The 55,708-nt window shown below is 66.8% G+C and carries 58 protein-coding genes (1 of these 58 running past the window's edge); 30 read left to right on the top strand and 28 right to left on the bottom strand.

The genetic code is table 11. The features are described from left to right. The 3 genes in view from CUR96_RS13680 to CUR96_RS13670 are tightly spaced (each overlapping or abutting the next) and all read left to right on the top strand, a layout consistent with a single transcriptional unit that may run on beyond the window. On the top strand, positions 1-812 hold the 3' end of the coding sequence (locus CUR96_RS13680; RefSeq protein WP_102193827.1) for an acetyl-CoA carboxylase biotin carboxylase subunit. The gene continues 1,279 nt to the left of window position 1, outside the view; 812 of the gene's 2,091 nt are visible here — the last part of the coding sequence; its start codon lies beyond the left edge, outside the window; it ends in the stop codon at positions 810-812. Beyond that, a complete protein-coding gene (locus tag CUR96_RS13675) occupies positions 809-1,303 on the top strand; it encodes a MaoC family dehydratase (RefSeq protein ID WP_102193826.1) in 495 nt (164 codons plus the stop codon). The genes CUR96_RS13680 and CUR96_RS13675 overlap by 4 nt, the downstream gene beginning before the upstream one ends. Then, entirely contained in the window at positions 1,300-2,094 is a 795-nt protein-coding gene (locus CUR96_RS13670) for an HpcH/HpaI aldolase/citrate lyase family protein (protein ID WP_102193825.1), read from the top strand. Before CUR96_RS13675 ends, CUR96_RS13670 begins: the two co-directional genes overlap by 4 nt. Before the next feature lie 339 nt (positions 2,095-2,433). Here CUR96_RS13670 and CUR96_RS13665 read toward each other — a convergent pair whose 3' ends face one another. Then, a complete protein-coding gene (locus CUR96_RS13665; RefSeq protein ID WP_245861318.1) occupies positions 2,434-3,015 on the bottom strand; it encodes a TetR/AcrR family transcriptional regulator in 582 nt (193 codons plus the stop codon). Positions 3,016-3,112: 97 nt separating this feature from the next. Here CUR96_RS13665 and CUR96_RS13660 point away from each other — a divergent pair, with 97 nt between their 5' ends. The 4 genes from CUR96_RS13660 to CUR96_RS13645 all read left to right on the top strand — a co-directional run bounded on the left by CUR96_RS13660 (position 3,113) and on the right by CUR96_RS13645 (position 6,622). After that, the gene (locus tag CUR96_RS13660; protein ID WP_102193823.1) at positions 3,113-4,270 is read left to right on the top strand and encodes an acyl-CoA dehydrogenase family protein; all 1,158 of its coding nucleotides are present in this window, start codon (positions 3,113-3,115) and stop codon (positions 4,268-4,270) included. 22 nt (positions 4,271-4,292) lie between these two features. Beyond that, the gene (locus tag CUR96_RS13655; protein WP_102193822.1) at positions 4,293-5,435 is read left to right on the top strand and encodes a thiolase family protein; all 1,143 of its coding nucleotides are present in this window, start codon (positions 4,293-4,295) and stop codon (positions 5,433-5,435) included. Positions 5,436-5,470: 35 nt separating this feature from the next. Further along, positions 5,471-5,698 (top strand): hypothetical protein, encoded by a 228-nt coding sequence (locus CUR96_RS13650; RefSeq protein ID WP_102193821.1) that lies wholly within the window; start codon positions 5,471-5,473, stop codon positions 5,696-5,698. Positions 5,699-5,848: 150 nt separating this feature from the next. Beyond that, the gene (locus CUR96_RS13645) at positions 5,849-6,622 is read left to right on the top strand and encodes a ribonuclease H family protein (RefSeq protein WP_102193820.1); all 774 of its coding nucleotides are present in this window, start codon (positions 5,849-5,851) and stop codon (positions 6,620-6,622) included. Positions 6,623-6,787: 165 nt separating this feature from the next. Here the strand turns inward: CUR96_RS13645 and CUR96_RS13640 are convergent, their stop codons facing one another. Continuing rightward, positions 6,788-7,984, bottom strand: coding sequence for a sensor histidine kinase (locus CUR96_RS13640; RefSeq protein ID WP_180969037.1), 1,197 nt, complete (start codon positions 7,982-7,984; stop codon positions 6,788-6,790). Between the two features lie 244 nt (positions 7,985-8,228). Here CUR96_RS13640 and CUR96_RS13635 point away from each other — a divergent pair, with 244 nt between their 5' ends. Next, complete coding sequence (locus tag CUR96_RS13635) at positions 8,229-8,891, top strand: response regulator (protein WP_102194024.1); 663 nt, start codon at positions 8,229-8,231, stop codon at positions 8,889-8,891. A gap of 9 nt (positions 8,892-8,900) precedes the next feature. Here CUR96_RS13635 and CUR96_RS13630 read toward each other — a convergent pair whose 3' ends face one another. From CUR96_RS13630 to CUR96_RS13600, 7 genes are all read right to left on the bottom strand, one after another. Then, positions 8,901-10,523, bottom strand: coding sequence for a PH domain-containing protein (locus tag CUR96_RS13630; RefSeq protein WP_180969036.1), 1,623 nt, complete (start codon positions 10,521-10,523; stop codon positions 8,901-8,903). After that, positions 10,516-11,049 (bottom strand): PH domain-containing protein, encoded by a 534-nt coding sequence (locus CUR96_RS13625; protein WP_180969035.1) that lies wholly within the window; start codon positions 11,047-11,049, stop codon positions 10,516-10,518. Before CUR96_RS13625 ends, CUR96_RS13630 begins: the two co-directional genes overlap by 8 nt. Positions 11,050-11,146: 97 nt before the next feature. Then, a complete protein-coding gene (locus tag CUR96_RS13620; protein ID WP_102193816.1) occupies positions 11,147-11,347 on the bottom strand; it encodes an aureocin A53 family class IId bacteriocin in 201 nt (66 codons plus the stop codon). Positions 11,348-11,652: 305 nt separating this feature from the next. After that, positions 11,653-12,633, bottom strand: coding sequence for an SRPBCC family protein (locus CUR96_RS13615; protein ID WP_102193815.1), 981 nt, complete (start codon positions 12,631-12,633; stop codon positions 11,653-11,655). 1 nt (position 12,634) lies between these two features. After that, the gene (locus CUR96_RS13610) at positions 12,635-13,006 is read right to left on the bottom strand and encodes an ArsR/SmtB family transcription factor (protein WP_102193814.1); all 372 of its coding nucleotides are present in this window, start codon (positions 13,004-13,006) and stop codon (positions 12,635-12,637) included. A gap of 98 nt (positions 13,007-13,104) precedes the next feature. Then, a complete protein-coding gene (locus CUR96_RS13605) occupies positions 13,105-13,869 on the bottom strand; it encodes an MBL fold metallo-hydrolase (RefSeq protein WP_102193813.1) in 765 nt (254 codons plus the stop codon). Then, complete coding sequence (locus CUR96_RS13600) at positions 13,866-15,296, bottom strand: purine-cytosine permease family protein (RefSeq protein WP_102193812.1); 1,431 nt, start codon at positions 15,294-15,296, stop codon at positions 13,866-13,868. Before CUR96_RS13600 ends, CUR96_RS13605 begins: the two co-directional genes overlap by 4 nt. A 65-nt stretch (positions 15,297-15,361) precedes the next feature. Here CUR96_RS13600 and CUR96_RS13595 point away from each other — a divergent pair, with 65 nt between their 5' ends. Continuing rightward, complete coding sequence (locus CUR96_RS13595) at positions 15,362-16,003, top strand: TetR/AcrR family transcriptional regulator (RefSeq protein WP_102193811.1); 642 nt, start codon at positions 15,362-15,364, stop codon at positions 16,001-16,003. Between the two features lie 20 nt (positions 16,004-16,023). Here the strand turns inward: CUR96_RS13595 and melA are convergent, their stop codons facing one another. Next, positions 16,024-17,424, bottom strand: coding sequence for an alpha-galactosidase (gene melA / locus CUR96_RS13590; RefSeq protein ID WP_102193810.1), 1,401 nt, complete (start codon positions 17,422-17,424; stop codon positions 16,024-16,026). A gap of 90 nt (positions 17,425-17,514) precedes the next feature. On the opposite strand from melA, the gene CUR96_RS13585 reads away from it, so the two are divergent. The 4 genes from CUR96_RS13585 (at position 17,515) to CUR96_RS13570 (ending at position 21,109) form a co-directional block, all read left to right on the top strand. Then, positions 17,515-18,438, top strand: coding sequence for a helix-turn-helix domain-containing protein (locus CUR96_RS13585; protein ID WP_102193809.1), 924 nt, complete (start codon positions 17,515-17,517; stop codon positions 18,436-18,438). A gap of 46 nt (positions 18,439-18,484) precedes the next feature. After that, positions 18,485-19,009, top strand: a complete 525-nt coding sequence (locus CUR96_RS13580) for a PadR family transcriptional regulator (protein WP_102193808.1) — start codon at positions 18,485-18,487, stop codon at positions 19,007-19,009. Positions 19,010-19,013: 4 nt separating this feature from the next. Next, complete coding sequence (locus tag CUR96_RS13575; RefSeq protein ID WP_219721993.1) at positions 19,014-20,060, top strand: BtrH N-terminal domain-containing protein; 1,047 nt, start codon at positions 19,014-19,016, stop codon at positions 20,058-20,060. 230 nt (positions 20,061-20,290) lie between these two features. After that, entirely contained in the window at positions 20,291-21,109 is an 819-nt protein-coding gene (locus CUR96_RS13570) for a M57 family metalloprotease (protein WP_102193806.1), read from the top strand. A gap of 63 nt (positions 21,110-21,172) precedes the next feature. On the opposite strand, the gene CUR96_RS13565 is transcribed toward CUR96_RS13570, so the two are convergent. Continuing rightward, positions 21,173-22,975 (bottom strand): histidine phosphatase family protein, encoded by a 1,803-nt coding sequence (locus tag CUR96_RS13565; RefSeq protein WP_245861268.1) that lies wholly within the window; start codon positions 22,973-22,975, stop codon positions 21,173-21,175. 141 nt (positions 22,976-23,116) lie between these two features. On the opposite strand from CUR96_RS13565, the gene CUR96_RS13560 reads away from it, so the two are divergent. Next, a complete protein-coding gene (locus CUR96_RS13560) occupies positions 23,117-23,413 on the top strand; it encodes a DUF503 domain-containing protein (protein ID WP_102193805.1) in 297 nt (98 codons plus the stop codon). 21 nt (positions 23,414-23,434) lie between these two features. Here the strand turns inward: CUR96_RS13560 and CUR96_RS13555 are convergent, their stop codons facing one another. From CUR96_RS13555 to CUR96_RS13515, 9 genes are all read right to left on the bottom strand, one after another. After that, a complete protein-coding gene (locus CUR96_RS13555) occupies positions 23,435-25,141 on the bottom strand; it encodes an ABC1 kinase family protein (protein ID WP_102194022.1) in 1,707 nt (568 codons plus the stop codon). Positions 25,142-25,267: 126 nt separating this feature from the next. Beyond that, positions 25,268-25,852: a PadR family transcriptional regulator gene (locus CUR96_RS13550; protein WP_102193804.1), complete on the bottom strand. Its 585-nt coding sequence runs from the start codon at positions 25,850-25,852 to the stop codon at positions 25,268-25,270. Between the two features lie 200 nt (positions 25,853-26,052). Then, positions 26,053-26,922: a 3-methyl-2-oxobutanoate hydroxymethyltransferase gene (gene panB / locus CUR96_RS13545; protein WP_102193803.1), complete on the bottom strand. Its 870-nt coding sequence runs from the start codon at positions 26,920-26,922 to the stop codon at positions 26,053-26,055. Further along, a complete protein-coding gene (gene panD, locus CUR96_RS13540; protein WP_102193802.1) occupies positions 26,919-27,305 on the bottom strand; it encodes an aspartate 1-decarboxylase in 387 nt (128 codons plus the stop codon). The genes panB and panD overlap by 4 nt, the downstream gene beginning before the upstream one ends. Continuing rightward, the gene (gene panC / locus CUR96_RS13535; RefSeq protein ID WP_102193801.1) at positions 27,305-28,156 is read right to left on the bottom strand and encodes a pantoate--beta-alanine ligase; all 852 of its coding nucleotides are present in this window, start codon (positions 28,154-28,156) and stop codon (positions 27,305-27,307) included. Before panC ends, panD begins: the two co-directional genes overlap by 1 nt. Continuing rightward, a complete protein-coding gene (locus CUR96_RS13530) occupies positions 28,153-28,893 on the bottom strand; it encodes a DUF2520 domain-containing protein (RefSeq protein WP_102193800.1) in 741 nt (246 codons plus the stop codon). Before CUR96_RS13530 ends, panC begins: the two co-directional genes overlap by 4 nt. A gap of 211 nt (positions 28,894-29,104) precedes the next feature. Beyond that, a complete protein-coding gene (locus tag CUR96_RS13525; protein WP_245861266.1) occupies positions 29,105-29,422 on the bottom strand; it encodes an ArsR/SmtB family transcription factor in 318 nt (105 codons plus the stop codon). After that, complete coding sequence (locus CUR96_RS13520) at positions 29,419-29,889, bottom strand: SRPBCC domain-containing protein (RefSeq protein WP_245861264.1); 471 nt, start codon at positions 29,887-29,889, stop codon at positions 29,419-29,421. Before CUR96_RS13520 ends, CUR96_RS13525 begins: the two co-directional genes overlap by 4 nt. 149 nt (positions 29,890-30,038) lie before the next feature. Next, positions 30,039-30,350 (bottom strand): ArsR/SmtB family transcription factor, encoded by a 312-nt coding sequence (locus CUR96_RS13515; protein ID WP_102193798.1) that lies wholly within the window; start codon positions 30,348-30,350, stop codon positions 30,039-30,041. Between the two features lie 81 nt (positions 30,351-30,431). Here CUR96_RS13515 and CUR96_RS13510 point away from each other — a divergent pair, with 81 nt between their 5' ends. The 3 genes from CUR96_RS13510 (at position 30,432) to CUR96_RS13500 (ending at position 33,796) form a co-directional block, all read left to right on the top strand. Then, positions 30,432-31,661, top strand: coding sequence for an MFS transporter (locus CUR96_RS13510; RefSeq protein WP_102193797.1), 1,230 nt, complete (start codon positions 30,432-30,434; stop codon positions 31,659-31,661). A gap of 117 nt (positions 31,662-31,778) precedes the next feature. Then, the gene (locus tag CUR96_RS13505; RefSeq protein WP_102193796.1) at positions 31,779-33,362 is read left to right on the top strand and encodes an SDR family oxidoreductase; all 1,584 of its coding nucleotides are present in this window, start codon (positions 31,779-31,781) and stop codon (positions 33,360-33,362) included. After that, complete coding sequence (locus CUR96_RS13500) at positions 33,359-33,796, top strand: protein-tyrosine phosphatase family protein (RefSeq protein WP_102193795.1); 438 nt, start codon at positions 33,359-33,361, stop codon at positions 33,794-33,796. The genes CUR96_RS13505 and CUR96_RS13500 overlap by 4 nt, the downstream gene beginning before the upstream one ends. Before the next feature lie 18 nt (positions 33,797-33,814). Here the strand turns inward: CUR96_RS13500 and CUR96_RS13495 are convergent, their stop codons facing one another. Genes CUR96_RS13495 through map form a run of 3 tightly spaced genes read right to left on the bottom strand, consistent with a single transcriptional unit; the run spans position 33,815 to position 35,648 of the window. Next, positions 33,815-34,300, bottom strand: a complete 486-nt coding sequence (locus tag CUR96_RS13495; protein WP_102193794.1) for a hypothetical protein — start codon at positions 34,298-34,300, stop codon at positions 33,815-33,817. Between the two features lie 39 nt (positions 34,301-34,339). Next, positions 34,340-34,834 carry a hypothetical protein gene (locus CUR96_RS13490; protein WP_102193793.1) on the bottom strand — a complete coding sequence of 165 codons (495 nt, stop codon included), beginning with the start codon at positions 34,832-34,834 and terminating at the stop codon, positions 34,340-34,342. 43 nt (positions 34,835-34,877) lie between these two features. Then, positions 34,878-35,648, bottom strand: coding sequence for a type I methionyl aminopeptidase (gene map, locus CUR96_RS13485; RefSeq protein WP_102193792.1), 771 nt, complete (start codon positions 35,646-35,648; stop codon positions 34,878-34,880). 67 nt (positions 35,649-35,715) lie between these two features. Between map and CUR96_RS13480 the strand changes: the two genes are divergently transcribed. Continuing rightward, a complete protein-coding gene (locus tag CUR96_RS13480) occupies positions 35,716-35,997 on the top strand; it encodes a helix-turn-helix domain-containing protein (RefSeq protein ID WP_102194020.1) in 282 nt (93 codons plus the stop codon). 35 nt (positions 35,998-36,032) lie between these two features. On the opposite strand, the gene CUR96_RS13475 is transcribed toward CUR96_RS13480, so the two are convergent. From CUR96_RS13475 to CUR96_RS13465, 3 genes are all read right to left on the bottom strand, one after another. Then, entirely contained in the window at positions 36,033-36,506 is a 474-nt protein-coding gene (locus CUR96_RS13475; protein WP_245861263.1) for a hypothetical protein, read from the bottom strand. A gap of 88 nt (positions 36,507-36,594) precedes the next feature. Continuing rightward, a complete protein-coding gene (locus CUR96_RS13470; RefSeq protein WP_102193791.1) occupies positions 36,595-36,960 on the bottom strand; it encodes a cupin domain-containing protein in 366 nt (121 codons plus the stop codon). Positions 36,961-37,067: 107 nt separating this feature from the next. Then, positions 37,068-37,442, bottom strand: a complete 375-nt coding sequence (locus CUR96_RS13465; protein ID WP_102193790.1) for a VOC family protein — start codon at positions 37,440-37,442, stop codon at positions 37,068-37,070. 57 nt (positions 37,443-37,499) lie between these two features. Between CUR96_RS13465 and CUR96_RS13460 the strand changes: the two genes are divergently transcribed. Then, positions 37,500-38,231, top strand: coding sequence for a TetR/AcrR family transcriptional regulator (locus CUR96_RS13460; protein WP_102193789.1), 732 nt, complete (start codon positions 37,500-37,502; stop codon positions 38,229-38,231). 37 nt (positions 38,232-38,268) lie between these two features. Here the strand turns inward: CUR96_RS13460 and CUR96_RS13455 are convergent, their stop codons facing one another. Then, positions 38,269-39,123 (bottom strand): S1 family peptidase, encoded by an 855-nt coding sequence (locus CUR96_RS13455; RefSeq protein ID WP_219721992.1) that lies wholly within the window; start codon positions 39,121-39,123, stop codon positions 38,269-38,271. A 306-nt stretch (positions 39,124-39,429) separates the two neighbouring features. Here CUR96_RS13455 and CUR96_RS13450 point away from each other — a divergent pair, with 306 nt between their 5' ends. From CUR96_RS13450 to CUR96_RS13425, 6 genes are all read left to right on the top strand, one after another. Further along, positions 39,430-40,509 carry an extracellular solute-binding protein gene (locus CUR96_RS13450; protein WP_102193787.1) on the top strand — a complete coding sequence of 360 codons (1,080 nt, stop codon included), beginning with the start codon at positions 39,430-39,432 and terminating at the stop codon, positions 40,507-40,509. An 11-nt stretch (positions 40,510-40,520) separates the two neighbouring features. Beyond that, entirely contained in the window at positions 40,521-41,546 is a 1,026-nt protein-coding gene (locus CUR96_RS13445; RefSeq protein WP_102193786.1) for an ABC transporter ATP-binding protein, read from the top strand. Position 41,547: 1 nt separating this feature from the next. After that, on the top strand, positions 41,548-43,395 hold the full coding sequence (locus tag CUR96_RS13440; protein WP_348639580.1) for an ABC transporter permease: 1,848 nt from the start codon (positions 41,548-41,550) through the stop codon (positions 43,393-43,395). After that, complete coding sequence (locus CUR96_RS13435; RefSeq protein WP_102193785.1) at positions 43,392-44,411, top strand: LacI family DNA-binding transcriptional regulator; 1,020 nt, start codon at positions 43,392-43,394, stop codon at positions 44,409-44,411. Before CUR96_RS13440 ends, CUR96_RS13435 begins: the two co-directional genes overlap by 4 nt. A 29-nt stretch (positions 44,412-44,440) precedes the next feature. After that, positions 44,441-45,337: a metallophosphoesterase gene (locus tag CUR96_RS13430; protein WP_180969034.1), complete on the top strand. Its 897-nt coding sequence runs from the start codon at positions 44,441-44,443 to the stop codon at positions 45,335-45,337. Positions 45,338-45,693: 356 nt separating this feature from the next. Beyond that, a complete protein-coding gene (locus tag CUR96_RS13425; RefSeq protein ID WP_102193784.1) occupies positions 45,694-46,110 on the top strand; it encodes a helix-turn-helix domain-containing protein in 417 nt (138 codons plus the stop codon). Here the strand turns inward: CUR96_RS13425 and CUR96_RS13420 are convergent. Next, the gene (locus CUR96_RS13420) at positions 46,097-47,194 is read right to left on the bottom strand and encodes a DUF3039 domain-containing protein (protein ID WP_219721991.1); all 1,098 of its coding nucleotides are present in this window, start codon (positions 47,192-47,194) and stop codon (positions 46,097-46,099) included. The two genes, CUR96_RS13425 and CUR96_RS13420, sit on opposite strands and share 14 nt — an antisense overlap. 227 nt (positions 47,195-47,421) lie before the next feature. Between CUR96_RS13420 and CUR96_RS18860 the strand changes: the two genes are divergently transcribed. The 5 genes from CUR96_RS18860 to CUR96_RS13400 are packed head-to-tail and all read left to right on the top strand — an operon-like array spanning position 47,422 to position 54,487. Next, positions 47,422-48,339, top strand: coding sequence for a type I restriction-modification system subunit M (locus CUR96_RS18860; protein WP_281255058.1), 918 nt, complete (start codon positions 47,422-47,424; stop codon positions 48,337-48,339). Next, positions 48,252-48,875 (top strand): N-6 DNA methylase, encoded by a 624-nt coding sequence (locus CUR96_RS18855; protein WP_348639582.1) that lies wholly within the window; start codon positions 48,252-48,254, stop codon positions 48,873-48,875. Before CUR96_RS18860 ends, CUR96_RS18855 begins: the two co-directional genes overlap by 88 nt. Then, positions 48,872-50,035: a restriction endonuclease subunit S gene (locus CUR96_RS13410; protein WP_102193782.1), complete on the top strand. Its 1,164-nt coding sequence runs from the start codon at positions 48,872-48,874 to the stop codon at positions 50,033-50,035. The genes CUR96_RS18855 and CUR96_RS13410 overlap by 4 nt, the downstream gene beginning before the upstream one ends. 3 nt (positions 50,036-50,038) lie before the next feature. Continuing rightward, on the top strand, positions 50,039-51,109 hold the full coding sequence (locus CUR96_RS13405) for a hypothetical protein (RefSeq protein WP_102193781.1): 1,071 nt from the start codon (positions 50,039-50,041) through the stop codon (positions 51,107-51,109). Positions 51,110-51,118: 9 nt separating this feature from the next. Beyond that, complete coding sequence (locus CUR96_RS13400; RefSeq protein ID WP_102193780.1) at positions 51,119-54,487, top strand: DEAD/DEAH box helicase family protein; 3,369 nt, start codon at positions 51,119-51,121, stop codon at positions 54,485-54,487. Positions 54,488-55,708 lie beyond the last annotated feature (1,221 nt).

Here is a 55,708-nt window from a genome sequence, read left to right as displayed (position 1 = left end):
TGCTCGAACTCCCCGAGGTGGTGGACGGTGACCTCGACACCGGTCTGATCGCCCGCCGGCTCGACGACATCGCGTTCGCCGAGGCCGACGAGCGGGTGTTCGCCGAGGCGGCGCTGCTGCTCGACTTCTCGACGCGCCCCGGCACCGATCCGTGGCGGCGGCGCGACGGCTGGCGACTGGGGGATGCCGCCGCTCGGCGCTACGCATTGCACTCCGGCGCGCAGCGGCGCGTGGTCCTCGTCTCCGGGTCGGATGGCGTGCTCTCTGTGCGCGTCTCGGGCGGAACCGCGCACGACTCGAAGGAGATCGCGGGCAATGAAGGATCTGCCTCCGGCATCCGATCCTTCGAATCGCGTGATCTCCTTCGCAACGCGCGTCCCGCATACGTACGCCCCCGCGGCGACCACCGTTACACCCTCGACATCGGCGGCGAAGCACGGACGATCTCCGCGCTGACCTCGGCCGGCAGGGTGTCCGTCGCGCACGGCGGGGCCGTGTTCGACGTCATGGTCGAGCGCCTTGCCGCCGGTGCCGGTGACGATGCGGCGAGCGTTCCCCAGCTCGATTCGCCGATGCCGGGCACCGTGGTGCTGGTCTCCGTGGAAGACGGCGCGCACGTCGAGGAGGGCGATCCGGTGGTCGTTGTCGAGGCGATGAAGATGGAGCACGTGCTGCGCGCCGGCGTGTCCGGAACGGTGTCGCTGCGCGCGGCACAGGGCGATACGGTGGCGCGAGGGCAGACGCTCGCGGTGATCACGCCGTCGGCATCCGCCGACAGCGGCGAGAACCTCGACGAGAAGGAGCAGCGATGAGCGGCCGGCGCATCGAGCAGCGCGGACTCTACTTCGAAGAGTTCGAGGAGGGGACGGTGTATCTGCATCGCCCCGGCCGCACCGTCACCGAGGCCGACAACGTGCTCTTCACGACCCTCACCATGAACACGCAGGCGCTGCATCTGGATGCCGCGTGGAGCGCGGGCACCGAGTTCGGCGAGCGCCTGGTGAACAGCATGTTCACCCTGTCGACGCTCGTCGGGCTGTCGGTGTCGCAGCTGACCATGGGCACGATCGTCGCGAACCTCGGCTTCGGCGAGGTGTCCTTCCCGGCGCCGGTGCGGGTCGGCGACACCCTGTACGCCGAGACGCTCATCGTGTCGAAGCGACGCTCGTCGTCGCGTCCGACACAGGGCGTCGTGCAGCTCGAGCACACCATGCGCAACCAGGACGGCACGGTCGTCGCCGTCGCGACGAGGTCGACGCTGATGCAGTGCCTGCCGGAGGCCGCGTCCGAGGAGTCCGCGTGAACGGCCCCGCTCTCCTGTTCTGCCCCGGCGACCGCGGCGACCGCTATGAGAAGGCGCTCGCGGCAGCGGACTCCGTCATCCTCGACCTCGAAGACGCCGTGGCGCCCGATGCCAAGCCGGCGGCGAGAGAGCAGGTCGTGGCATCCGCTCTCGACCCCACCCGCGTGATCGTGCGGGTGAACCCGGCATCCTCCCCTGAGCATTCGCTCGACCTCGAGGCTCTCGACCGCACCGCGTACCGCACCGTGATGCTCGCCAAGGCCGAGAGCGCAGCCGATCTCGACGCCCTGCACGCCGGCGGATACCGGGTGCTCGCGCTCTGCGAGACCGCGGCCGGAGTCGAGCACGCGGGCGAGATCGCCGCGCATCCGGCGGTGATCGGGCTGATGTGGGGCGCGGAAGACCTGATCGCGAGCATGGGCGGGCGATCGAGCCGCTTCGACGACGGACGCTACCGCGACGTCGCCCGCTACGCGCGCTCGCGGGTGCTCATCGCCGCGAAGGCCGCGGGAAAGCTCGCCATCGACTCCGTGCACCTCGACATCGCGGATGTCTCCGGCCTCCAGGAGGAGGTGTCGGATGCCGCCGCCAGCGGGTTCGACGCCACGGCGTGCATCCATCCGTCGCAGGCGGCCGTCATCCGCGCCGGGTTCGCCGCCACCCCCGAGGAAGCGGCATGGGCCGAGCGCGTACTCGCCGAGGCCGCCGGGCAACCCGGCGTCTTCCGGTTCGAGGGGAAGATGGTCGACGAGCCCGTGCTGCGTCAGGCCCGCGCCATCCTGGGGGAGTAGTTCCTCGCATCCGCCCTGCCCTCAGGTGGCACTTACGGTCGGTATCACTGCCTCATAGCGACTACAGGTGACACCCCAACCACCAACGCCGAACCTCATGTGGTACCCACGGCCGGTATCACCAAGCCATACCGACCACAGGTGCCACCCCGAGCATCCACGCCGAACCTCGGGTGGCACCTATCGCCGGTATCACCGGGCCATACCGACCACAGGTGTCACCCCGAGCATCGACGCGAAACCTCAGGTGGCACCTATGGCCGGTATCACCTGGTCATTCCGACCACAGGTGACACCTCAACAGTGTGGCAGCGCGACGCCGACTCGCCGAGGACGCCCTCAGGACGCGGCGAGCACGCGCAGCGCCGATGACGCGAGGATCTCGCGCACGTCGTCCGAGTCCGCGACGTCGGAGTTGTGCGACGTCGAGTTGAGCAGACCGAAGACCCCGTGCATGACGATCTGCAGGTGGGCGGCCGGCACGGCCGGTCGGATGCGGCCGATGACCTCAACCCAGAGATTGAGGTACTGGCGCTGCAGCATCCGCACGCGCCGATTCGCCTCCTCGGGGAGGTTGCCGAGCTCGCGGTCCTGCACGCGGATGACGTCACGGTGGGCGAGCGCGAACTCCAGGTGGAAGTCCACGAGGCTGCGGAGCAGTTCGTCGTCGGACTCGTGCTCAGCCCCGGTGATGTCCTTGCCGCCCTGCAGGAGGTACTCGCTGGTGCCGAGCAGGATCTCCTCGAGCATCGCGTCCTTGCTCGGGAAGTGCCGGTAGAGCGCAGGACCGCTGACGCCGATCGCCGCCCCGAGTTCGCCGATCGAGACGGCGTGGAATCCGCGCTCGGCGAAGAGTCGCGCCGCGGCATCAAGGAACCGTCGACGCGTCCGCGCCTTCCCTGTCGCCCGCGCCGTTGCCATCACGTCCCGATGCTACCGCCCCTGGACATTCCGGTAAACGCTCGATAACCTTAAGTTTCAGTTATCGACCGTTCACCAAACGCGCCCGAGGGGTCCCATGTCCGAGTCGCTTCAGTCCGAGCTTCCCGACGAGTACCGCGAGCTGTCCGCCGCAGTGCGCGACTTCACCAACGAGGTCGTCGCCCCGGTGTCGGCCCGGCACGACCGGGAGCACTCGTTCCCCTACGAGGTCGTCGCCGGCATGGCCGAGATGGGCCTGTTCGGCCTGCCCTTCCCCGAGGAGTACGGCGGCATGGGCGGAGACTACTTCGCCCTCTGCCTCGCTCTGGAGGAGATCGCGAAGGTCGACCAGAGCGTCGCGATCACGCTCGAGGCCGGCGTCTCGCTCGGCGCGATGCCGGTGTTCCGCTTCGGCACCGAGGAGCAGAAGCAGCAGTGGCTCCCGCAGCTCGCCTCGGGTGAGAAGCTCGGCGCCTTCGGCCTCACCGAACCGGATGCCGGCAGCGACGCCAGCGGCACCCGCACCACCGCGAAGGAAGACGACGACGAGTGGGTGGTCAACGGCAGCAAGCAGTTCATCACGAACTCGGGCACCGACATCACCTCGCTCATCACGATCACCGCCGTGACCGGCGAAACAGCCAAAGGCAAGGAGATCTCCACGTTCCTCGTGCCCGCGGGAACCCCGGGACTCACCGTCGCCCCGCCCTACGACAAGGTCGGCTGGAACGCCTCCGACACCCACGGCCTCGCCTTCGACGACCTGCGGATCCCGCGGGAGAACCTCCTCGGCGAGCGCGGCCGCGGCTACGCGAACTTCCTGCGCATCCTCGACGAGGGACGCATCGCGATCGCCGCCCTCGCGGTCGGCGCCGCGCAGGGATGCGTCGACGAGAGCGTCCGCTACTCCAAGGAGCGCCGGGCGTTCGGCACGAACATCGGCAGCCACCAGGCCATCGCCTTCAAGATCGCCCGTATGGAGGCCCGCGCTCACGTCGCACGCCGCGCGTACTACCAGGCGGCAGCCCTCCTGCTCGCCGGGAAGCCGTTCAAGCAGGAGGCCGCGATCGCGAAGCTCGTCGCGAGCGAGGCCGCGATGGACAACTCCCGCGATGCGACCCAGATCTTCGGCGGCAACGGATTCATGAACGAGTACCCGGTCGCCCGGCACTACCGCGACTCGAAGATCCTCGAGATCGGCGAAGGCACCAGCGAGGTGCAGCTCATGCTCATCGCGCGCGGCCTCGGGCTCTGAATCCGCGAGTAGGCTCGCCCTCATGAGCACGAATGACGCGGTCATCGTCGCCGCCAAACGCACCGCCGTCGGTGTCGGCAAACCCGACAAGGGCTCGCTGTCCGGCATCCATTCGGTCGATCTGTCCACCTACCCGATCCGCGCGCTCATCGCCTCGACTGGAATCGATCCGGCACTGATCGACGACGTCATCTGGGGATGCGTGTCGCAGGTCGGCGAGCAGTCGTTCAACGTCGGTCGCAACGCCGTGCTCGCGGCAGGACTCCCCGAGTCGGTCCCCGGGCGAACGGTCGATCGGCAGTGCGGCTCCTCGCAGCAGGCGATCCAGGATGCCGCGGCATCCCTCATCGCCGGATACGCGGATGTCGTGATCGCGGGCGGCGTCGAGGTGATGTCGCGCACACCCATGTTCTCCAGCACGGGCGGCCTCGATCCCTTCGGGACGCTCATGCACGAGCGCTACCCCGATCTGGGCAACCAGGGCGTCGGCGCCGAGCTGATCGCTGCCAAGTGGGGGCTCAGCCGGTCGGAGCTGGACAGCATCGCCGTCGAGTCGCATGCGAAGGCGGCGGATGCTGCGCAGCGCGGCCTCTTCGACGACGAGATCGTCCCGGTCGGTGATGTGGTGTCGGATCAGGGCATCCGTCCCGGGAGCACGCTCGAGAAGCTGGCGACCCTGCCGAGCCCGTTCATCGAGAACGGGCTGATCACCGCAGGCAATGCCTCGCAGATCTCCGACGGTGCGGCCGCGGTGCTCATGATGACGAGCGCGAAGGCTGCCGCTCTCGGGCTCACTCCGATCGCGCGCGTGCACAGCGTCGCGGTGGTGGGGTCGGATCCGATCATGATGCTGACCGGTCCGATCGCGGCGACCGCGAAGGTGCTGCAGCGCGCAGGGCTCTCGGTCGACGACATCGGGGCGTTCGAGGTCAACGAGGCATTCGCCTCCGTGATCGGCGCCTGGCTGCACGAGACCGGCGCCGATCCGGCGAAGGTCAACCCGCGCGGCGGTGCGATCGCACTCGGGCATCCGCTCGGAGCATCCGGAGCGCGGCTCACCACGACGCTGCTGCACCACATGCGTGCGAACGACATCCGCTACGGGCTGCAGACGATGTGCGAGGGCGGCGGCATGGCCAACGCCACCGTGTACGAACTTCTCTGAGAGCGGCTGCCGCGGAAGCGGCGCACAATGGACTCATGGGACTGTTCCAGAATCGCCCGGAAGAGCAGGAGAACGTGTGGGCCGGCCTCCCCGCCGAGCCGCGCGGTGACGAAGATCAGGTCGACACGCTGTCGACCTCATCGGTCGATCCGCTGACGGTCGGGCTCGGCGCTTCGGTCAGCTCGATCGTCTTCCCGGTCGCGCCACCAGCTCCGGAGGCGGTCGTGATCGAGAACGCCGAGCCGGAGCATCCGGAGGACTGAGCGCGCGAGGCGCCACCTGCGCGTTCTTCGGACTTCTGCACCTTCTTCGGACGAATCCGCAGGATTCCTCCGAAGAAGGTGCGATTCTCCGCGGGAAGCGCGCACCCCGACGCGCCGCGGCGACCACCCGGCCACCGTTACGGTTGAGGGATGACGATCACCGCCGCCGCAGACGGCTCCGCCCTGGGCAACCCCGGCCCCAACGGCTGGGCCTGGTACATCGACGACGAGAACTGGGCGGCCGGCGGATCACCGCACGGCACGAACAACCAGGGTGAACTGCAGGCCGTGCTCGAACTGCTGCGGGCGACGGCGGGCAGCGACGAGAAGCTCGTGATCGAGTGCGACAGCAAGTACGTGATCGACTCGATCACGAAGTGGATGCCGGGCTGGAAACGCAAGGGCTGGCGCAAGTCCGACGGCGGGCCCGTGCTCAACCGCGAGCTGATGGAGGCCCTCGATGTCGAGATCCGCGGACGCGACATCGAATTCCAGTGGGTGAAGGGGCACGCCGGCCATCCGCTGAACGAGGCCGCCGATGAGCGGGCGAACGCTGCAGCGAAGGCCTATCAGCAAAAGATCGAGCCGCGCCGCGGACCGGGATTCGTGAACGCCGCCGGCGCGGGAGCCGTGGTCGCCGCATCGACCGCCGTCGCGGCCGGGGCCACCACCGGGCGACCGGACGCCGCGAGTTCGACTGACCATGCCGCCGTCTCGCAGCAGCGGCCCGCGGCATCCGCCCCCCGCGCAACCGCGGAACCGCTCTGGGCAGAGACGGCCGATCTCCTCGACGGACTCGACGCTCCCTCGGCGGATCCGATCGAGGTGCGCCTCACGCTCTCCGGGCCGGAGCACGCCCGACTGCAGGATCGCGCCGCCGCCCAGGGCACCTCCCTCGAGGAAGCGCTGCGCCGGCTGATCTGAGCCTCGGTCGACGTTCACAACTCAGGAAGACTGCCCGCCGTGACCCGCACAGCGGGCTGATTCGGCAAGAAACAACTCGATCTTCCTGAGTTATGAACCGCGCACCGTCGGCGCCCCCTCTTGCATGCCCCGCAGGCCCACGGCATGACGCGGAATCCTCTCGGCTCAGCGCTGCGGCAGAGTCGCGACCACGGACCAGACTCCCTCGGCCGCGCCGGCACGGAAGGTCCCGCCGAGGAGTTCCGCCCGTTCCCTGAGTCGTGCGAGACCGAACCCGGATGACGAGAGAGAGGGCGTGCCCGGGTGATGCGGGCTGTTCACGACGCGCAGCGTCACGGTGTCGCGGGGGAACGTCAGCAGCAGCACGACCGTGCGCGGCGACGCCGAGTGCTTGATGATGTTCATGACGGCCTCGCGGGCGACCCGCGCGAGCGCTGCATCGATGCTCTTCGCGAGCGCAGGCCCGTCGGTGATCTCGAGCACGACGTCGTCGCCGAGGGCACGCAGCTCTTCTTCCAGCTCGCCGAGGACCGTGCGGATGTCGGCTGTCGCGGCGCGAGAGGGTTCCGGGACCTCCGCACTGCCGTGGATCAGATGAAGGATGCGCCGCGTGTCGGCGAGCGCCTGCCCTGCGGCATCCGAGATCGCCCGCTGCGAAGCGGAACGCACTGCGGCGTCGTCCGAGCGCTCGAGCACCCTGGCGTGCATGGCGACGATGGCGATGTCGTGGGCGATGACGTCGTGGAGTTCATCGGCGATGCGGTTCCGCTCGGCCTGCAGCTCGAGCTCGAGCCGCTCCGACTGCGAATCGAGCTCCCGTCGCAGGAAGTTGTTGCGGTCCACGACCATCCGGATGCCCCGGCCGACGACCGCCGACAGCAGGGCGATCACGAACACCGTGAGCACGCCGCCGGTGCGGAGCCCCGGTGGGATCACGGTGATGGTGACGATCCACGCCAGGGCCGCCGCGCAGAACGCGAACGAGAGGCCCACGCTGCAGGTGAAGAGGACGAGTCCGACGCCGGCCGAGAGCGCGGTGAGATAGCTCCCACCCTCCCCTGCGGCGACGGCTACGAAGCCGGCGAGGAGAAGAGCGGAGGCCGAGACCGGCGGAGACCAGGCCATCAGCAGCAGACTGAAGGTGACCAGCAACGACGACGCGAACGAGAGCGCCCCTCCGCCCAGCTCGCCCGACGCGCGCAGCAACGCCTCGGTCACCGCGGTCACCGAGACGAGGATGACCAGCACGATCCGCACCGAGCGCGCCAGCGGGATGAACGTCCAGAAGTCGACGCGGAGCGCCGTTCCCGGTCGCAGCAGTGCGACCGGGCGGTCCTCGCTCAGTGACAGATCCGCAGCCACTGACAGATGAGTGGCCACATCTGGCTCGGTTTGACGGGGACGATGAAGATCACGGCACTCTCCTTCGGGTGTTCCGATAGCCGACCGATCCGATCCGCCATGCATGATCCTGGCACGGAGCGGTCGCCGGCCGATTCATCCTTTCGACGCATTCTCGATCACGACCGGTCCGCTGCGGTGCTCCGCCGGGACCTGGGGACATCTCCCCATGTGTTCTCGTCACCCGGTTGCCTAAACTGTGCACGTGCGTGACGTCCGTGTACTCATCGTCGATGACGAGGCTCTCGTCCGGCGCGCGCTCACGATCTTCGTCGACACCGCCCCGAGCATGTGCGTGGTCGGCGAGGCGCAGGACGGGCCGTCCGCCGTCGCCCGGTGCCTCGAGCTGCAGCCGGATGTGGTGCTGATGGACCTCCGGATGCCGGGAGGAGACGGTCTGACCGCCATCCGGCAGCTCGGCGAACAGGTACCGGGTACCCGGGTGATCGCCGTGACGACGTACAGCTCGGATGACGCGGTGATCGAGGCGCTGAGCGCCGGCGCCGTCGGCTTCCTCGTCAAGGACACCGAGCCCGACCAGATCGTGTCGGCGATCCGGAACGCCCAGGAGGGTGGCTACGTGCTCTCGCCCTCTGTCGCGCAGGAGCTGGTCCGTTCCGTATCGAAGCACGCCGCAGTGCCGGCGTCGGTTCCGCTCAGCGCGTCGGAGACGGTCTCACAGCGTGAGCAGCATGTCATCCAGCTGCTCGCGGACGGCATGTCCAACGCCGAGATCGCCCAGCGGCTCTTCCTGTCGGAGGCGACGGTCAAGTCGCATCTGCGCCGCATCATGACCAAGTGGAACGTGCGCGACCGCGTTCAGGTGCTCGTCAAGGCCGCCAAGGCCGGCCTCGTCGACATCACCTGACGACGCCGCTCACTCCTTGGTGCCGACCAGCGCGTCGATCTCGCTCAGCGCCTCCCGCCGTGCGGCGGCGTGCTCGCGCGCCCTGCGGATGCGGTCCGCGCGCTGCTCGCGATCCCCGAGCCGGTTCTGCAGCGCGTCGATCTCCTGCTCGGAGAACCACACGCTGCCGCGCTGACGCGCCTCTCCCGCGTAGTAGTGCACGGTGACGTATCGGGTGCGTCCACCGACGGCCGTGCCGCTGACGAGGTGGATGGCCAGCGCATCGAGGTAGGTCTCGCGGTCGACGATGAACAACGCCCGCAGCGCGACGGTGCCGCGGGGTGTGTCGTAGTCGAGCCGCGTGACGAGAGGCCTTGCGAAGACGACGAGGACAGCCCAGGCGATCAGTCCCGCGATGATCGCGAGCCCGAGGGCGACGCCGGTGCTGTGCAGCCACCAGCCGAGAGCAGATGCGAGAGCCGTGACGACTACGAACACGAGCGCGGGCAGCAGTGGCAGTCGGCGACGAGTGGCGAGGTTGCTCTCCGGCACCCGGTCGCCGAACCCGGCAGCGAGGATGCGGGCGACGGTGTTGCGGGGCAGCGAAGGCAGCAGGAGATTCGTGCCGAACTGCTGACTGGTGTCGGTGGTGAGCAGAGCCAGCCGGACCCGTCCGAGGAGCATCTCGAGAATGTTCCGCTGCAGCACGACCCCGGTGATGGCGGCGGTGTCGATGGCGCGCTCGTGCGTCTCGACCAGTCCGTACGAGACGACGATGGCGCCGTCGGAAGCACGACGCACCTCCAGGCGCGCGTAGCGGACGACGCTGGCGGTGATGCCGATCCCGATGATCACGAGCGCCACGAACACCGCGAATCCGATCGCTCCTCCGCCCTGGAAGAACGTCAGGATTCCCAGGAGCCCGAACCTTTCGAGCTGCTCGTAGAGAGCGAAGGCGATCGCGACGCCGATGAGGGCGAAGCGGCCGAAGAGGATGCTGGCGACCATGAGATCCAGGAGCGTCGCCCGGTAGAGCACGCTGTCCGAGGTGCCGATGGCACTCTGGGGCCGATGCTTCGCTTCGTCGCGAGCCGTTCGAGCGGGGGCGGCGTTCTGCGCGGTCGGCACCGGCGAGCCGTGCTCTGCCTGATCAGCATCCGCATCCGCATCACGTTCGACGGTGCCGGTGTCAGGCACCCGCGAGTACTCGAGGATCGTGTCGCGCAACTCGCGGGTGATGCCGGCGAGCGTGACCTGGGTGCTGAGATCGCCTCCCTGCGCGACGCGCACCCGCACGAGGCCGAAGAGCCGGTGCGCCCACGGTGCCGTGCTGTCGACCGTGCGGACGGCATGCCACGGGATGCTGCGAGTGCGGCGATTGATCAAGCCGTTCGTCACGGTGAGTTCGTGCGCCGACAGGCGGATGCGGGTCGTGCCCCACTCGTAGACGGGGTCGATCATCCGGAACAGGAAGATCGCGGCGAAGACGGCGATGGCCCACTGCCCGGGCCAGATATCCGGGTTCAGGAGGAACACCGTGATGGCCACGACCGTGCCGATCGTGGTGACGGCATGGGCGAGATACGAAGCGCCGAGATAGGACAGCGGCAGTCGCTCGGATGCCTCGGTCGGAGCGGAAGCGCGCTCAGACACGGTCGGTGCCGTTCTGCGAAGAGAGGATGGTGTCGCGGATCTCGCGGGCGGCATCTTCGGTGATGCCGGTGATGCCTTCGACGTCGGCGATGCAGGTGAAGCGCACCTTGACGAGATCGAACGCCCGCAGCAGCGGTCCCTGCACGATCTCGACGTTGAGAATCTGCGCCGTGGAGAGTGTGGTGGTGCGGCGCACGAGCAGTCCGCGGCGGATGAAGACGACTTCTGGGGTGACCGTGTACGAGGTGTTGCGCACTTCCCATTTGTTCACGAACGGGATGTCGATGACGAGTCCGACGACGGTGAAGAAAGCCAGACCGATGAGGATCCAGAGGCGCCAGGTGAGGTCGGGGATGAGCAGCGTGGCAGCCGCGAGAAGGGGAGTGCCGACGGCGGCGAGGATGATGTCGGACGTGTTCTGGTAGCGCAGCGCCGAGGGTGCGAGGCGGTGCGTGCCGTGGCTCTGCGGTCCAGGGATGCGGTGTCGCCCCGCGGCATCCGTCTGTGTCATCCGGTCCGTCGTCATGACTACCATCATTCGTCCTTGCTCGTCGCAGTTCTACCGTCGAAAGGATGATTCGGTGCGGCCGGCGGGATGCGCCGGCCGCACCGAGTCGACATGCTCAGCCGAACAGGCGGCGGTAGATCTCGCCGGCGATCCACGCGATCGTCGAGCCGCGCTCAAGCCACTTGTAGATGGTGCCCTTGTTGTCCCAGACCCAGGCGATCATCTTCTTGGTCTTGGCGGCGCCCCACGAACCGACCTTGCCACCGATGTACCTGACGAGCTCGTAGATCTTCTTCGCCCATTTGAGCCAACCCATGTGATTCTCCGATCGTTGGTTTCGCGGCCCGACTTTGGTGCCGCGACTCGAAGCTACGAATCGGCGAGGGGGCCGGACTTCCGGCGTGAGATGGAACCCGGGCCACCCCAGGGCGGCACCGTCGGCTCTGAAGATGCACGGGTTTGGGATCGCGCGCGGGCGCGGTTGCGTCTTTCGGCGGAAGCGGTGCGGAAGGCATCCGGGCTCGGTGCACTCCGTTCACAACTCCTCACGAATCCGGCGGCAGACGCAGAAACCGGCCGATCCCCGAGGGGACCGGCCGGTTTCTGAGGAGTTGTGAACGGTCAGACCGTGAGCAGCTCCTGCTCGAGGCGCGCGTACGAGGCTTCCATGCCCTCGGCCATGCCGGTGGCGAGGATCATGTCGCGCGTCTCCTTGTCGGGGTACTCGATGAGCAGCGTGATGAGGGTCGCACCGTCCTCCTCGTAGAGGTTGAGGTCGTTGAGCGTCTCGGGACCGTCGGTGCCGATCATCCGCTCGGTCGTGACGGCGCGACGCGGCGCGTCGACGAGCAGCACCTCGCCCTCGAAGCCGAACGCCTCTCCCTCGGTGCCACCGGTGGGTGCCCATGAGGTGCGGTGCTTCTCGCCCGGGGCGGTGGCGATGACGCATTCGGTCATCTCCCACCCGTCCGGGCCGAGCATCCACTTCCGCATGAGGTCCTCCTCGTTGTAGGCGCGCCAAACGAGCTCGCGCGGACCGTTGACGAGGCGAGTGATGCGCACGTGGGTGTCGTCGAGCAGCTCGACCTCGGTGCCCTTGCCCTGCGCGAAGTCGCGGAGGTTCTGCAGGACGGTGTCGAGCTGAGCCATCGACATCCTCAGGCCCTCGACCATGCCCATCTCGACGAGCTGCTCGATCGCCTCGACAGATGGGAAGTGGCTGGTCGACACCATGCGGGTGCCCTCATCGGTCGGCTCGAACGCGAACGTCATCCGCGTCGCGGGGAAGTCCTCCAGCGGTTTCCCCTCGTCATCGGCGAAGGAGTCGATCACCTCGAAGCGGCTCGGCGCCTCGATCGCGAGGAACTCCCACGTGCCGGAGGAGCGCTCGCCCCGAGGTCCGTTCATCGTGTAGTTCGCGCGACCGCCGACGGTGTGGTCCCAGGCGGTGAACGTGGCCGGCCATCCGGGAGGACCCCAGAAGCGCTCGAGCTGGCGCGGGTCGCTGTAGGCGCTCCAGACGCGGTCGACGGGTGCCGCGAAATCCGCGGTGACCGTCATGGTCAGGTTCTCGGTGTCGGTCGTGACGTCGGTGACAGGCATTTCACTCTCCTTGTTCGGTTCGTGCGGTGGGGGGTGCCGGCGGTTCCGCCAGCAGATCGTCGAGGCGGGCGATGCGCGCACGCCAGAGCTCTTCGTAGCGCGCCAGGAGCGCCTTGGCCCGGGCGATCATCTCGGGATTCGCGCGGACCAGCCGCTCGCGTCCCTCGGCGCGCTTGATGATGAGGCTCGCGGCTTCGAGCACGGCCACGTGCTTCTGCACCGCCGCGAACGACATGTCGTAGTCGACCGCGAGGGTCGACACCGATTGCTCTCGCTCGATCGTCCGGCGGAGGATGTCCCGTCGGGTCGAGGCCGCCAATGCGTGGAACACACGGTCGATCTCCGCTTCGCTGAGTTCTCTTTGTACAACCATTTGGTTGTACGTTACGTCAGAGTGGATGCCGTGTCAAGAGGATTCTTGTCGGAGTTGCGGTTGGCCTCTTCATGAGACCTGGGATGCCTTTGGTCCCGTCAGTTCTTGCCAGACGTGTATGCGCGGATGATGCGGTGGAGGACGTAGCGGTCGAACGAGGATCCGTGGCCGGGGCGGACGACGTCGATGTCGAGCTCTCCGAGCATGTCCATGGATCGTCGATAGGCATGTGAGTCTGATTCATGGAGGTCGTCGAGCAGATGGTCGTCGTAGACGACGTCGCCGGAGAACAGTTCGCGGTTGGCTCGGTCGAGCAGCGCGATGCTGCCGTGGGTATGCCCGGGGAGGTGGAGAACCTCGTATTGCCGATCCCCGAGGTCGATGATGTGTCCTGCTTCCACAAGGACAGCCGTGATCTCCCCGACGTCGTGGTGTCCGGGATCCCACGCGATTCGCGGAGACGCTGATACCAGCATCCCTTCGGGGAGCAACGGGTCCGGTTTCACTCCCAGTTCCCGGGCGAAGGTGGGGCCGTGGAGCGAGGTCACGGCTGCGGGCACGTCGCCCGGATGTGCTCGAACGTCCGCGAACTCGGCGGCGCCGCCCGCGTGATCGAGGTGTCCGTGAGTGAGGACGACGATCGGCTCGCGCCACGCGCACCCTCGTGCGGATGCCATCGATCGGAGCGCCTCTTTCAGGCTGGCGACCCCCAGTCCGGTGTCGACGAGGAGGTCGCGGTCCCGGCCTTGTCGCCACCAGATGTTGCCGCGAACGAATTCGTGCGCGTGCGGTTCGTCGATCTGCGTGAGCCCGGGGGCGACGTCACGCATTCGGAACCAGTCGGCGACGAGGGGGAGCGTCATGCGGTGACGCCTGCAGCGTCGGTCGACATGCGCTGCTCGCGCTGCCACAAGGCGGCATAGACCGCGGCCGCGATGAGGGGTCCCGCGATCGATGACAGGTCGGCTCCTGCGAGAGCCGCCGCGATCGGGCCGACATACAGGGTGGTGTTCACCATCAGCAACGCCACCGTTGTGGCGATCAGCATGGCAGCTGTTCCGGGAAGCGACCACCCTCCGCGGAACCAGAAGGGGCTCGCGTCGTCGGTGCGGCTCAACTTCAGGCCGTCATAGGCATTGCGGCGAAGGAGTATGTCGGCGACGTAGATCGCGAGCAACGGCCCCATGACAGCGACCGAGATCTCGATCAGATAGTTGAGTGTCTCGAGGAGATCAGGGGCGAGGAAGAGAAGGTACACCGACGTGAGCACGCACACCGCCCCCACGATCGTCACCGTGACCCAGCGCCGGATGCGGGGGGCGAAGGTCTGCACGTAGAGGCCGGCGGAGTACGCGGTGAGGGCGTTGTTGGCGATGCTTCCCACGATCACGGCCGCGAGGAACACGGGATAGAACCATGCGGGAACGATGGCGGCGATCGTGGTCTGCGGGTCGTTCATGTCGATGCTCGTCGCCGCGATCGCGCCGAGCGCTCCGAGAAGGACCGAGGGGATGAGTCCACCCAGCGCAGTCCAGACGACGATGGCTTTCCTCGAACTCGTGGCCGGAAGGTACCGAGAGAAATCTGCGCTGGTGTACCACGAGAGCGGCCCGGACGCGATGATCGTCAGTCCGAGCAGCCAGAGCGCGACTCGCTCCCCGGCGCCGAGAGCCGGCGACTGGTAGCCCCAGTCGGCGGCGTTGAGTACGAAGATACCCGCGGCGAGGAAGCAGACGCCGACCGCGGCGGAGATGTACGGGCTCAGGCGTTCGATGGTGGCGTGGCCGAAGACGCTGAGCGTGAGGCTGAGAACGGCCACGGCGACGAGCAGAAGGAGCTCGCCCGCTGGTGTCACATCGATCCCGAGAGCGGCGAAGAGAGCCGTCGACGCGAGCGCCGCGAAGGTGACGTTCAAGATCACGAAGAGGATCGCGATCAGTGCCCCGAGCCCAGCCCCGAAGAGCTTGTTGCCGCGAACGCCGAACATCGCCCGCATGATGATGACGCTCGGGGTGCCCGCCGCTGGCCCCGAGATCGAGACCCAGCCCACGGCGAACCACCACAGGTTCCCGAGTACGCAGATGATGAGCGCTTCCCACACCTGCAGCCCGAGGATGACGAGCAACCCGCCGTAGACGATGTAGAGGTACGTGACGTTCGCAGCGGCCCAGATGCCGAAGAGGCCGGCAGGGCGACCGTGACGTTGGCCATCCGGGATGTAGTCGATGCCCCCGATCTCGATGTGACCCGCGGTATCCGTGGCGACTCGATTGGTGCCCGTGCTGCTCATCTCATAGTCTCCATCGTCTATTAAACCGCTGACCAATAGGGCGAGCGTAGTGAGAGTATGAAGACATGTCAACGAAGATCGCGAGCACGCGGGTACGGCTGTCACCCGAGGAGCGTGCAGCCGAGATCCTGAGCGCAGCCAAGCAGATCGCTCGTGCCGATGGGCTTGGGGCGCTGGCCGTACGACCGATCGCCGCGGTTGCCCAGGTCACACCCGGCCTCGTCACTCACTACTTCTCGCTCGACGAACTCATCTCGAAGGCTTACACGGCTCTCGCCGCCGACGAGTACGGCGCGATGATCAAGGCCTTCGAGAGCCTGCCCGGACCGATAGAGAAGCTCGACGCCGTGCTCGAATCATCCCTGAGCGAGGAGTACGCCGCGGTGAACTTCATGTGGGTCGAAAGCTGGGCGATCGCGCGACGGAACCCCCATCTAAAGTCGGCGCTCCGGGAGCAAGCCGCCGTATGGCACCAGCTCATCAGCGACATCGTCGAAGAAGGGGTGCGCCACGGTGAGTTCCACGTCGATGACGCGCAGGCGACCGCCTGGCAGCTCCTCGCGCTGATAGACGGAACGAGCGCGCATGCCTCGATGCGAGACATCGATGACCCGCTCACCGCGAGCACGCTCCGTCGATCTGCGGCAGCCATCCTCGGACGTGTCGATCGGTCGATGCAGAGGAGCACAGACGTCGCGCAGACATGATCCGAATGCGCAGTCGCGGGCTATCCGACCGGCTCTGACCACGGACGAAGCGACGGGGGAAGCAGTGCCGCATGGGCGAGAAGGAGCTCGTCGGTCATGGCGTGGATCTGGTCGAGGGTGAGCTTCGCCGCCGTCAGAGGGTCGAGTGCCACCGCGTGATAGACGTGCTCGATGTTCCCGGTGAGGGCAGCGTGCACGGCGAGAGTCTGCACACCGATATTGGTACGGTTCAGGGCCGCCAGTTGCGGCGGCAGGCTGCCGATCGCGGTGGGCTGCACGCCGCTCCTGTCGACGACGCACGGCACCTCGACGCACGCATCAGCCGGAAGGTTCTGAATGAGCCCCCTCGCGTTCGGCACGTTGCCGTAGACGACGGCGGGCACTCCGGTGATCATCGCGTTCACGATGCTGGCGCCGTACTCGAGCGATGGCGAGAGGTCGGTCTTCAGCCGCTCCAGCTGCTCATCGACATCCCCCTCCTCATCGTGGGCGAGGCAGATCTCGTAGTAGTCCCAGCGCTCGGGGATGAACTGGAGCACCGTCTCCGGGTCCTTGCGGAAGTAGGGAAGATACTCCGAGGCATGGTGGCTCGACTCCGTCTCGAAGTAGCCGAAGGTGTTCATGAGGGCGGTACGCACCTGCTCGTTTCCGCCCTCGTAGTTGCTCATCACCTCAGCCACCTCGCTGTGGTCGCCGTCATCCTCGTGAAGCCCTCCAGCAGCAACCCCGGTTCGGTGACGCTCCGACATGACGCGTCGCAACTCCGGGTACAGGTCTTCGCCGGCACGCGAGAACTCCAGGATCCACGCCTGGTGGTTGATACCGGCCGACAGGAATGACACCTCCTCGTACGGGACGCCCAGAGATCTCGCAAGCATGTGCGTGGTGCCCTGCACGCTGTGGCACAGGCCGACGGTGTTGAGCCCCTTCGCGTTCAGGAAGGCGGTCGCCATCGCCATCGGGTTGGCGTAGTTGATGAACTGCGCATCCGGGCACAATTCGAGCGCGTCCGAGGCGATCGCCTCGTACGCCGGCACGGAGCGCAGGAACCGGAAGACGCCCCCAGGGCCGACGGTGTCGCCGACGGCCTGGTCGACTCCGTACCGGCGCGGGATCTCGACGTCCCAGCGATAGGAATCGATGCCGCCCACCTGGAAGGTGATGATGACGAAGTCCGCGTCGGCGAGCGCCTCGCGCCGATCGGTGGTCTCGACGACAGTCGCTCCGAACCCGTGGTGGTCGATGAGCTTCCGCGCGGCGGTCGCCGTGCGGTGAACACGGTCGGCGTCGAGGTCCATGAGGGCGAGCGTGCTTCCTTGCAGCGCCGGGAAGCTGAGGATGTCGCCGATCAGGCGGAACGGGAAGACGAATCCCCCTGCTCCGATGATGGTGATCTTGGGATTGCGCGTCGTTGCAGTCATGGTGCGAGCCTAGGATTCGAATTCGGGCATGACCTCTTCCATTCATGTCTGATCTTCCTGAATTCTCAGGTGGCTCCGTAGACTCTTTGGATGACCGCTCGCGAGCAGGCGCCGAGACGACTGCACTCCGTCGACTCCGCCGCGGAACCTGGTGAAGCTCCCGAACTGCAGGGCGACGGTGCCGTCGTGGCCACCGGGGCGCACCTCTGGATCCACCGCGGCGCCGCACCGGTGATGCCGCTGGCGCACCGCCACGACGACCTCGAGATCAACATCGTTCTGCGCGGAAGCCTGGACTACCAGTTCGGCGGGACGCGGATCTCTGTTCCGGCAGGATCACTGGCGGTGTTCTGGGGCGCGACTCCGCACCGCCTCGTCTCCACGGATGCCGGAGCGGACGGCGACATGTGCTGGATCCACGTGCCTCTGACGACCGTGCTGGGCTGGAACCTCCCCATGTCGGATCTGAGCGAGGTGCTGCTGAACCGGCCCATCATCGCGCCGGCGACCACAGTCGCCCGCGATCTGGAAGGGATGTTCACCTCCTGGCAGCAGGAGGTGGGCGTCGACGGTCTCGAGACGATCGCGCTGCTCGAGGTCCAGGCACTCATCCGTCGTCTCCTCCACCGGCAACACCACAGCGGCGAGCAGACCTCGATCGAGATGGCCGGCCCTCCGAATGTCTCGTCCGATTCGATGCGAGGAGTGACCGAGATGGCGCGGTTCACCGTGGCCCACTTTCGCGAGCAGATCTCAGTGGTGGACATCGCCTCGGCCGCGAACCTGAACCCCCACTACGCGACATCGCTCTTTCGCAGGGCCGTCGGCTCGACCATCGCGGAGTATCTCGTCCGCTGTCGCGTCGCGGAGGCGCAGCGTCTGCTGGTGACCACGACCATGTCGGCGAGCGAGATCGCACATGCCGCCGGCTTCGGTTCTCAGAGCAGCTTCTACGCCCAGTTCACGAAACGATGCGGAATCTCGCCAGGGCGGTACCGTTCCCGCTTTCTCTGAACGCCATACCCATACAGAACCGCTATTCCAGCGCTAGAATAACCCCATGAGTCTGACCCCGACCGAGCTGACCATCCTCGGCCTCATCGTGGAGCAGCCGAGGCATGGCTATGACCTCGAGCAGGTGATCGAGCAGCGAGGGATCCGGCGCTGGTCCGAGATCGGCTTCTCGTCGATCTACTACGTGCTCACCAAGCTTGAGGGGCGCGGACTCATCGCATCCGACGACGCCCAGACCGGCGGCAAGTCACGACGGGTGTTCCATGCGACCGCAGCCGGGCGGCACGCCGCCGAAGAAGCCGCCCTCGAGTTCATCACCGACCAGCGAACCGTCGCGCATCCCATCCTGGTCGGACTCGCCAACCTGCCGCTGATCTCCGACGAGGACTACGCCGAGGCGCTGCAGCGGCGCCTGACCTGGATCGACTCGCGGATCAGCACCGTCACCGCCGCCGAACGCTCCCAGGCTCCGCTCCCTCGCGCCGCCCGAGAAATCTTCTCGTACTCACTGAGCCTCCTCGAGGCAGAAAGGTCGTGGCTCGCGACGCGAGTCCAGGTGCCCGATGAATGAATCAGTGTCTCGAAAGAGCAGCGGCACGCCCGTCGACGCGACGATCATCGACGGCATCCCCACCGCCGGCGGATTGCACTGCGAGACGACGGCGCTCGGCGTTCTCCTGACGCACGGCGGGCTGTCGTTGCCCGAGCCGATGCTGTTCGGCCTGGGGGCAGGGCTGTCCTTCATCTACTGGGATTCCAAACAGCAGGCCCTGCCGTTCCTCGGCGGACGGGTCAAGCCGTTCGCGCTCACCCAGGCCCTGACCGATCGCCTGGGAGTGGAGTTGCGCGAGGAGGAGACGACGTCGCCCCGTACGGCGTGGGATCAGCTGCGCACGACGATCGACCGCGGCATCCCCGTCGGCCTGCAACTCGACAGCCGCGACCTCGAGTACTTCGGATCCCGGGTGCATTTCGCCGGCCACGTCGTCGCCATGTACGGGTACGACGACGACACCGCCTACCTGGTCGATACGGCCCAGCAGGGCGGGGAAGTCTCGACGAGTCTTGCGAGCCTGGCACGGGCTCGAGCAGCTCGCGGGCCGATGTCCGCACGCCACCGCGCCTTCACCGTGGAGGTGCCCGCCGCAGCGACGCGGCCCGAGCGCATCCGCGAATCGATCGTTCCGGCGATCACCGCCTGCGCGAAGGAGTTCCTCACACCGCCGATCGCCAACCTCGGCAACCAGGGCATCCTCACGGCCGCCAAGCGCATCCCGTCGTGGTTCGACCGGGTCGATGACCCTGCGCGCGATCTCCCAGTCATCGCGATGCTGATGGAGCGGGCGGGCACCGGTGGGGCGCTGTTCCGCAACCTGTATCGCGACTTCCTGAGCGAGAGTGCGGAGATCGTCGAACGCAGATCCCACGCCGACGTCATCGGCGAGGGCGCAGCCCGATTCGCGGAATCCGCACTGCTCTGGACACAGGCCTCCGAGTCGATCGCCCGCGCCGGCAGCACGGGGGATTCGGATCTCCTGACCGAGGCCGCCGACGCTCTCAGAGACATCGAAGGGATCGAGACCGCAGCGATGACGTCGCTCGCTTCGCTGGAGACGGCCTGACGTTCGGCGAGGCTCAGTATGACCTTCGGCCAGGCCACTCCTCTCGGAATTCTGACCTGAGTGCAGAAAAAGCTCGGCGCACCACGACGACTCTTGACCTCGTCGAATCGCCGCCAATACCGTGAGCGAGCTTGGACCCGTCGATGAGGCAAAGAAGCCGACCTCGACGTCCCACGGCCTGCTCGCCGACCAGACGGGCAGAAATCGCTCAGATCGAAAAGGATCACTGCATGCGACTCACAAGAAAACTCGCGCTCGCCGCCACCGCGGCAGCCGTGCTCAGCATCGGCGCGGTCATCCCCGCTGCCGGGGCGACCACTCTCGATGACGGCTCCGACGTCCCCTCCTTCCAGGAGTTCGCGGCGTCGACCTACCGGGATATCGATGGCAGCTACATCGTCAACGGCGACGAGGTCATCTCGAATCGGGGTGAGCTGCGGGAGTTCTACGACGTTCTCATCGGTCCCGAGGCGCATATCGACGGCCTCATCGTCAACACGGTGAGCGGGATCGACGACAAGTGGTCGGCGTCGCAGGTGAGCAACCTCACCTACTGCGTCAGCACGAAGTTCGGTGCACGTCACGCCGATGTCGTCAGTGCGATGGCCAGCGGTGCGGGGCTCTGGGAGTCCGCATCCTCTGCGGTCGACTTCGTGTACGTGAGCAGCGCCGACGCGAACTGCACCACGCGCAACAAGTCGGTCGTCTTCTCGGTCGAGCCGGTGCAGACGTCGCAGTACATCGCCCGGGCGTTCTTCCCGAGCACCGCTGACCGTCAGCAGAACGTGCTCATCGACGACTCGATCTGGGCCTCCGGCTCGTGGACGCCGACGAACATCCTCGGTCACGAGCTCGGCCACGTGCTCGGCTTCCGGCACGAGCACACCCGCCCCGAAGCCGGCACCTGCTTCGAGGACACCAACTGGCGTCCGCTGACGCCGTACGACTCGTCGTCGATCATGCACTACCCGCAGTGCAACGGCTCGTCCGACGATCTGTCGATGACGAACGAGGACCGCACCGGCATCGTCGCCCTCTACGGCGGCTGACACCTCTCAGTGCAAGGATGCGGGGCCCGGTCGTTCTCGACCGGGCCCCGCATGCGTCTCGGACTACGCCCGCGCCACCCTCCGACGCGCGACCAGAGCAGCGGCACCGGCGGCGAGCAGGAGCGCGCCGATCCCCCAGGTGGACGCATCGGCGGCGCCACCCGTCGCGGCGAGCTCCGGCCCCGGCACGGTGTCGTCGATCGGAGTCGCGTCGCCGATCAGCGGGCTCTCGGCCATCGCCGCACCGGTCAGGCAGCGCTTGAGCTCGGTGAGCTTGACCCAGTGCGAACCGTCTGCGACAGGACGGCAGCCCTCGGCGAATGCGATCTCGCGCTCGTTGTAGAGCATCCGCACGAGCGGTGTGAAGGCGATCCCGGTCGCCGGGTCGATGCCCTCGCGGGCCACGACGTCCCACTGCACGTTCGCACCCATCGGCGTCACCTGGGCACCGCGCCACGGGTTGGTCGTGTAGTCGTAGACGTCGGCGGCGGATGCGGGTGCGGCGCTGTCGGGGGCTGCGACCGTCGAGCCGGGCAGACGCAGCAGGGCGGCGAAGGGAACGATCGTCTCGGCATGTGCGAAGCGGAAGGTCGCGGCCACGTCGCCGCCGGCGATGCGGGCGTCGATCGTCGCGAAGAAGTCGTCGAGCAGCGGCTGGGCGATGGCGAACGTCTCGGTGTGGCCGGCGAGGCTCGGGCCCTTCTCGTAGAAGTCCTCCGAGTCGAGGAGATAGGCGAACCACTCGGCATCCGCCTCGTGGCCCTCGAAGTAGGCGTCGAAGTCGAAGGTGTGCGGCTCGACGTTCTCCTCCTCCATGTCCACGGCGATGATGTAGAGGTTGTAGAGGGTCATCGCCGCATCGACGGTGCTCTCGATCGACTTCTCCGGGTCGCCGCAGGCGTCGGGATCGACGGCCGGGTCCGCCCCCGGTGCGCACGCGACCGCGCCGTGCTCGGAGCCGTCGGCGGTGTTGAACCAGATGTGCGCGTCATCCGAGCCGATCGCCGCGATGAACTCCGGGGTGAAGATTCCCGACAGCAGATCCTCGGCGACCTCGACCGATCGCGGCAGGTCTTCGATGTAGTCCGTCGCGGCGGCGATCGTGCCGCCGTCGTCGGTCTGCGCCTCGATGTAGGCCTCGTACGCCTCGGCACGCTCGCGCTCGGGGCTGCCATCGGCCTTGTCGGTGCCGTCGGGGTTCTCGACCTTGTGGAAGTAGAGCAGGTCGGGTCGTGGTTCTAGCGGCACATCGAGCGCGGGTGCGGATGCCGCGGCATCCGTCACCGCGTCTCCGAAGCCGAGCAGGAAGTTCTCCCCCGACTCGGTCGCACGCGCCTCGCCCGACGTCTCGGCGACGATGCGGTCGCCGCCGGTGGCGGCATCCGCGAAGAGAGCCGCATTGCGATCGAAGGCGCGCGCGCCGATGCCCTGGTGCTGGGTCTCGCCCTGACCGGTCAGCATGCCGTAGCCGTTCTCGACGTTGGCCGCGGTGATCGCTTCGAGATTCGCGACGAACTGGGCGCCGATCTCGGGGGTGAGGAATCCGTTCTCCGCCTGTGCGGACGCTGCGACGAGGTGCAGGAGCGCGTCGTACTTGTAGCCGGACAGTCCCCGTGATCCGTGCCGGGCGACCGACTCCGTGGCGATCGGCAGGTACCCGGCTGGTGCGGCCTGGTAGGCGTCGATGTCGGCCGGCGTCGGCGCGATGTACGGCTGCTTGCTGCTGTAGAAGCCCTCGGCGGTCGGATCGGATGACTGCTCTTCGGCCTGGGCGGGAGCAGCGAACGCAAGGGCGGTGACGACGGCGAACGCGACGGCCGCAGAGGCGATCGCACGCGAGCGCGGCGGGTGGGACTGTGGAATCACGGTGATCTCCGATGGACGGGGCCGCGGACGTCGGGCCGAGGGATAGAGATACCGGTCGTGGATGAACAGCGGATGGATCGCAGGCGACGAACCGTCGGAGGCGCAGGCCCATCGGGCACGACGTGGTGCGAGAATTCCGGCATGTGGATCGGGTGGGTGGAGTTCGACGTGCTGCTGGGCGATGTGCACTCGCTGAAGGAGAAGCGAGGCATCATCCGCCCGCTGATCGCGGATCTGTCGCGCCGCACCGAGGCGGCGGTCGCCGAAGTCGGCGAACAGGAGCTGCACCGCCGTACAGCCATCGGGATGTCGGTCGTCGGAGCGGATGCGGTGCACGTGCGCGATGTGCTGGATCGGGCCGAGCGGATGCTGGCGGAGCAGCACCCCGAGGTCACGCTGCTGTCATCGCGGCGGGGCCTGCATTCCAGCGACGACTGATCTCGAGCGGCGTCTGAACCCTCAGCGCTTCCCGAGCCCCGAGAACAACGCGTAGAGCAGCGGCACGGCGGAAGCCACGATCAGTACGGTGCCGAGCACCGGGTTGGGCGCGAGCAGCAGAGCGCCGCCCACCAGCATCCCGGCGAACAGCACGGCCGCGACGGCCCGACGGCCGATGCGTACGAGCGAGTCGAGCCGGCGTTCGAGACGGGAGGTGTCGAACGTCACCGTCCCCTCGTCGATGCGGGTGATGACGTCGTCGATCCGCTGCGGAAGGCGCCACGTGACGGCCGCGATCGTCGTCGCCTGTTGCGCGAACGACTTCAGCAGGTTGCCGCTCTCGTCGCGGAGCAGTCTGCCGGCATAGGGCTCGGCCGCGTCCCAGACGTTGAAGGCGGGGTCGAGTCCGCTGCACATGCCCGAAGTGAGCGACACAGCGCGGATGAGCAGCAGCATGTTCTCCGGAAGCTGCAGCGGCAGCGAGCGCACCACGTCGCCGAACTCGTCGGCGAAGTCGCGGAACTCGCGGGGGTCGACCTTGCTCAGTTCCGCGAAACCCATGCCGCCGAATCGCGCGAACAGGGCGGTGAGCGCGCGCTCGAGTTCAGCGGTGTCGGCCGAGGGCAGCAGCACGCCGAGTTCGCGGGCAGCTGCGACGAGTCCCCTGCTGTCGCGGCCGGCGACCGCGATGAGGAGCGTGCGCAGCCCGTCGCGCAGGTTCGATGAGACCTCGGTCATCATGCCGAAGTCCACGAACGTGAGCCGCCAGCGGGTCGGCGAATCGGGCAGCGGCGTCACGAAGATGTTGCCGGGGTGCGGGTCGGCGTGCACGAAACCGTGGGTGAACACCTGGTCGAACATGACCTCGGCGAACACGTCAGCCACCTCGGAGGGGTCGATGCCGGCGGCGCGCAGCGCGGTCTTGTCGTTGATCTTGATCGCGGTGACGTCGGACAGCGTGAGCACGCGGCGGGTGATCCGTTCCCAGACCAGCTGCGGGGTGTCGACCCGCGGATCCTCGGCGAAGTTCTCACCGAAACGCTCCGCGTTCGCCGCCTCGTGGAGGTAGTCGATCTCCTCGAGGCTCGTCTGCGCGAATTCCTCGACGAGGGCGGGGGCGTCGACCCGGTCCGACACGACGCGTACGCGGCGCAGCCAGCCGGCGACCCGGCGGAGCGCGGCGAGGTCGACCGCGACGATCTCGTCGATGCCCGGGCGCTGCACCTTCACGACGACGTCCTCGAGTCCGGTGTCGGCGGTGTCGAGCGCGGACAGGCGGGCGCGGTGCACCTGCCCGAGGGATGCCGCAGCCAGCGGCACCTCGTCGAACCAGGAGTATGCGCGTTCCAGCGGCACGCCGAGTTCGGCCTCGGCGAGCTGCCGGATCGCGGCGAACGGCACGGCGGGCACCTCGTCCTGCAGACCCTCGAGCTCGGCGGTGATCTCCGGCGGCAGGACGTCGAGCCGTGATGACATGAACTGCCCGACCTTGATCATCAGGCCGCCGAGTCCGACGGCAAGACTGTGGAAGCGGCGGGCGAACCGCTGCATCCGCGCCGGGCGGGTGCGCTCGGAGATCGAGGTCAGCCCGAAGCGCGGCAGGACGAGTTCGAACCACCAGATCTTGATGAACTCGCGTGCCGCGAACGACAGGATGCGGCGGTAGCGAGCGCGATGGACGGATGCCGTCGGCAGCGGGTCCGCCGCTGGGCGGCGAGTGACCGGCATGCCGGGAATCGAACGCGGAGGATCGATGCGATCGTCCGCCCGGTGGGGCGTGCCTGCAGCATCCGTCATCGCCCCGCCTTCCGGTCGCCGTTCCTCAACGCTGGAACCTGACCCCGGCATCTGTGATCAGTCCTGAGCGAGGATCGAGTACAGCCTACGGCGGGCCTCGTCGAGCACCTCGATGGCCTGCTGCACCTGCTCCGGGCTGCCACTGCGACCGACCTGTGCGGCGGCCGCGGCGAGATCAACGCCGGCCTTCGGCAGCGCGCTGAAGCGGGCGCTGTCGCGTCCGCCGTCCTTCTCCGCGGAAGCCACCCAGGGGGCCGGGGTGTCACTCGATTCGTCGGCGACGGCGCGGCCGGCCTCGGTGAGCGAGTAGGTCTTGCGACCGCTCTGCTCCTCGGCCTCGATGAGGCCTTCGTCGGCGAGCAGCTGCAGCGTCGGGTAGACCGAGCCAGCGCTGGGCTTCCACGATCCGCCGCTGCGCTCCGCGATCTCGTTGATGATCTGGTAGCCGTGCATCGGCTTCTCCGCGAGGAGGGTGAGCACGGCGGTGCGCACGTCGCCGCGGGCCATGCGCGAGCCGCCGCCGGGGCGCGGGTCGAACGTCTTTCGCAATTGGTCCATGGCGTCAAAGAGAGCGGAGGCGGGGCCGCCACCTGCTCCGAATCCAGAACCGCCGAAACCTCCGGCCGGGAATGCACCGTTCATGATGACCTCCTCGATAGATGGGCGAACGATACTCAACGATATATCGTTCAGCCTGGAGATGCGCTCTGAATCTTGGAGGTTGCTCCCGCCGCTGTACGCCAGCCTCGGCCAAGTACAGCTACGTCGGCCGGATTCCGGAAGCACGGCCGAGGCAAGCGCACACGGCCGAGGCAAGCGCCCGGCGGGGCGGATGCTTCGGACTACCGCCCCGCGATCAGCTCCCGCAGGCGAACAGTCTCCTCCGCCGGCATCCCGTACCCGTGCTCCGGGGCCGGGTACTCCTCGCCCCGCACCTCGTCGGCGTATGCCTCCACACCGGCGATCGCGGCGGTGCGCAGGTCGGCGTAGCGCTTGACGAAGCGAGCGGTCGGGCCACCGTAGATGCCGAGCAGGTCGTGGAACACGAGCACCTGGCCGTCGGCATCCGCTCCGGCTCCGATCCCGATGACGGGGATGTCGATCAGCGGCATGAGAGCCGCGGTGACCTCCGACGGCACCGCCTCGACGACGAGCAGCGAGCATCCGGCGGCCTGCAGGGCGAGGGCATCGTCGATCAGGGCGAGTGCCGCCTCGGCCGTGCGGCCCTGCGCCCGGTAGCCGCCGAGCGAGGTCGCGGTCTGCGGGGTGAGGCCGATGTGCCCGACGACGGGGATGCCGGCGTTCACGAGCGCTCGGGCGCGGTCGACGGATGTGCCACCGCGCTCGATCTTGACGAGGTCGCAGCCGGTCTCCTTGACGAAGCGCTGCGCGGTCGCGACGGCGATCGCGTCGGAGGCCTCGTACGACCCGAACGGCAGGTCGGCGATGAGCAGCGGCTTCTGCAGCCCGCGGCGCACGGCGGCGGTGAGCATGATCATCTCGTCGACGGTGACCGGCACGGTGCTCTCGTAGCCGAGCACAGTCATCGCGGCCGAGTCGCCGACGAGCACGACGTCGACGCCGGCGGCCTCGACGATCTGGGCGCTCGGGTAGTCGTAGGCGGTGACCATGACGATCGGCTCGCCTGCGGCCTTCTTCGCGGCGAGGTCGCCGAGCGTGATGCGCTTGTGCGGTGCGGCGTGGGCGCTCATGGCGCGGTCACCAGTTCGCCGACGGCGGCGTCGACTCGCACGATCCGGTTCGCACGGTCGACGTGCACGACGGCGGGCTCGTACTCCTCGAGGTCCTCGCGGGAGTAGTCGGCATAGGAGATGACGATGATCGTGTCGCCGGTGTGGACGAGGCGGGCGGCCGCGCCGTTCACCTGGATGACACCGGAGCCGCGCTCGCCGACCAGCGTGTACGTCACGAAGCGTGCGCCGTTGTTCACGTCGACCACGTGCACCTGTTCGTGCGGGAGGATGTCGGCGGCCTCGAGCAGATCGGGGTCGATCGTGATCGAGCCGACGTAGTCGAGGTCGCTTCCGGTGATGGTGGCGCGGTGGATCTTCGACTTCAGCATGACGCGACGCATCAGGCGTCCCCTCTCAGGATGTGGTTGTCGATGAGGCGTGCGGCGCCGACGCGAGCGGCGACGGCGAGCAGGGCGTCGCCTTCTACGCGGGCGACTGGTGCCAGGGTCTCGGCGTCGCGCAGTTCGAGGTAGTCGGGGTGGATGCCGGCGTCGTCGAGCACGGCGCGGGCGGCTTCCAGAATCTGCTCGCCCTCGCGCTCCCCCGCGCGGTGCCGAGCGGATGCCGCGTCCAGCGCCCGGTTGAGCGCCGTCGCCTGCTCGCGGGCCGCCACGTCGAGGTAGACGTTGCGCGAGCTCATCGCGAGACCGTCGGCCTCCCGCACGATCGGGCACGCCTCGATGCGCACGTCGAGATCGAGGTCGCGCACGACGCGGCGCACGACGAGCACCTGCTGGGCATCCTTCTGCCCGAAGTAGGCGACGTCGGGGCGGACGATGCCGAACAGCTTCGTGACGACCGTGGCGACGCCGTCGAAATGATGTGTTCCGCGGCTGGCGCCGTCGAGCACCTCGGTGACGCCCGCGACGTGGATCGTGGTGGCGAAGCCGTCGGGATAGATCTCGTCGACCGGCGGCGCGAAGAGGATGTCGACGCCTTCGGCTTCGGCCAGGCAGGCATCGCGTGCTTCGTCGCGCGGGTAGGCACCGAGGTCCTCGTTCGCCCCGAACTGCGTCGGGTTCACGAAGAGCGAGACGACGACGAGGTCGTTTTGCTCCCGGGCGCGGCGCACCAGCGAGAGGTGGCCCTCGTGGAGCGCCCCCATGGTCGGGACCAGGCCGACGCTCGTGCCGCGGTGCTTCGCCTCGCGGACGACGTCGCGGACCTCGGCGATCGTGCGGATGATTCTCATGCGTCGGCCTTCCGGACGATCGAGCGGGTGGCAGCGGCGAGGGCGTCGAAGAGTTCCTGCAGATCGAGGTCGGATGCCGCTTCGCGCTGACGCGCGACCGTGACCTCGTCGCCGCGAACGATCGGACCGGTGAGAGCTTCGGCGGCGCCGGTCGCCGTCCAGTTGTCGACGGTCCGACGCGCGAGTGGAGCGAGGAGCGCGCGAGCCTCGGCCGAGCTGACTCCGGCAGCGAGCGCGAGCCGCTCGGCTGCGTCGAGCACCGTGAGCACGAAGTTCGAGGCGAAGGATGCCGCCGCGTGATAGGCCGCACGGTCGGCGTCGTCGATCTCGAAGGGGTGGGCGCCTAGGGCCCGCGCGAGATCACCGGCCAGGTCGCGAACATCGGTCGTACGGCCGGCGATCGCCGCGCCGATGCCGTGGAACACCGCGGGTGGCTCCGCTCCGGTAAACGTCTGCAGCGGGTGGATGCCGAAGTCGACGTCTTCGAGGCCGGTGGCGCCGGAGACGTGGCCGATCAGACGCGCGTGCGGGCGGACGGCCGCAGCCGCGCCGGGGATGGACGCATCAGGCACGCAGAGCAATGCGATGTCGCTCTCCGGAACCTCGTCCCCGCGTCCGAACGGTCCGCGCACGTCGAATTCCGCAGCGCTCAGCGCCCGCGCGAGCACGGTGCCGAGACGGCCGGCGCCGATGACGGCGATGGTCGCGTCTGGCGCGAGAGGAGAAGCAGGATTCATGGCGGAATCCGGGCCGGGGACGGGCGGCGCGGATGCCAGAAGTATCCGCCTGGAACGGCATCCGTTCCAAATCGGAGATCAGAACGTAACGCTGACGCGCCGTATATATTGTCAATTTGGCGAACCTAGCGGAGTTTGGCTTATCGAATTGATCCGCGCGCGAATCGGCACCCACCGCCACCCAGAGGCCCGGACGGGTCCCCGGGACGCCCTACAGCCCTTCGGCGATGTCCTTGATCGCGGCGAGACGGCGATCCCAATCGCGGCCGATCGCATCGAGCTTCGTGGCCGTGGCGCTGAGTTCGGCGCCGATCACGCGGAATCGCACCTCCCGGCCGACCCGGACGGGCTCGACCAGGCCGACCTCCTGCAGCACGGCCAGGTGCTTCGCGATGGCCTGGCGCGTGACGGGCAGGCGCCCGGCGAGGGCGGATGCCGAGGCATCCCCCTCGCCGAGTGCTGCCAGGATGCTCCACCGGGTCTCGTCGCCGAGTGCCGCGAACACCGGAACCAGCGTGCCTGCGGTCACGAGGCGCCCTCGAGCAGGGCCACGAGCTTGTCGAGCTCTTCGTCCCATCCGGTGCGGTGGCTCTCGAGGTTCGCGATCGGGTCGGACGTGTTGTCGAAGCCGGTCTCGAAGACGGTGAGCTGCGTGCCGCCGGCGACCTCCTCGAGCGTGAAGGTGAAGACGGTCGAGCCGCCCTCGAGATCGGCGGTCGGGCCGCCGAGCGCGTCGTCGTTGCCCCAGCGGTACGCGATGAGGTTCGGCTCGTCGCGCGCCTCGACCCGCAGCGGAATCGAGCCGTAGTCCGGGAAGGTCATCGTGCCGGTGGCGCCGACGCCGGCTCCGTCGAGCACGGTCTGGCCGAACCAGCGGGAGATGTACTCCGGCTCGGTCACGGCCTGCCACACCTTGTCGAGGGAAGCGGCGATGCGGATCGTTCGGCGCACCGAGAAGGTGCTCTCGTCGACGACGGATGCCTCGTTGTCAGTCATGTTCACCATGATGGGTCCTTTCGAGTGTTGCGTGCGAGTGTTCGGCGGTCGATCGACCACCTGCAACTCCAGAGTTGCATGACTCTCGCTCTAATGCAACCCTTGAATTGCAGAAAAGAGCGGACCTCCGCCGCCGTGAAGACCCGGGGTCACGCCCCGAGCACCGAATCGAGCAATCCCGGGAACAGCGCGTCGAGGTCGTCACGGCGGAGGGTCAGCATGCGTCGGCGACCGTTGGGTTCGTTGCGGATGACACCGGCCTCGCGAAGCACCTTCATGAAGTGCGACTTCGTCGATTTGGGCAGGTTCGGGTCGGTGGCGTGGCAGGCGGCCATGTCGAGCGGGCCGGCGGCGAGTTGACGCGCGATGGCGAGACGCTCGGGGTCGCTCAGCGCGAAGAGCACATCGGTGAGCTGAATCGCGGATCGATCGGGATGAGGAAGGTCGACGGCACCAGGCATGGTTCGAGAATAGTTGAACAATTCGCGCAGGGCGAGTACGCTCCAATGGTTCGATGATTCTCGAACCAACGAGGAGTGCCCATGACCCCCACGCAGCCGATCACCGCACCCCGGGCCGACGTCGCCGCATCACCGCGGAACGGCGTCAGCACCCGGTTCGGATTCGCTCTGGCCATCGTGGCGCAGATCCTCATGATGACCGGCGCGAGCGCGCCATCGCCGTTCTATCCCGTGTTGGCGCACGACATCGGCTTCGAGGCGATCGTGATCACCGCGATCTTCGCCGTCTACGCGGTGGCGCTGCTGCTCACCCTGCTGACGGCCGGATCGCTCTCGGATCACGTCGGGCGCCGCCCGGTGGTGATCGCCGGCTTCGTCCTGCTGGCCGGCAGCATGCTGCTCTTCTGGCACGCGGACTCGATCGGGCTGCTCGTGCTGGCCCGGATCGTGCAGGGCATCGCGAGCGGCCTGCTGCTCTCGGCGCTCTCCGCGGCCGTGCTCGACTTCGCGCCTCCTGCTCGACCAGCCACAGCGGCGCTGTGGAACGCGCTCGCGCCCGGCATCGGGCTCGCCGTCGGTGCCCTGCTGTCGGGCATCGCGCTGGATGTCGCCGGTGAGCCCCTGCTCGATGTCTTCGCACCGCTCAGCGGTGTCTACATCGTGCTCGCCCTGCTGTTCTTCTTCGTGCCGGAGACTGCTCCCCGCACGCCGGGGGTCTGGGCCTCGCTGAGCTTCCGACTGTCGATCCCGGTGAACATCCGAGCGGACTTCTGGCGTGCGGCACCGGCGGTCATCGCCGGCTGGGCGACGGGCGGACTCTTCCTCTCCTTGGGCGCCAACATCGTGCACGAGGAACTCGGCGGCGGCGCGCACATCTGGCAGGGGCTCGCGGTGGCGGTCCTCGCCGGCAGTGGCGCGCTGACCGCTTTCGTCATGCGTCGGCGCACACCGCGCACGATCACGATCTTCGGCACCTCGGCTCTCGCCGCCGGAACCGCCCTCTCACTCGTGGCGCTCGCTCTCGGATCACTCCCCGCGTATCTCGTGGCGGCCGGTGTGACCGGGATGGGCTTCGGAACGGCCTTCTCCGGTGTGGTCGCGTCGCTCGCGCCACGCATCCCGGCGACGCAGCGCGCTGACACCTTCGCCGTGATCTTCCTCCTCGCGTACCTCGCGTTCGGCGTGCCGGCGGTCATCGCCGGGATGCTCGTCGGTGTCGTCGGTCTCGCCGCCGTCTGCGTAGGGTACGGGATCGGCGTCATCTCGCTGGCGCTCGTTGCGCTGGTGCTGCGGGGGCGCCGGGCGGAGTGAGACGGCCCCGATCTGCTCGCCGATCAGGAGAGGCCGTCAGCAGGGCCCCCTGTACCCGCACTCGCCCGCAACCGCAATGGCCCCCGGGCGTCGGCGCATCCCTCGTACGCTCGGACCATGACCGACCTCACTCAGCCCACCGGCCGCGAACCCGCCCTGCGCGCGGTGCCGCGGCCGGACGGTTCCGCGCCGCGCGCACTCGTGCTCGGCGCGACCGGCTACATCGGCGGTCGGCTCACTCCCCGCCTGCTGGCCGCGGGGTACCGTGTCCGCGTGCTTGCGCGTGACGCGGCCCGGGTGGCGTCGTTCCCGTGGGGCGCCGAGTGCGAGGTCGTCGAAGGGGAGGCGGCCGATGCGGATGCCGTCGCGACCGCGATGGCCGATGTCGACGTCGTGTTCTATCTGATCCATTCGATGACCGCAGGCAAGGGCTTCGAAGAGGCCGATGATCTGGCCGCGCACACGATCGCGTCGGCGGCGGCCGAGGAGGGCGTACGGAGGATCGTGTACCTCGGCGGCCTCCACCCCGACGACGTGAAACTGTCTCCGCACCTGCAGTCGCGGGTGCGTGTGGGTGAGATCTTCCTCGCGTCGGGCGTGCCGACGCTCGTGCTCCAGGCCGGAGTGGTGATCGGCTCTGGGTCGGCGTCGTTCGAGATGATCCGCCACCTCACCGACGTGCTGCCGTACATGCCGGCGCCGAAGTGGGTGCGCAACCGCATCCAGCCGATCGCGGTGCGCGACGTGTTGCACTACCTGCTCGGCGCCGCCCGGGTCGATCCCGACGTGAATCGAGCGGTCGACATCGGAGGGCCCGACGTGCTGCGCTACGGCCAGATGATGAACGGTTATGCCGTCGAGGCCGGACTCCCCCAGCGAGCCATCGCCGCGCTGCCCGTGCTGACGCCCGAACTCGCCTCGCACTGGGTCAACCTCGTGACACCGGTGCCGCGCTCGATCGCCCGCCCACTCGTCGCCTCGCTGCAGAACGAGTGCGTCGTGAAGGACCACGCCGTCGACAAGCTGATCGCGCCGCCTTCCGGAGGCCTCACCCCCTACCGCCGGGCTGTCGCGTTGGCGCTGGGGCGGGTCGGAGCCGACAGCGTGGAGACGAGCTGGCAGGATGCCGAGGTCTCAGGCACACCGAGCGACCCGCTGCCGAGCGACCCTAATTGGGCGGGCCGGACGGTCTTCACCGATAGGCGGTCGGTGAAGACCGCGGCTTCCGTCGAGGATCTGTGGCGCGTGATCGTCGGGATCGGCGGCGAGAACGGCTGGTACTCATCGCCGCTGCTCTGGGCCGTCCGCGGCTGGATGGACCGGCTCGTCGGCGGTGTCGGGCTGCAGCGCGGCCGCCGCAGCCGGGCGATGGCGCGGGTCGGCGACGCGATCGACTTCTGGCGCGTGGAGGCCGTCGAGGTGCCGGGAACCGGTCCAACGCCGGAAGAGCGACGCGGCGGACTGCTGCGGTTGCGCGCGGAGATGAAGGTACCGGGATCGGCGTGGCTCGAGCTGCGCGCCGTGCCCGACGGCGATGGCGCTCGATACGAGCAGCGGGCGGTCTTCTTCCCGCGCGGGTTGAGCGGACGCCTCTACTGGCTCGCCGTGCTGCCGTTCCACGGATTCATCTTCGCGGGGATGGCGGCACGGATCGTGGCGGCGGCAGAGGAGACGCCGCCCCCTCGTCCGGAGCAGGGGTGAGCACCTGGCCGGCTGATCTTCCGGGAGTCGTCGCCCTTCCGGGAGGTCGCTTCGTGCGCGGTCGCGGCCTTCGCGACGGCACGCCTCCGGATGGAGCGGCACCGGAACTCGGGCTCTACCTGACCGCCAAACCGCACTTCGAAGCCGGCTGGGAGTCGCGGTGGGTGCGCTGGCCGGACTTCCGTCTGCCCGCGACACCGACCGACGCCATCGCCGCTCTCAGAGACGTCTATGAGCGCTCGGCCGAAACGAGAGTCGAGATCGCCTGCGGCGGTGGCCGCGGGCGCACCGGAACGGCGATGGCGCTTCTCGCTCGGCTCGCGGGCGTCCCGGCGGACGGCGCCGTGGCCTGGGTGCGGGCCCACTACCGGTCGGGCGCGGTCGAGACGCCATGGCAACGGCGATTCGTCCGGCTCGCGGATCTCGACCGCTGAGGGCTCTTCCCCGCAGACTCACGCCCGGGGCGAGTCGTGAACGACCGCCCACGTCTTGGTCGCGTCGTTCAGCAGTGCAGCCACCTCTGAGTCGGGCGCGGTCCGCCCCGCCTCGATGCATCCGGGCTCACCGCAGGCGTGCATGACGAACTGATCATCGGCAGACGGCATCCGCAATTGAAGCTGGTAGCGGATGCTCTCATCGGTCGTCTTGTGGGCCGCGACCACCGGCAAGGAGGCCGGCGTGCCGCTCTCCTTGAGCTTCGATACGGCACCGGCACCGACTCCGGGGTTGATCCAGAGGCCGACGCCGAGCGCCACGATGACGAGACAGCCGAGCAGCACCAGCGCGACCAACCACCAGTCGAAGATCATCCGAAGGCTCAGCACGAACCCGCCGATTCCCGACAGCGCCACGAGCACAGCGGTCACGCGCTGCGCCGTCGCCTCATTGCGACGAGTCAGGTCGATCTGCGTCCATTCGATCGTCGCCGCGCGCTTCATGGCACACACTCTAGGCTGTTCGCGACCTGACCGAGCGGTTCAGTTGTCGACGTGCTTGTGGTCGATGCCCCAGGTCTTCGTTGCCGCGTCGACGAGCGCGGGGAGTTCGACCGTCGGCACCGCACGGGCGGCGGCGGTGCACCGACTTCTGCTGCAGGAATGCTCGACCTTGACGGGTCCGCCGTCAGTCGGGATCGCGAGTTCGAGGCGGAAACTGACGCTCTCGTCGCTCGTCTCGGTCGCCGCGAGCACCGGAAGTGACATGAGGTGCCCGGTGGCCTGCAGCTGCTCCGTCGCCTCGGAGTCGAGGCTCGCGCCGAACCACAGGCCGAGGCCGATCACCACGACCACGAGGCAGGCGAGCACCATCAACGCGACGGCCCACCAATCCGGCACGAAGAGGAACCCGATGACGACGCCGGCAACTCCGGCGACGACGGCGAACGCCGCGATCACGCGCTGCGCTGCCGCATCGCCGCGACTCGTGATATCGACCTGCGTCCATCCGGTCAGCACGGGCTCGGTGTCCGTCATGGCACCACTCTAGGACCGGTGGATGCCGGTGCCGAGGCTCGTCTCACCGAGCCAGGGTCAGGATCTCCGCGCCGCTGTCGGTGATGGCGATGGTGTGCTCGCTGTGGGCGGTCCGGCATCCTGTCGCGCTTCGCAGCGTCCAGCCGTCGGCGTCGGTGACGAGCCGATCGGTGTCGGCCATCACCCAGGGCTCGAGGGCGAGCAGCAACCCGGCACGCAACCGGTATCCGCGATCGGGACGCCCGTCGTTGGCAACGTGCGGGTCCTGATGCATCGTCGATCCGATGCCGTGACCGCCGAACTCCATGTTGATCGGATACCCCGCCGAGCTCAGCACCGAGCCGATCGCATGCGAGATGTCGCCGATGCGCGCCCCCGGCCGAGCGACGGCGATTCCTGCGGCGAGCGCACGCTCGGTCGCATCGATCATGGCCAGATCCCCCGGCGCCGGGGAAGATCCCACGATGAAGCTGATCGCCGAGTCCGCGGCGATCCCTCGCAGAGAGACGGCGAGGTCGAGCGTCAGCAGATCGCCGTCGCGCAGCGCGTACTCGTGCGGCATCCCGTGCAGCACCGCATCGTTGACCGCCGTGCAGATGTAGTGACCGAAGGGCCCTCGTCCGAACGACGGCGCGTAGTCGACGTAGCAGGACTGGGCGCCGGCGGCGGCGATCATCTCCTTCGCCCACCGGTCGAGATCGAGGAGATTCGTGCCGACGGCGCTGCGACTCTTCAGCGTCTGCAGGATGTCGGCGACGAGTGCGCCGGTGTCGCGAGCCCGGGCGAGCTCTGCCGTGTTCAGGATCTCGATCATGATCGCCCTCTCGTTGCACCAATAACTATCCCGGTAATACTATCCCGGGATTACAATGGGCATCATGATGGTCAGACTCCCGCTCACTCCCGCAGAGGTCGAGCGCGGCGAGCGCCTCGGCGCGCTGCTGCGTCATGCCCGCGGCGAGCGCTCGATGCTCGCCGTCGCCCTCGATGCCGGCGTCTCACCGGAGACGCTCCGCAAGATCGAGTCTGGTCGCGTGGCCACACCCGCCTTCTCGACGGTCGCTGCGATCGCCGGAGTGCTCGGCCTCTCGCTCGATGCAGTGTGGTCGGAGATCGAGGCGGATGCCGCCGGCGCGGAGCGCCGCGACCGCGTCGCCTCCTGATGCCGGCTCCGAGAGACCCGGCCGAAGCCTTCGGGTCAAGTCCGCTTTCGGCTCGCGATCCTGTCAGTGAGCAGCTGCACCTGGGCCGGATCCGCGTCGCGGGCAAGGGCGACGCAATGGTCCATGACGGCCGGCCGGTAGCGCACGGGCATCGTCTGTCCTGGGGCGAGCCGGGTGAGCTCGGTGATTGTGAAGGCTTCGTCTGCGATACCGCGGAACGAGATGCCGTCGGCGGTCTCGACGTCGAGCATCAGGACCACGCGCGGGTTGCTGTTGACCTCCCGCCAGTCGACGAGAACGCCGAGCGCAAGCGCCCCCGCGCGCAGTTCGGCATTGCGCGCGCGTGCATCGCTGCTCATGACGGGATTCGGGGTGACGCCCGGGAAGTCGGGCCCGACGCCGAGCGATTCCCGACTCAGGTCAGGCCTGAGCTGCTCCATCAGATCGTTGTCCTTGTTCACCGAGTCGAACAACTTGTCAAACATGCCGCTGAACACCTTGCCGATCATCCTGACCCCTCCCTCAGCACTCGGTCCGGATCCCGGCCTAGCGCCCGTCGTTCCGGCGATTGTATGTCACGGGCATTCCCGGCCCGCCCTACTCGAACTCGCGCAGCGGTGCCGTCATCTCGCCGCCGGCATCGCCGGTGTTGACGGTGCCCTTCGGCTCGAACAGGATCGCGTGCACCTCTTCGGCCGCCTTCGGGCAGTGCTCGACGCCCTTCGGGATGACGAAGATGTCGTTCGGCCCGAGCACGACGTCTCGGTCACGGAGCTGGATCGTCAGCTCGCCCCGGATGACCATGAACAGCTCATCGGTTTCGGGGTGGGTGTGCCAGACGAACTCGCCCTGCAGTTTCACCGCCTTGACGTCGTAGTCGTTGACGCTGGTGAGGCGGTGCGGCTGCCAGTGCTCGGAGATCGTGGCGAGGGCGGCATCCACGTTGCGTACGTCGTCGGTCATGACCCGAGCTTAGGAGAGTGCGCGAGCTGACGGACCGCACCGATACGGCGACGCGGGGCCCCGGCGTGATGCCGAGACCCCGCGCCGGGCGGGTTACGCGATGGGCGTCAGACCCACTGCACGAGCTGGATCAGGACGCCGTTCGGGTCGAGCACCTGGAAGTACCGCTCGCCCCAGGGCTCGGTCTCGATCGGAGTCGCGACGGGTACGAGGTGCTGCAGGCGCTCCCATTCCGCATCGATGTCGTCGACCACGAACACGACGAGCAGGCCTGCCCCCGCGGCGGCGGCATGCGTCTCGGGCTTGAAGGTCGCGAGCCCCGTGCGCAGGTAGATGACGTTGAACCCGGCGTCATCGCGACGCAGCGAGACGAAGCCGTCCGCCGCCATCGCGATCTCGAAGCCGAAGTGCTCGGTCAGGAAAGCACCGGATGCCTCCGGGTCGGCGACGTTGAGGGAGATTGCGGATTCGGTGATGTTCATGGGGAGCATCCTCTCATACAACGACGTACGGCGTACGTAGTTAGGTACAATGAGAACATGCCCGAAGATATTCCCGGCTTGATCGCGCTGCTCTGGCGACATGAGCGCACGACGTCGCCGCGGCGCGGGCCGAAGCCACGGTTCACGGTCGACAGCCTCGTCGCGGCCGCGATCGAACTCGCCGATGCGCAAGGGGCGGATGCCGTCTCGATGCGCGCCCTGGCGTCAGCGCTCGGCAGTTCGACGATGTCGCTCTACTCGTACGTCCCCGACAAATCCACACTGCTCGCACTCATGGCCGATCAGGTCACCGCATCCATGCGCCACGGCGACTACGACCACCCGCACTGGCGAGCGCGACTCGACAGCCTGGCCCACGACAACCTCGACCTGCATCTCGCCCACCCCTGGCTCAGCGCCATCCGCGCCGAGACGCCACCCCTCGGGCCCGGCATCATCGGCAAGTACGAACGAGAACTCGCCGCGATCGCACCGCTGGGCCTCTCGCCGGTCGACACCGATGCGAGCCTCAGCCTGATCATCGGGTTCTCCCGCTCGTCCGCCGTCGACCTGGCCGCCGCGGTGGCGCCGGATCCGGAGTGGTGGCAGGTCGCCGGGCCCGCCCTCGCCGAGCACGTGACCCCGCAGCGCTTCCCCCTCGCCGACGCGATCGGCAGCGCGGCGGGCGCCGAGCACAACGCGGCCTACGACGCCCGGCACGCATGGCGATTCGGCCTCGACCGCATCCTCGACGGCATCGAGAGCATGACGGACGCCGAGAACGTGTGAGCAGCCGGCGAGAGCATCCTCGCCGGCCGCCCCGTCATCACTTGTTGGCGGCGATGATGTCGGTGATCCAGCTCGCGTAGGCGGTCACGTCGGTGTAGAGACCTGGCCCCTTCTCACACGAGGGGCTCTGCGCTCCCGGACCGGAAGTGACGCCGATCAGCTCCCAGCGGTCCTCCCGTCCGCGCTGGATCTGCGGGCCTCCCGAGTCACCGTTGCACGCCATCGCGTCGGGCGTCTGGCTGAGCGTGCAGAGACGGGTGTCGCCCGCATATCCGGGCCCGCAGTCGGAGACGTCGCCGCGAACCGTCTCGAGCTCACGGAGCTTCTTCGACATCTTCCACTTCGCAGGATCCGGGCTCGGCTTGGTGATGCCGAAGCCGAGGATCCGCGTCTTCGTTCCCGGGGCGCCGGCTCCCTCGGCGATCGCGATCGGCTTGTTCTTCACCGGTCGGTCGAGTCTGACCAGCGCGATGTCGTTCTGGTTGGGCTGGCCCTGCGCATACTCCGGGTGCAGGAACACCTGCGCCATCTCGCGGACCGTTCCGCCGGAGGCGCGCTTTTCGCTTCCGATGCGGACCGTCCCCTCGGCGAACGACCCGATCTCCATGTCGAGGCAATGCGCGGCGGTCACGACCCACCCGGGGTCGATCAGCGCCGCACCGCAGTTCCCGTCCTTGAGCCCGGCGAGCGGAGCACCGAGGGGGATGCTCGCCATGAACGGGTACGACTCGGTGGGCTTCGAGCCGCTGACGATCGACTTGACCCCGCCCCGGTCGGCGGTCACGCCACCGGGAAGACTGCCGGCGGTGAGAGAGACGCAACAGACGACGCCAGCGAGAACGGCGACGGCCGAGCGGGTGACGATTCGGCGGATGGAGGTGCTTTCAGACAAGGGCGGGTCCTTCTTTCGGTGCAGTGCAAGGTGATACCTCGACGCTAGGAACCGCGAAGCGCTCATCCCATCCGGCTGGCTCCCCACCACCGGTGGAGACGGATGCCGAATCACGGGTGGGTCTGGCTATACCGACCGCCCAGCCGCCAGACGTTCACCGGACAGAGCATCCACGTTCACCTCTAAGTCGTATCTTGAGTGCGGCCGCGCGACCGCGCGAACGAAATCGAATAATCTTTGTGCAATCAGCACAACTTCAGAGGTAGTCTCGGACTCGACATACCTCAACGGCGAGAAAGGACGAACATGGTCGACCTGCGGAAGAAGCGCTGGTCCCTCATCGGGATCACGGCGGCGACGGCAATCGCACTCACGGGCTGCGCGGCTGCGGCGGAATCGCCCGGTCCCGAAGAGACCCAGGACGACGGTCCGGCCGAGACGCTCATCGTGTACACGAACTCCAACAGCGACGGCCGTGGCGAGTGGATCACCGAGAAGGCCGCAGAAGCCGGCATCGAGATCGAGATCGTCGGCCTCGGCGGCGCCGACCTCACCAACCGCATCATCGCCGAGAAGAACAACCCGGTCGGCGATGTCGTGTTCGGCCTGAACAACATGTTCTTCGAGCAGCTGAAGTCCGAAGAGGCGATCACCGCCTACGAGCCGAGCTGGAGCGGCGAGGTTCCCGCCGACGCCGGCGACCCCGCCGACGGCGTGTTCTGGCCGCTGGTCGAGCAGGCCATCGTCACCGTCTACGACGAGAACACGACCGACAACGTGCCGAAGTCTCTCGAAGACCTCTACACGGATGCCGCATACGCCGGTCGGTACGAAGTGAACCCGGCTCTCGGCCAGGCCACTCCGCAGCTCGTGCTCGCCAGCATCCTGAGCGAGAACCTCGAGAAGTCGGGCGACCTCGGCGTCAGCGACGACGGCTGGTCGCTCGTCGAGTCGTACTACGCGAACGGCTCGCCCGCGGTCGAGGGCACCGACCTCTACGCCCGCATCACCCGCGACGAGGTCGACTACGGCGTGCTCCCCTCCAGCGGCATCGCCGCGCGTGACGAGGAGTACGGCACCAAGACCGGCATCATCGTCCCGAAGGAGGGCGTGCCCTACGTCACCGAGCAGATCGCGCCGATCAACGGCTCGGGCAACGAAGAGCAGGCGCAGAAGTTCATCGACTGGTTCGGCAGCGCCGAGGTGCAGGGCGAGTTCGCGGCCGAGTTCAACTCGATGCCCGTGAACGAGAAGGCCGTCGCCGACGCGAACCCCGAGGTCGTCGAACTGATGGAGACGCTTCCCCGTCAGGAGCTCGACTTCGGCTTCGTCAGCGAGAACCTCGGTGACTGGGTCGAGAAGGTCACCCTCGAGTACATCGGCTGATCAGACACCTCATGATCCGATTCGAAGACGTCGAGGTCGCTTTCGGCGACCATCACGCGGTCTCGCATCTGAATCTGGAGATCCAGGAGGGTGAGTTCTTCACCCTCCTGGGTCCCTCCGGATGCGGCAAGACCACGGCCCTCCGCGCGCTCGCCGGTTTCGTCGAGCCCACCGGCGGCCGCATCCACATCGCCGGTCGCGACGTCACGCGCGTGCCCAGCGAGAAGCGCGACGTGGGGATGGTCTTCCAGAACTACGCACTGTTCCCCAGCATGAACGTGCGCGAGAACATCGCCTTCGGCCTCACCGTGCAGAAGGGTGCGCAGAGGGTGTCGAAGGCCGAGCAGACGAAGCGCGTCGATGAGATCGCCGACCGCACCGGCCTGGCCAGTAGCCAGCTCGACAAGAACGTGTCGGAGCTGTCGGGCGGCCAGCAGCAGCGCGTGGCCATCGCCCGCGCGCTCGTGCTGACTCCCCGCATCCTGCTGCTCGACGAGCCGCTGTCGAACCTCGACGCGAAGCTGCGCGTGCAGCTGCGCGAGCAGCTCAAGGAGCTGCAGCACGATGTCGGCGTGACCACGGTCTACGTGACGCACGACCAGGAGGAGGCACTGACGCTCAGCGACCGGATCGCGGTGCTCGATGCCGGGCGCCTGCAGCAGGTCGGTACCCCCGAGGAGATCTACGACCGCAGCGCGACGGCGTTCGTGTGCCGCTTCATCGGCGAGAGCAATCGGCTCACCCCCGCGGTGCTCAAGCGCCTGGGCGGGGTGGATCAGAACGCGGAGAGCTATGTGCGCCCGGAGAAGCTGCACCTCGTGGCCGCGAGCGAGGCGAGTTCGGCGGCGGCGTCGCTGAGCGGATCGGTCGTCGACCGCACGTACCACGGCAGCCACAGCGTGTACACGGTGGCCGTCGAAGACGCGACGCTGCACGTGAGCGTTCCGGCCGGCGCGAGCGCACACCGGTGGGATGCCGGTGACACCGTGCGCGTCGAGGTCGATCCGCGCTGGATCCTGCAGTACCCGGCGGCCTGAGATGACCATGAGCACCCCGGTTCCCCCGACCTCCGCCGGCCTGCCCGGCGAGGCCGGCGCGCTGACCGGCACGGCGTCGGCCCCGGAGGGCCGGCGACCGAAGAGGGGCAAGCCCGGCAGCATCCGCTCGATGCTCCGCTCGCCGATGGCCTGGGTGACCGGCATCGCCGTGATCTGGTTCGCGGCCGCGTTCCTGGTGCTGCCGAACGCGGCACTGCTCGGCACGACCTTCTTCCCGGAGGGGCAGTTCAGCATCCGCGCTGTCGAGAAGCTGCTGGGCAGCGAGCGCGCGATGAAGACGCTCGGCAACAGCTTCCTGCTGGCGATCACGCTGTCGGTGACCGTCAACGTGGTGGGGGTGTTCATCGTGCTGGTGACGCAGTACTTTCGCATCCGTGGCGCGAAGCTGCTGTGGCTCGGGTACGCGACCACTCTCATCTACGGCGGCATCGTGCTCGCCGCCGGCTACAACTTCATCTACGGCCGGTTCGGGTTCTTCACGAACATGATGGTCAAGTGGTGGCCCGACATGGACCGCGACTGGTTCTCCGGATTCTTCGCCGTCGCGTTCGTGATGACCTTCGCGACGACGACCAACCACATGCTGTTCCTGTCGTCGTCGCTCGGCAAGGTCGACTACGCGTCGATCGAGGCGGCGAAGCTCATGGGGGCGTCGTCGTGGACGATCCTGCGCCGCATCGTGCTGCCGGTGATGAAGCCGATGCTGTTCGCCGTGACCGTGCTGACGTTCCTCATCGGCCTCGGTGCGCTGACCGCGCCGCTCGTGCTCGGCGGGCCCGACTTCCAGACGGTCGCGCCGCTCATCATCGACCTGTCGCGCAGCCCGATCACCCGCGACATCGCCGCTCTGCTGGCGATCGTGCTGGGGCTGGCGACGATCATCCTGCTGGCGATCATGAACCGCGCCGAGAAGTCGGGCGTGTACTTCTCGGTCGCGAAGGTGGCGACGCCGATCCAGAAGCAGGCGATCCGCAATCCGCTCGCGAACGTCGTCGTGCACGTGATCGCGTATGCGCTGTGGGTGATCTACCTGATCCCGGTGGTGCTGATCGTGATCTTCTCGTTCGTGGATGCGCGCAGCATCCTCGCGGGAACGATCACACTGGACAGCTTCACGCTCGACAACTACGTGACCGTGTTCAGCAGTGCGGCGGCGATCCGTCCGTTCATCGTGAGCGTCGTGTACAGCGCGCTCGCCTCGGTGATCGTGGTGGGCGGGCTGCTGTTCGTGGCGCGGGTGCTGCAGAAGCACCGCAACGTGCTGACGACGGCGATCGAGTACGTGCTGCACATCCCGTGGATTCTCCCGATCGTGCTCATCGCGCTCGCGCTGGTGGTGACGTTCGACCAGCCGCAGGCGATCGTGGGCAACATCGTGCTGACCGGAACGCCGGTGCTGTTGCTGATCGCCTACATCTGCGTGAAGATTCCGTTCACGCTGCGGCTGTTGAAGGCGGCGTTCGCGTCGGTGCCGGATTCGCTGGAAGATGCCTCGCGCATTCTCGGCGCAGGTTCCCTGACGGCGTTCCGACGGGTGCTCATCCCGCTGGTGCTGCCGACGGCGGCAGCGATCACGGCGCTGAACTTCAACAGCCTGCTCGACGACTACGACGCGGCGATCTTCCTGTACCACCCGCTGTATCAGCCGCTGGGTGTGGCGATCCAGGAGAGCACGCGCGGCGAGAACAACCTCGACGCGATGCCGATCACGTTCGTCTACACGGTGCTGCTGATGGTGATCATGGGTGCCACGATGTATCTCGTGTACGGACGCGGCTCGGGTTCTTCCCGTGCACGATCGCGTCGTCGACAGCGGAGGGCTTCATGACTTCTTCGGATGCCGGCACACCGGCCCTGCGTGTGACCATCAGCGATGTCGCGGCTGCCGCCGGTGTCTCCCGGGCGACCGCGACGCGGGCGCTGAAGGGTGAGGGGCGGTTCGCTCCCGACACGCAGCAGCGCATCATCGAGGCCGCGGAGCGGCTCGGGTACGTGCGCAACACGATGGCGGCCGAGCTCGCTGCCGGGCGCACCGGCACGGTCGGGCTGATGCTGCGCGACGCGAGCAACCCTGCGTACGGTCTGCTGTTCTCGCGTCTGCAGGATGAGGCGCATCGCCGCGGGCTCGATCTGGTGACCGTGACGATCGGTGCGGACGAGCAGGGCATCAAGCAGGTGAACGCGCTGCACCGGCTGCTCGGGATGCGGGTGGCCGGCCTCATCGTGGCGACCGGAGGCATCATGGCGGCGCAGCTCGAGCCGTTCGCCGACCAGGTGCCGATCGTGCGCGCAGGGCGGGTGGAGCCGTCCGGGCGCATCCACTCCGCGCACTACGACGATCCGGCGCACGGGCGCCTGCTGGCCTCGCACGTGCTGTCGCTCGGACACCGGAACGTGGTGGTGCTGACCGGTGACCCCGAGGCGTCATACCCCGAGCATCTGCGCGGCATGGCGATGCGCGAGACGCTCATCAACGGGGGAGCGTCGGTGACGATGATCTCTGCCGGGGCGCGCCCCGATGAAGGAGTGTCCGAAGCGCTGAGCGCCGTGCGCCCTGGGGGCACCGCAATCATGTGCGCGTCGGATTACCGTCAGCTCGCCGTGATGCGGGCTGCGAAGGCCGGAGGGCTCGACGTGCCCGGTGACGTGAGCGTCACCGGGTGCGACGGCATTCTGCCCGGCGCCGATCTGCTGGGACTGACCACGGTGCGCATTCCGGTGGAAGAGGTCGCCGCGGCTGCCGTGGAGACCATGCAGAAGCTGTTGACCTCCGACTCCGCCGACATCGTGCGACGGCCCTTCACCGGGACGTTGGTGCCCGGGACCACGGCCGCAGCCGTCTGACCCTGTTCTCGTCTCGACCCGGAAGTGCAATGATCCTCACCGAACACCCCCGTCCGTCGCACACGTTCGTGCAAATCTCGGATACGCACCTGCCCGGGGAGCGGTCGCCGCTATATGGGAGTGGGGCGGATGCTGATTCGAACCTGGAGTTGATGTTGTCGCGGCTGGTGTCGTCGGGGCTGAAGCCGGATGCGCTGCTGATGACCGGGGATCTGACGGACCGGGGGGATGCGTCGGCGTATCGGCGGTTGCGGGAGCTGGTGGCGCCGGCCGCCTTGGAGCTTGGTTGTGAGGTGGTCTGGGTAGCGGGAAACCACGACGACCGGGCGGCGATGCGGGCGGAGTTGCTGGGTGGGGCCGGCGCGGACCCGATCACCTCGGTGCGATGGTTCGGTGATCTGCGTGTGATCGTGCTGGACTCGTCCGTTCCCGGCGCGCATTGGGGCGAGATCGATGAGGCGCAACTGACGTGGCTCGAGGCAGAGCTGTCGACGGCCACGCCGGCGGGGTCGCTACTGCTCATCCACCACCCGCCGCTGCCGACGGTGCTCGATCTGGCGGTGACGGTGGAGCTGCGGGATCAGGCGCGGCTCGCTGATGTGCTTCGCGGGACGGATGTGCGCTCGATCTTGTCGGGGCACGTGCATCATCCGTCTTTCGGGACGTTCGCGGGGATTCCGGTGGCGGTGGCGTCGTCGAGTGCGTACGGGCAGGACCTGGCGCAGCCCGTCGGTGCGACACGGGGGCAGGATGCTGCGCAGGGGTACAACCTCGTGCACGTGTATGCGGAGACGATCGTGCATTCGGTGGTGTCGTTGGAGCGCGGGGCGGACGTTGGGGAGGCCGTGCCGGCGGAGGAGGCGGGGCGGCGGATCGTGGGGAGTGGGATTGGGTGGCTTGGTGAGGCGATAGGCCGCCAGGCGTAGATCCCAGTGAGATCGCGAACCCGCCGACTTCCCTTTCGCGAAGTTGACTACCCTCGACAGCTCCCGCGGAGAAACCCGGGCGGTCACTCGAGGAGCACGACTGCCAAAGCGACGACCAATCCTTGGTTATCAACAGGGCAAGACATCGTCGCTCATCAGGCGTCCACGGAGCGCTAGCGTGAGTCATTGGACCGTCGGGTTAGTAGCGCCAGACCCGGGATTGTCCGTTGCTCCGCTTGGCTCGCAGACACAGAGGCGCCTTGCAATGAGCCGATGCTGAGGGCATCCAGCCAGTCAGAAATCTGTGAGAACAGAAGGATTGCGAGTGTTACAGTTATTGCAGATAGGGGAATCTCGTGATCAAGACTCTTGAGAATAACCGTGTTGAGACTGATGAAATCCAGCGCTTGCTGACTGCCGTCAAAGAGCTACCCGCAACGAGTCAACTTCGCGGAATCGTCGCGGATCTGCTTGATGCGCTCAACCGCGGCGCAGACATAGCCGTCGTTGAACAAGACAAAGAGTTGTCACCAAATGAAGTCGCCAGCCTGTTGCAGGTGAGCCACCCGCATGTCTTGAAGCTCATCCGCTCGGGGTTGCTTTTCGCGCGCCGCAACGGATCGCATCACCGGGTCTCGTACGAAGACTTCATCGACTATGTGGAGCGCCGCGACCGAGCAGCACGCGACGTCGCCGATGCAGTTCAGCGGGCCAGCAAGCGCCCAGGGCCGGAGATCACAGACGAGGACCTGAAAGCACTCAACGAGTTCTAGCGTTCAGCTCTCGGATGCGGTCCAGGAGATCTTGCGCGACCGGTTCGACACTCTCGCACGTTCCGCAGATAGGAAGGTCAGCGTTCTCGCCTTCACTGACAACGTAGGCGTGGCCACAAAGAGCGACGACTGCTCCTCCGTCGACGAAGGATCGGATCTTGTCGTCCTTCGCAAGGTAGTGACGATGGGTCGGGGCCGGCGGGGAAAGATCGACCCGCCCTCCTGTTGACTCAACCTCAGCGAGAAGCGCAGCAAGGTGCGCGTGAGTCAACATCACCGACAGGACCAACGTCCCGTCGGTGCGGTAATCCTGAGAGCGCAGATTCTTGTCCGGTTGCAAGAACACAACTGCAGCGTTGATGAGCTGGTCACGGACGTACGCGTTGCCTGAGCTCAAACTGATCGCGACATCCAAAGAGCTGGTCGTGGTGTTCGCGTGCGCCGGTGACGCAGCAGGCTCGTCATGTTCGACGGACAGCGTGTAATCCAGACTCCGTGGGTCCTCCTCCTCCCAGTACTCCGGCGAAGTCAGCTTCACCGGCTCACCCGTGGTGAGGAGTGCGCCGAGACCCTCGAGCATCTGGTGGAGAAGCGCGAAAAGGAACTCCCGCTTCGCGCGCTCAGCATCGTCCCGCTCCCGGATCCTGTAGTCCAGGGGGCTCGGCTCCCAAACGCTCCGGTCGACCTTTCCGCTCGTAATCGTTCGACGCAACGCCACTGGAGCGCTGTCATGGAACTCGTCATGAGTGTCGGCATAGACCAGCCACGGGTCACCGTGCTCATCAAGGGCTACGGCGCCCCGCCATGCAGCGCCGACCCGATCACGCACCTCGTAAATGGCGGCGCGATGAGTCTTCGTTGACGCTTTGTGGCGGTCGGGCATCCCGCCGTCCCGGAATCGAGTTTCCGCATCGTCGAGGAGCGGATGTGTGAGACCGGACAGCGATACCAACTCGAGGAGGGCTTTCGCCTGATCCTTCGTCGCCGCCGCGGCCTGGGCGACGATGTCCACCACCGTGGGGTCGTTGAAGTCTGCGCGATTCAAATGGCGCAGTACTCGCAACGTGGGGCGGACAGGTCTCATACCCACGATTCTACTTTCGGCGCCGGACACATGCCGGGGTTGAGCCCGAACGTGCCCGTCAAAGGCTAGCCACAACGTGCTGACGCGTAGTGAGACGGTGCTGGGACTATCAGGGCGCGCTTCCAGAAGCGCCTGCCAAGACCACTCGTCCCTAACGCAAGGCACCGCTTTTGGAGGGATCATTCGCGACCCAGACCACGCCATCCACCCCAACTAGAGTTGCTCGTATGATCACCGGAGAGTTGAAGAGCAAGATCGACCGCGTCTGGGACGCATTCTGGTCCGGTGGCATCAGCAACCCGCTCGAGGTCATCGAACAGGTCACCTACCTGCTGTTCATCCGGCGCCTCGACGACATCCAGATCCTCGCGGAGAAGAAGGCGCGCGTTACCGGCGGCGAGGTAGAGAGCCCAGTGTTCCTGCCCGGACAGTCGGCGCTGCGATGGAGCCACTTCAAGAACACGTCTCCCGAAGTGATGTTCAAAATCATCGCCGACGAGGTCTTCCCGTTCCTTCGAAGCATGGGCGACGGCACCACTTACAGCGAACATATGAAGGACGCTCGCTTCACCATCCCCACGCCAGCCCTGCTGTCGAAGGTCGTGGACATGCTCGACGGTATCCCGATGGCAGACCGCGATACCAACGGCGACCTGTACGAGTACCTGCTCTCGAAGATCGCGTCTGCCGGCGTGAACGGCCAGTTCCGCACTCCGCGCCACGTCATCGACCTCATGGTGAAGATGACCGCCCCTCAACCGAGCGACGAGATATGTGACCCTGCTTGCGGGACCGGCGGATTCCTTGTCTCCGCCAGCGAGTACGTCCGCGAGGCCCACTCGGCTGCGCTGCTGGACGCCACGCAGCGGCAGCACTTCCACCACTCGATGTTCCACGGCTACGACTTCGACTCAACGATGCTCCGCATCGGCAGCATGAACATGCTCATGCACGGCATCGACTCCCCCGATATCCGCTACCGCGACTCGCTCTCCGAAGGCGCAGCGACGGATGCTGAGAAGTACACGCTCATCCTCGCGAACCCGCCTTTCGCCGGATCGCTCGACTACGAGTCCACCGCGAAAGACCTGCAGCGCACGGTCAAGACGAAAAGACCGAGCTGCTGTTCCTGGCACTGTTCCTGAAGCTTCTCAAGCCCGGCGGACGCGCGGCCGTCATCGTTCCTGACGGCGTGCTCTTCGGATCGAGCAATGCACACAAGGCACTTCGCAAGTTGCTCGTGGAAGAGCAGAAGCTGGATGCTGTCATCAAGCTTCCTTCGGGAGTCTTCCGCCCGTACGCCGGCGTCTCGACCGCGATCCTCTTCTTCACGAAGACCAACTCCGGAGGCACGGATAACGTCTGGTTCTACGACGTGCGCGCCGACGGCTTCTCGCTCGACGACAAGCGCAGCCCGGTCGATGCGAACGACCTGGCCGACGTGCTGGCGCGGTGGCAGAAGAGGGATGCCGAAAAGGAGCGAGCGCGCACCGAGCAATCGTTCCTCGTGCCAAAAGCCGACATCGTCGCGCAGAGCTACGACCTGTCGCTGAACCGCTACAAGGAGGTTGTGCACGACGAGGTGGAGCACCGCGACCCGCTTGACATCATCGCTGAAATCGAGGCCCTCGAAGACGAGATCGCCGCTGACCTCGCCGAACTGAAGGCGATGCTCGCATGAAGACCGTCCAATTAGGAGACGTCGCGATCATCGATCGAAAAGGAGTTGACCCGGAATCGGTCCCGCCTGACACGATCTACCTCGGCCTCGAGCACATTGAGCGAGGTGGGCGCATCATTGGCCACTCGACCGTCGGCAGCGCGCAGCTTGCGAGTACGAAGTTCCGATTCACCCCCGAGCACGTCCTCTTTGGGAAGCTCCGTCCGAATCTCGGCAAGGTCAGCCGACCTACCTTCGCCGGGATCTGCAGCACGGACATCCTTCCGCTCCGTCCCAGCGAGGCCCTCGACCGCGGTTACCTCGCCCACTATCTAGCTCAACCAAGCATGGTCGAGTTCGCAGCCTCGCGGACATCGGGCGCAAACTTGCCACGACTGAGTCCCCCTGTGTTGGCAAGCTTCCCGTTGCCGCTTCCGCCGCTCCCCGAGCAGCGACGGATCGCCGCAATCCTTGACCAGGCCGACGCGATCCGCGCGAAGCGGCGCCAGGTCCTCACCCACCTCGACTCACTGACTCAGGCGATCTTCCGCGATATGTTCGGTGACCTTGCTACCAGCGCGTGGGACAGGGTGCCTTTCGGGGAACTGGTGTCGCGCGTAGAGAACGGCACCAGCCCGACTTGTGAGTCTCGCCCCGCGAACGAGAACGAGTGGGGTGTGCTCAAGCTTGGCGCCGTCACCTACGGCACATTCAGGGCTAATGAGAACAAAGCATTCCTTGGCGACATTCGTGGGATGGCTGTGAACGAGGTGCGGCCAGGGGACGTTCTCATGACTCGGAAGAACACCCGCGAACTGGTCGGCGCGGTTGCCCTTGTTGACGACGTTCGCCCGCGCCTCTTGATGCCGGACCTCATCTTCCGCCTGCACCTGGATCGCGATCAGCTCGATAGGCAGTATTTTCAGGCGTTGATGATGAATCCGCAGAAGCGCCCGTCCGTGCGCGACCTTTCCAGCGGTTCCGCATCGAGCATGCCGAATATCTCGAAGGCGCGTCTCGCGTCCCTGCAGATCGAGGTGCCGCCGCTCGCCCACCAGCGTACTTTCGCCTCCAAAATCGATCGTGTGAACGCGCAGCGAGCCCACGTCACCCGCGCCCTCGCCGCCGACGACGAACTCTTCGCGTCCCTCCAGTCCCGCGCGTTCCGAGGAGAGCTTTGACCGATGTCCGTTGAGATGAGGATGTGGCGTATCGACGGCCAGGAACCCAAGCCGCTCACGCCTGCCGCCCTGCCCACAGAGAACGAGTTGCACCAGTTCCTCAAGAAGGACCCGTCGCTCCTCGGCGTCCCTCTGCTGATCATCGGCAGCGAAGTTGTGACTCCGTACGGGAAGCGCATAGACCTACTGGCGATCGACGCCGACGGCAACCTTCACGTGCTGGAACTCAAGCGCGATCGCACACCCCGCGAGGTCGTCGCGCAGGTGCTCGATTACGGCTCGTGGGTGGCGACACTGTCACGCGATGACGTTATCGAGATCGCCCAGAAGTTCCTCGGCCAGCCGTTCGAGTCGGCATACGAAGAGGTCTTCGGCTCAGCGCCACCCGATGAACTCAACGGTGAGCTGCAGCTCACCGTCGTCGCGTCGTCATTGGACGCCAGTTCGGAGCGCATCGTCAACTACCTGCGCGGCTTCGGCGTGCCGATCAACGCGGTGTTCTTCACATACATCGAGGATGAGAATCGGCGGTACCTGGCGCGATCGTGGCTCGCCGCATCCGTCGACGCTCCGTCGGCCAAGACGAAGTCAACCTCGAAGCGGGCACCCTGGAATGGCGTCGACTGGTACGTGTCGTTCGGGGGCGACCGACCGTGGGAGGACGCAAAGCGGTTCGGCTTCGTCTCGGCCGGAGGGGGCAAGTTCTACTCGCAGACCATCCGGTCGCTGCCCGTTGGTGCCCGCATCTGGGTGAACGTTCCCGGAACCGGCTTCGTCGGTGTCGGCAAGGTGCTCGCACCGGCACAGCGCTTCGAAAACGCCCGCGTGCGTACTGGCGATGAACTCGTAGCGCTTGCATCGCAACCGCTGACCGGGAAGTACAAGCATCACAGCGCCGTCGCCGATGACGATGCCGAATGGGTCGTTCCCGTCGAGTGGATCAAGACGGTTCCCGAGGCCGATGCCTACTGGCAGAAGGGGATGTTCGCGAGCCAGCACAGTGCGTGCAAGCTCCGCCAGGAGTTCACGCTGGAGCGACTCGCCCAGCACTTCGGAATCGACGAGAGCGAGTAGGCCAGCAGCATGGGCAACTTCGACTTCGTCCGGGAGACGCTGCCGCATGTGCACGGAGACTGTGCTCGTGCGGAGTCATACCTGATCTCCGACCCACGGTCGGCATGCTTCTACAGCCGCCGTGTCGTACAGCTGGTCGTTGACTATCTGTACGACGTGCTGTCACTGCGCGGCCCGTACCGCGACGATCTCTCCGCGAAGATCAACGACGCCGCGTTCAAATCGCGCGTGCCTGCGATGATCGCACAGAAGCTGAACGCGATCCGTCGTCTCTCGAACACGGCCGTGCACGACACCCGGCAGATCGGCCCGGACGTATCGCTCGCCATTCTGCGCGAGCTGTTCAGCATCGTCGTCTGGGTCTCGTACCACCACTCCGCACGCCCCGGCGTCGTCCCCCTGCAGGCACCGTTCGATCCGAAGCTTGCCTCATCAGCAGCACCCCTCTCGCGCGAGGACGTCGCCCGTCTCGCCGAGAAGTTCCGTCAGCAGGATGAGGCTCACGCCCGAGTGCTTGCGGAACGAGACGACCGACTCGCGGCGCATGAAGCGCAGATCGCGACGCTGAAGGCGCAGATCGCGGCAGCACAGGCGGCCGTCGCCCCCGACACTCGCAATTACGACGAAGCAGCCGCGCGAGATTTGTTCATTGACGTGCTGCTCCGTGAAGCAGGATGGCCGCTGACGGACGACCGCGATCGCGAGTTCGAGGTCACGGGAATGCCGGTTTCGGCCGGCTCAACCACCGGGTCTGGCCGCGGCTTCGTCGACTATGTGTTGTGGGGTTCGGATGGCCTGCCGCTGGCGGTCGTCGAGGCGAAGCGCACGTCGAAGTCTCCTGAGGTCGGACAGCAACAGGCGAAGCTATACGTCGACTGCCTCGAAAAGCAGTATGGCCGCCGCCCGGTGATCTTCTACACCAACGGCTACGTGCATCGGATCTGGGATGACGCGGGTGGCTACCCTCCCCGAGAGATCCAGGGCTTCTACACGCGCGACGAACTCGAGCTGCTCATTCAACGTCGCCACACCAAGCTGTCGCTGCCGCACCAACCGGTGAATACCGAGATTGCGGGCCGACCGTATCAGGTACGCGCGATCAAGGCGGTCGGCGACACCTTCGACCGCAAACAGCGCGAAGCGCTGCTGGTCATGGCCACGGGCTCCGGCAAGACGCGAACCACGATCGCACTCGTCGATCTGCTGCAGAAGGCGAACTGGGTCAAGCGAGTCCTGTTCCTCGCCGATCGCACCGCGCTGGTCAGGCAGGCAGCGAACGCGTTCAAGACCCATCTTCCCGGCTCGACAACCGTCAACCTTGTCAGCGAGAAGGTCGTCGACGGCCGCGTCTACGTCTCGACCTACCCCACGATGATGAATCTCATCAACGAGGTCGACGACAGCATCCGACGATTCGGTCCAGGTCATTTCGACCTCATCGTCATCGACGAGGCGCACCGCTCCATCTACGCGAAGTACGGCGCGATCTTCGACTACTTCGACGCCATGCTCGTCGGCCTCACTGCAACGCCGAAAGACGAGGTCGACCACAACACCTACCGCCTCTTCCACCTCGAAGACGGTGTACCCACCGACAACTACTCGCTCGACGAAGCAGTCGATGCCGGCTATCTCGTGCCACCGAAAGGCATGAGTGTCGGCACCCAGTTCCTGCGCTCCGGCATCCGCTATGACGACCTCACCGAGGACGAAAAGGATCAGTGGGATTCCCTTGACTGGGGAGAAGACGGTCCGCCCGACGAAGTCGGCGCGGAGGAGATCAACCGCTTCCTGTTCAACGAAGACACCGTCGACAAAGTGCTCGAAACCCTCATGGTTCACGGCTACAAGGTGGCCGGTGGCGACCGCCTCGGCAAGACGATCATCTTCGCGAAGAACCAGAAGCACGCCGAGTTCATCGAGAAGCGCCTCAACATTGCATACCCCGAGCTCGCCGGGCACTTTGCGCGAGTCATCACTCACGGCACGCCGTACGCTCAATCACTGATCGACGACTTCTCCATCGCCGACAAGGCACCCCACATCGCGATCAGCGTCGACATGCTCGACACCGGCATCGACGTGCCCGAAGTCGTGAACCTCGTGTTCTTCAAGATGGTGCGCTCTAAGTCAAAGTTCTGGCAGATGATCGGCCGTGGCACACGTCTGCGGCCCGACCTCTTCGGCCCCGGCGAGGACAAGAAGGACTTCCTCGTCTTCGACTTCTGCGGCAATCTCGAGTACTTCAGCCAGGACCTGCCCGGATCGCCCGGTCAACTGCAGAAATCGCTCTCGCAGCGCCTGTTCGAAGCGCGACTCGGACTCGTCGCAGCTCTCAGAGACACAGACCCCGAACTTCGCTCTACGAACACGTCCACGCTGCACAAGATCGTCGCAGGGATGAACCTCGACAACTTCGTTGTACGCCCCCATCGGAAGGCTGTCGAGGAATACTCGCAGGCGGACGCTTGGAAAGCCCTCGCTCCGGAGAGGCTTGAAGAGTTGGTGCGGTTGGCAGGTTTGCCGTCCGCTGTGCGAGATGACGACGAGGATGCCAAGCGTTTCGACCTGCTGATTCTCCGTCGCCAGCTCGCGCAGCTCGACGGTGACGTCTTGCTTGCCGAGCGGATCCGCGAGACCGTCCAGCAGATTGCCGCCGCCCTCCTCGGAAAGACGGCGATCCCGTCAGTCGCCGAGCATGCGATTCTCCTGGAGTCGGTGGCCGGCGACGAGTGGTGGATTGATGTGACCCTCCCGATGCTCGAGCTCGCGCGCCTGCGGATTAGGAGCCTCGTCCGCTTCATCGAGAAGACCCGACGCAGCCCGGTCTACACCGACTTCGAAGACATCCTCGGCGAAGGCGTCGAGATCGACTTGCCGCGGGCCACACCGGGCACCGACTTCGAGCGATTCCGCTCCAAGGCAGAGGCCTACCTTCGCCAGCACCTCGACAAGCTCGCGCTCCAGCGACTTCGACGCAACAGACAACTCACCCCGGACGATCTCACAGAGCTGGAAGGCATGCTTGTGGCAGCGGGCGCTGGCCCAGTCGACCTCGTGTGGGCAAACGATCGCGCGGGCGGCCTCGGGATCTTCATCCGGGGGCTGGTGGGGCTTGATCGGTCCGCCGCCACCGAGGCCTTCGAGACGTACCTCGACGAGACCAAGTTCACCGTGGTCCAGATTCGATTCGTGAATCTGATCGTCGACGAGCTCACGAAAAATGGTGTCATGGACCCCGGTCGCCTCTTCGAGCCCCCGTACACTGACCAGGCGCCGACCGGACCCGACCTCATCTTCCCCGATGCGGACGTCGACCTCATTGTCGAAACCCTGCGCGGCATCAACAGGACGGCTGTTCCATCACAGGTCGCATAGGACCCCAGCGTCACGTCGAAGAGGGATCCCCGGCAGGCAAAGTAGCGAAACGGTCTAGCAATCAACGACGAACGGCGCTGCTAATTAGGTAGGACTCGGGGCGCCCTCGTCACCTGCTTCCACACCGGGAGTGCCATGCAAGATCCGCAGTGCCTCGAACGCCCTGGCACGACAATCGCAAGGAACGTAGTCGCGTCCTTCACGTAGCGTAACCGGGGCCGTTCGCGCGGCGAACGACTTTGGCCACGTTCTTTGAACAATCTGGCGAGTCCACACCCAGTGCCACCAGCTGGGCTTGGAGACCCACTGTCCGGTAGCCCATATCGAAAGAGAACTCTGAACTCGGCGCACCCGTCGCCTATATGCTTCGTCGGCTCTGCTAAACAAACGTTGCGCGGTCTCATACGACCTTTGGAGCGCCGCGTTTCCATCATCGCGTGTGTTGGCAGTCTCGCCTGTCTCCGTGTCAGTCAACCAGCCGTTCGTCCACACAAAACGCTTCTCAAGGTAGTGACGCCATTGATGTAGGACTCTCGCCTCTGGCTGGAGCCGAAAATGCCATTGCATCAACCACTCACGAGCCCAGGCGCTCCGACGCGGCTGGAGCATCATGAGGTCAGTTGACTCCTCCACCGCACTGTTGATCGTATGCATGTCGTAATGGTGCGCAACGCCGCTGTGGGGAGGCACTAGGCGGAAGAACGGCGGTTGGGGACCGTCAGATGAGAACTTCTCGTCCCCGACACCGAATACCGTCTGGAGCTTTTCCTTGACCCATACCTGCCGCGCTTGCAGGGCTCTATCATTGCGGCCGAATGTCCGCTGCATAATCGGCCCGGCGATGGCACCAAACACACCGGACAACATGCCGATGAGGATAAGCGTCCAGAGTGGCACCGCGGCGTCATCCGGACTCCCACCTGCGGCCGTCGCGAGAGCGTGAAACATAGCCAGAGCCTAAGGCAGAGAAGAGGCTCGCCGCTCGGGGATCAATGCACATCGGCACAGGACCTCCAGCAACACGAACGAGCCGACGCCGGCCGACAGGGGCTTCATCGCAAACCGGGATGTCTCGGTACGAAACGAAGAGCGCGCAGGCGGTGGCTGAGTGACGAGACAGGAATACCTCTATGATCACCGGCTTCGGCGGACTCGGTCGGCGCCCCCGCTGCCTCCGCGTCGGCGATCCGGCGGATGCACTCCAGATGCACCGGCACGCGT

Origin of the sequence: Microbacterium aurantiacum, from assembly GCF_002872075.1 — a bacterium.
GTDB lineage: Bacteria > Actinomycetota > Actinomycetes > Actinomycetales > Microbacteriaceae > Microbacterium > Microbacterium aurantiacum_A.
This window is presented reverse-complemented; position numbering and strand designations above follow the sequence as displayed.

Coding starts and splice junctions, on each gene's coding strand:
- CUR96_RS13675 (WP_102193826.1), top strand. CDS start 809: ATGAGCGGCCGGCGCATCGAGCAGCGCGGACTCTACTTCGAAGAGTTC.
- CUR96_RS13665 (WP_245861318.1), bottom strand. CDS start 3,015: ATGGCAACGGCGCGGGCGACAGGGAAGGCGCGGACGCGTCGACGGTTC.
- CUR96_RS13660 (WP_102193823.1), top strand. CDS start 3,113: ATGTCCGAGTCGCTTCAGTCCGAGCTTCCCGACGAGTACCGCGAGCTG.
- CUR96_RS13655 (WP_102193822.1), top strand. CDS start 4,293: ATGAGCACGAATGACGCGGTCATCGTCGCCGCCAAACGCACCGCCGTC.
- CUR96_RS13650 (WP_102193821.1), top strand. CDS start 5,471: ATGGGACTGTTCCAGAATCGCCCGGAAGAGCAGGAGAACGTGTGGGCC.
- CUR96_RS13645 (WP_102193820.1), top strand. CDS start 5,849: ATGACGATCACCGCCGCCGCAGACGGCTCCGCCCTGGGCAACCCCGGC.
- CUR96_RS13625 (WP_180969035.1), bottom strand. CDS start 11,049: ATGACGACGGACCGGATGACACAGACGGATGCCGCGGGGCGACACCGC.
- CUR96_RS13620 (WP_102193816.1), bottom strand. CDS start 11,347: ATGGGTTGGCTCAAATGGGCGAAGAAGATCTACGAGCTCGTCAGGTAC.
- CUR96_RS13615 (WP_102193815.1), bottom strand. CDS start 12,633: ATGCCTGTCACCGACGTCACGACCGACACCGAGAACCTGACCATGACG.
- CUR96_RS13610 (WP_102193814.1), bottom strand. CDS start 13,006: ATGGTTGTACAAAGAGAACTCAGCGAAGCGGAGATCGACCGTGTGTTC.
- CUR96_RS13605 (WP_102193813.1), bottom strand. CDS start 13,869: ATGACGCTCCCCCTCGTCGCCGACTGGTTCCGAATGCGTGACGTCGCC.
- CUR96_RS13600 (WP_102193812.1), bottom strand. CDS start 15,296: ATGAGCAGCACGGGCACCAATCGAGTCGCCACGGATACCGCGGGTCAC.
- CUR96_RS13595 (WP_102193811.1), top strand. CDS start 15,362: ATGTCAACGAAGATCGCGAGCACGCGGGTACGGCTGTCACCCGAGGAG.
- melA (WP_102193810.1), bottom strand. CDS start 17,424: ATGACTGCAACGACGCGCAATCCCAAGATCACCATCATCGGAGCAGGG.
- CUR96_RS13585 (WP_102193809.1), top strand. CDS start 17,515: ATGACCGCTCGCGAGCAGGCGCCGAGACGACTGCACTCCGTCGACTCC.
- CUR96_RS13580 (WP_102193808.1), top strand. CDS start 18,485: ATGAGTCTGACCCCGACCGAGCTGACCATCCTCGGCCTCATCGTGGAG.
- CUR96_RS13570 (WP_102193806.1), top strand. CDS start 20,291: ATGCGACTCACAAGAAAACTCGCGCTCGCCGCCACCGCGGCAGCCGTG.
- CUR96_RS13560 (WP_102193805.1), top strand. CDS start 23,117: ATGTGGATCGGGTGGGTGGAGTTCGACGTGCTGCTGGGCGATGTGCAC.
- CUR96_RS13555 (WP_102194022.1), bottom strand. CDS start 25,141: ATGCCGGTCACTCGCCGCCCAGCGGCGGACCCGCTGCCGACGGCATCC.
- CUR96_RS13550 (WP_102193804.1), bottom strand. CDS start 25,852: ATGAACGGTGCATTCCCGGCCGGAGGTTTCGGCGGTTCTGGATTCGGA.
- panB (WP_102193803.1), bottom strand. CDS start 26,922: ATGAGCGCCCACGCCGCACCGCACAAGCGCATCACGCTCGGCGACCTC.
- panD (WP_102193802.1), bottom strand. CDS start 27,305: ATGCGTCGCGTCATGCTGAAGTCGAAGATCCACCGCGCCACCATCACC.
- panC (WP_102193801.1), bottom strand. CDS start 28,156: ATGAGAATCATCCGCACGATCGCCGAGGTCCGCGACGTCGTCCGCGAG.
- CUR96_RS13530 (WP_102193800.1), bottom strand. CDS start 28,893: ATGAATCCTGCTTCTCCTCTCGCGCCAGACGCGACCATCGCCGTCATC.
- CUR96_RS13520 (WP_245861264.1), bottom strand. CDS start 29,889: ATGACTGACAACGAGGCATCCGTCGTCGACGAGAGCACCTTCTCGGTG.
- CUR96_RS13515 (WP_102193798.1), bottom strand. CDS start 30,350: ATGCCTGGTGCCGTCGACCTTCCTCATCCCGATCGATCCGCGATTCAG.
- CUR96_RS13510 (WP_102193797.1), top strand. CDS start 30,432: ATGACCCCCACGCAGCCGATCACCGCACCCCGGGCCGACGTCGCCGCA.
- CUR96_RS13505 (WP_102193796.1), top strand. CDS start 31,779: ATGACCGACCTCACTCAGCCCACCGGCCGCGAACCCGCCCTGCGCGCG.
- CUR96_RS13495 (WP_102193794.1), bottom strand. CDS start 34,300: ATGAAGCGCGCGGCGACGATCGAATGGACGCAGATCGACCTGACTCGT.
- CUR96_RS13490 (WP_102193793.1), bottom strand. CDS start 34,834: ATGACGGACACCGAGCCCGTGCTGACCGGATGGACGCAGGTCGATATC.
- map (WP_102193792.1), bottom strand. CDS start 35,648: ATGATCGAGATCCTGAACACGGCAGAGCTCGCCCGGGCTCGCGACACC.
- CUR96_RS13480 (WP_102194020.1), top strand. CDS start 35,716: ATGGTCAGACTCCCGCTCACTCCCGCAGAGGTCGAGCGCGGCGAGCGC.
- CUR96_RS13475 (WP_245861263.1), bottom strand. CDS start 36,506: ATGATCGGCAAGGTGTTCAGCGGCATGTTTGACAAGTTGTTCGACTCG.
- CUR96_RS13470 (WP_102193791.1), bottom strand. CDS start 36,960: ATGACCGACGACGTACGCAACGTGGATGCCGCCCTCGCCACGATCTCC.
- CUR96_RS13465 (WP_102193790.1), bottom strand. CDS start 37,442: ATGAACATCACCGAATCCGCAATCTCCCTCAACGTCGCCGACCCGGAG.
- CUR96_RS13460 (WP_102193789.1), top strand. CDS start 37,500: ATGCCCGAAGATATTCCCGGCTTGATCGCGCTGCTCTGGCGACATGAG.
- CUR96_RS13450 (WP_102193787.1), top strand. CDS start 39,430: ATGGTCGACCTGCGGAAGAAGCGCTGGTCCCTCATCGGGATCACGGCG.
- CUR96_RS13445 (WP_102193786.1), top strand. CDS start 40,521: ATGATCCGATTCGAAGACGTCGAGGTCGCTTTCGGCGACCATCACGCG.
- CUR96_RS13440 (WP_348639580.1), top strand. CDS start 41,548: ATGACCATGAGCACCCCGGTTCCCCCGACCTCCGCCGGCCTGCCCGGC.
- CUR96_RS13435 (WP_102193785.1), top strand. CDS start 43,392: ATGACTTCTTCGGATGCCGGCACACCGGCCCTGCGTGTGACCATCAGC.
- CUR96_RS13430 (WP_180969034.1), top strand. CDS start 44,441: ATGATCCTCACCGAACACCCCCGTCCGTCGCACACGTTCGTGCAAATC.
- CUR96_RS13420 (WP_219721991.1), bottom strand. CDS start 47,194: ATGAGACCTGTCCGCCCCACGTTGCGAGTACTGCGCCATTTGAATCGC.
- CUR96_RS18860 (WP_281255058.1), top strand. CDS start 47,422: ATGATCACCGGAGAGTTGAAGAGCAAGATCGACCGCGTCTGGGACGCA.
- CUR96_RS13410 (WP_102193782.1), top strand. CDS start 48,872: ATGAAGACCGTCCAATTAGGAGACGTCGCGATCATCGATCGAAAAGGA.
- CUR96_RS13405 (WP_102193781.1), top strand. CDS start 50,039: ATGTCCGTTGAGATGAGGATGTGGCGTATCGACGGCCAGGAACCCAAG.
- CUR96_RS13400 (WP_102193780.1), top strand. CDS start 51,119: ATGGGCAACTTCGACTTCGTCCGGGAGACGCTGCCGCATGTGCACGGA.